At 72.1% G+C, this 55,534-nt stretch carries 55 protein-coding genes (1 of these 55 running past the window's edge); 41 read left to right on the plus strand and 14 right to left on the minus strand.

Going from position 1 to position 55,534, the window contains the following annotated elements; all coding sequences use genetic code 11:
• Positions 1–120: 120 nt before the first annotated feature.
• A complete protein-coding gene (locus tag ACWDEN_RS17665) occupies positions 121–885 on the minus strand; it encodes a hypothetical protein (protein WP_450859592.1) in 765 nt (254 codons plus the stop codon).
• A 60-nt stretch (positions 886–945) separates the two neighbouring features.
• Here ACWDEN_RS17665 and ACWDEN_RS17670 point away from each other — a divergent pair, with 60 nt between their 5' ends.
• The 4 genes from ACWDEN_RS17670 to sucB all read left to right on the plus strand — a co-directional run bounded on the left by ACWDEN_RS17670 (position 946) and on the right by sucB (position 7,139).
• Positions 946–1,731, plus strand: coding sequence for an adenosylcobinamide-GDP ribazoletransferase (locus ACWDEN_RS17670; protein WP_450859593.1), 786 nt, complete (start codon positions 946–948; stop codon positions 1,729–1,731).
• A 354-nt stretch (positions 1,732–2,085) separates the two neighbouring features.
• Positions 2,086–3,621, plus strand: a complete 1,536-nt coding sequence (locus tag ACWDEN_RS17675; protein ID WP_450859594.1) for a leucyl aminopeptidase — start codon at positions 2,086–2,088, stop codon at positions 3,619–3,621.
• A 268-nt stretch (positions 3,622–3,889) separates the two neighbouring features.
• Positions 3,890–5,278, plus strand: coding sequence for a dihydrolipoyl dehydrogenase (gene lpdA / locus ACWDEN_RS17680; protein WP_351615209.1), 1,389 nt, complete (start codon positions 3,890–3,892; stop codon positions 5,276–5,278).
• A gap of 61 nt (positions 5,279–5,339) precedes the next feature.
• A complete protein-coding gene (gene sucB / locus ACWDEN_RS17685; protein WP_450859595.1) occupies positions 5,340–7,139 on the plus strand; it encodes a 2-oxoglutarate dehydrogenase, E2 component, dihydrolipoamide succinyltransferase in 1,800 nt (599 codons plus the stop codon).
• A gap of 71 nt (positions 7,140–7,210) precedes the next feature.
• Here the strand turns inward: sucB and ACWDEN_RS17690 are convergent, their stop codons facing one another.
• Positions 7,211–7,657, minus strand: a complete 447-nt coding sequence (locus tag ACWDEN_RS17690) for a hypothetical protein (protein WP_450859596.1) — start codon at positions 7,655–7,657, stop codon at positions 7,211–7,213.
• Positions 7,658–7,761: 104 nt separating this feature from the next.
• Between ACWDEN_RS17690 and ACWDEN_RS17695 the strand changes: the two genes are divergently transcribed.
• From ACWDEN_RS17695 to ACWDEN_RS17710, 4 genes are all read left to right on the plus strand, one after another.
• Complete coding sequence (locus ACWDEN_RS17695) at positions 7,762–8,385, plus strand: GntR family transcriptional regulator (RefSeq protein ID WP_351623101.1); 624 nt, start codon at positions 7,762–7,764, stop codon at positions 8,383–8,385.
• A 270-nt stretch (positions 8,386–8,655) separates the two neighbouring features.
• A complete protein-coding gene (gene aceE, locus ACWDEN_RS17700; protein WP_450859597.1) occupies positions 8,656–11,358 on the plus strand; it encodes a pyruvate dehydrogenase (acetyl-transferring), homodimeric type in 2,703 nt (900 codons plus the stop codon).
• A 122-nt stretch (positions 11,359–11,480) separates the two neighbouring features.
• The gene (locus ACWDEN_RS17705) at positions 11,481–12,497 is read left to right on the plus strand and encodes a helix-turn-helix transcriptional regulator (protein ID WP_450859598.1); all 1,017 of its coding nucleotides are present in this window, start codon (positions 11,481–11,483) and stop codon (positions 12,495–12,497) included.
• A 66-nt stretch (positions 12,498–12,563) separates the two neighbouring features.
• A complete protein-coding gene (locus ACWDEN_RS17710; RefSeq protein ID WP_450859657.1) occupies positions 12,564–13,082 on the plus strand; it encodes a DUF4240 domain-containing protein in 519 nt (172 codons plus the stop codon).
• Positions 13,083–13,093: 11 nt separating this feature from the next.
• Here ACWDEN_RS17710 and ACWDEN_RS17715 read toward each other — a convergent pair whose 3' ends face one another.
• Positions 13,094–13,363 (minus strand): hypothetical protein, encoded by a 270-nt coding sequence (locus ACWDEN_RS17715; RefSeq protein WP_351623108.1) that lies wholly within the window; start codon positions 13,361–13,363, stop codon positions 13,094–13,096.
• A gap of 72 nt (positions 13,364–13,435) precedes the next feature.
• Positions 13,436–14,314, minus strand: a complete 879-nt coding sequence (locus ACWDEN_RS17720) for a peptidoglycan recognition protein family protein (RefSeq protein WP_450859599.1) — start codon at positions 14,312–14,314, stop codon at positions 13,436–13,438.
• Between the two features lie 634 nt (positions 14,315–14,948).
• On the opposite strand from ACWDEN_RS17720, the gene ACWDEN_RS17725 reads away from it, so the two are divergent.
• Positions 14,949–16,133: a MarP family serine protease gene (locus ACWDEN_RS17725; RefSeq protein ID WP_450859600.1), complete on the plus strand. Its 1,185-nt coding sequence runs from the start codon at positions 14,949–14,951 to the stop codon at positions 16,131–16,133.
• Positions 16,134–16,170: 37 nt separating this feature from the next.
• On the opposite strand, the gene ACWDEN_RS17730 is transcribed toward ACWDEN_RS17725, so the two are convergent.
• Positions 16,171–16,650: an N-acetyltransferase family protein gene (locus tag ACWDEN_RS17730; protein ID WP_450859601.1), complete on the minus strand. Its 480-nt coding sequence runs from the start codon at positions 16,648–16,650 to the stop codon at positions 16,171–16,173.
• 65 nt (positions 16,651–16,715) lie between these two features.
• Here ACWDEN_RS17730 and ACWDEN_RS17735 point away from each other — a divergent pair, with 65 nt between their 5' ends.
• Positions 16,716–17,612 (plus strand): TIGR01777 family oxidoreductase, encoded by an 897-nt coding sequence (locus ACWDEN_RS17735; protein WP_351621452.1) that lies wholly within the window; start codon positions 16,716–16,718, stop codon positions 17,610–17,612.
• Between the two features lie 182 nt (positions 17,613–17,794).
• Positions 17,795–19,168: an NAD(P)/FAD-dependent oxidoreductase gene (locus ACWDEN_RS17740; protein WP_450859602.1), complete on the plus strand. Its 1,374-nt coding sequence runs from the start codon at positions 17,795–17,797 to the stop codon at positions 19,166–19,168.
• Between the two features lie 42 nt (positions 19,169–19,210).
• Here the strand turns inward: ACWDEN_RS17740 and ACWDEN_RS17745 are convergent, their stop codons facing one another.
• Complete coding sequence (locus ACWDEN_RS17745; protein WP_351621457.1) at positions 19,211–20,680, minus strand: regulator; 1,470 nt, start codon at positions 20,678–20,680, stop codon at positions 19,211–19,213.
• Between the two features lie 241 nt (positions 20,681–20,921).
• Between ACWDEN_RS17745 and lipB the strand changes: the two genes are divergently transcribed.
• From lipB to ACWDEN_RS17765, 4 genes are all read left to right on the plus strand, one after another.
• The gene (lipB, locus tag ACWDEN_RS17750) at positions 20,922–21,719 is read left to right on the plus strand and encodes a lipoyl(octanoyl) transferase LipB (protein WP_351621460.1); all 798 of its coding nucleotides are present in this window, start codon (positions 20,922–20,924) and stop codon (positions 21,717–21,719) included.
• A 119-nt stretch (positions 21,720–21,838) separates the two neighbouring features.
• The gene (gene lipA, locus ACWDEN_RS17755; protein ID WP_351621463.1) at positions 21,839–22,828 is read left to right on the plus strand and encodes a lipoyl synthase; all 990 of its coding nucleotides are present in this window, start codon (positions 21,839–21,841) and stop codon (positions 22,826–22,828) included.
• A gap of 231 nt (positions 22,829–23,059) precedes the next feature.
• On the plus strand, positions 23,060–23,257 hold the full coding sequence (locus ACWDEN_RS17760; RefSeq protein ID WP_053653973.1) for an SCO2195 family GlnR-regulated protein: 198 nt from the start codon (positions 23,060–23,062) through the stop codon (positions 23,255–23,257).
• A gap of 65 nt (positions 23,258–23,322) precedes the next feature.
• Complete coding sequence (locus ACWDEN_RS17765) at positions 23,323–24,012, plus strand: DUF4191 domain-containing protein (protein ID WP_351621466.1); 690 nt, start codon at positions 23,323–23,325, stop codon at positions 24,010–24,012.
• 19 nt (positions 24,013–24,031) lie between these two features.
• On the opposite strand, the gene ACWDEN_RS17770 is transcribed toward ACWDEN_RS17765, so the two are convergent.
• The gene (locus ACWDEN_RS17770; RefSeq protein WP_351621469.1) at positions 24,032–24,532 is read right to left on the minus strand and encodes a flavin reductase family protein; all 501 of its coding nucleotides are present in this window, start codon (positions 24,530–24,532) and stop codon (positions 24,032–24,034) included.
• A gap of 94 nt (positions 24,533–24,626) precedes the next feature.
• Entirely contained in the window at positions 24,627–25,097 is a 471-nt protein-coding gene (locus ACWDEN_RS17775; protein ID WP_351621472.1) for an RDD family protein, read from the minus strand.
• Positions 25,098–25,306: 209 nt separating this feature from the next.
• Here ACWDEN_RS17775 and glnA point away from each other — a divergent pair, with 209 nt between their 5' ends.
• The 6 genes from glnA (at position 25,307) to pspAB (ending at position 30,417) form a co-directional block, all read left to right on the plus strand.
• Positions 25,307–26,716 carry a type I glutamate--ammonia ligase gene (glnA, locus tag ACWDEN_RS17780; RefSeq protein WP_351621475.1) on the plus strand — a complete coding sequence of 470 codons (1,410 nt, stop codon included), beginning with the start codon at positions 25,307–25,309 and terminating at the stop codon, positions 26,714–26,716.
• 279 nt (positions 26,717–26,995) lie between these two features.
• Positions 26,996–27,481, plus strand: coding sequence for a helix-turn-helix domain-containing protein (locus ACWDEN_RS17785; protein WP_351621478.1), 486 nt, complete (start codon positions 26,996–26,998; stop codon positions 27,479–27,481).
• Between the two features lie 219 nt (positions 27,482–27,700).
• A complete protein-coding gene (locus tag ACWDEN_RS17790) occupies positions 27,701–28,006 on the plus strand; it encodes a hypothetical protein (protein WP_450859603.1) in 306 nt (101 codons plus the stop codon).
• A gap of 508 nt (positions 28,007–28,514) precedes the next feature.
• Positions 28,515–28,769: an SCO2583/SCO2584 N-terminal domain-containing protein gene (locus tag ACWDEN_RS17795; protein ID WP_351621481.1), complete on the plus strand. Its 255-nt coding sequence runs from the start codon at positions 28,515–28,517 to the stop codon at positions 28,767–28,769.
• Between the two features lie 139 nt (positions 28,770–28,908).
• Entirely contained in the window at positions 28,909–29,829 is a 921-nt protein-coding gene (gene htpX, locus ACWDEN_RS17800) for a zinc metalloprotease HtpX (protein ID WP_351621484.1), read from the plus strand.
• Between the two features lie 3 nt (positions 29,830–29,832).
• Positions 29,833–30,417 (plus strand): PspA-associated protein PspAB, encoded by a 585-nt coding sequence (gene pspAB, locus ACWDEN_RS17805; RefSeq protein WP_351621487.1) that lies wholly within the window; start codon positions 29,833–29,835, stop codon positions 30,415–30,417.
• A 28-nt stretch (positions 30,418–30,445) separates the two neighbouring features.
• On the opposite strand, the gene ACWDEN_RS17810 is transcribed toward pspAB, so the two are convergent.
• Positions 30,446–30,724 (minus strand): hypothetical protein, encoded by a 279-nt coding sequence (locus tag ACWDEN_RS17810; RefSeq protein WP_351621490.1) that lies wholly within the window; start codon positions 30,722–30,724, stop codon positions 30,446–30,448.
• Between the two features lie 136 nt (positions 30,725–30,860).
• Here ACWDEN_RS17810 and ACWDEN_RS17815 point away from each other — a divergent pair, with 136 nt between their 5' ends.
• Entirely contained in the window at positions 30,861–32,510 is a 1,650-nt protein-coding gene (locus ACWDEN_RS17815) for an alpha/beta fold hydrolase (protein WP_450859604.1), read from the plus strand.
• Positions 32,511–32,581: 71 nt separating this feature from the next.
• On the opposite strand, the gene ACWDEN_RS17820 is transcribed toward ACWDEN_RS17815, so the two are convergent.
• The gene (locus tag ACWDEN_RS17820) at positions 32,582–32,896 is read right to left on the minus strand and encodes a hypothetical protein (RefSeq protein ID WP_351616500.1); all 315 of its coding nucleotides are present in this window, start codon (positions 32,894–32,896) and stop codon (positions 32,582–32,584) included.
• A 260-nt stretch (positions 32,897–33,156) separates the two neighbouring features.
• Between ACWDEN_RS17820 and ACWDEN_RS17825 the strand changes: the two genes are divergently transcribed.
• The 7 genes from ACWDEN_RS17825 to ACWDEN_RS17855 all read left to right on the plus strand — a co-directional run bounded on the left by ACWDEN_RS17825 (position 33,157) and on the right by ACWDEN_RS17855 (position 36,796).
• The gene (locus ACWDEN_RS17825; RefSeq protein WP_351616502.1) at positions 33,157–33,519 is read left to right on the plus strand and encodes a winged helix-turn-helix transcriptional regulator; all 363 of its coding nucleotides are present in this window, start codon (positions 33,157–33,159) and stop codon (positions 33,517–33,519) included.
• 117 nt (positions 33,520–33,636) lie between these two features.
• The gene (locus ACWDEN_RS17830) at positions 33,637–34,212 is read left to right on the plus strand and encodes a carboxymuconolactone decarboxylase family protein (protein ID WP_450859605.1); all 576 of its coding nucleotides are present in this window, start codon (positions 33,637–33,639) and stop codon (positions 34,210–34,212) included.
• Positions 34,205–34,438, plus strand: coding sequence for a hypothetical protein (locus ACWDEN_RS17835; protein ID WP_450859606.1), 234 nt, complete (start codon positions 34,205–34,207; stop codon positions 34,436–34,438). The genes ACWDEN_RS17830 and ACWDEN_RS17835 overlap by 8 nt, the downstream gene beginning before the upstream one ends.
• A complete protein-coding gene (locus tag ACWDEN_RS17840) occupies positions 34,431–34,664 on the plus strand; it encodes a hypothetical protein (RefSeq protein WP_450859607.1) in 234 nt (77 codons plus the stop codon). The genes ACWDEN_RS17835 and ACWDEN_RS17840 overlap by 8 nt, the downstream gene beginning before the upstream one ends.
• On the plus strand, positions 34,657–35,562 hold the full coding sequence (locus tag ACWDEN_RS17845; RefSeq protein WP_450859608.1) for a PhzF family phenazine biosynthesis protein: 906 nt from the start codon (positions 34,657–34,659) through the stop codon (positions 35,560–35,562). The genes ACWDEN_RS17840 and ACWDEN_RS17845 overlap by 8 nt, the downstream gene beginning before the upstream one ends.
• Before the next feature lie 25 nt (positions 35,563–35,587).
• A complete protein-coding gene (locus tag ACWDEN_RS17850; RefSeq protein WP_351616513.1) occupies positions 35,588–35,956 on the plus strand; it encodes an ArsC/Spx/MgsR family protein in 369 nt (122 codons plus the stop codon).
• A 120-nt stretch (positions 35,957–36,076) separates the two neighbouring features.
• Positions 36,077–36,796, plus strand: a complete 720-nt coding sequence (locus tag ACWDEN_RS17855; protein WP_351616516.1) for a hypothetical protein — start codon at positions 36,077–36,079, stop codon at positions 36,794–36,796.
• A gap of 3 nt (positions 36,797–36,799) precedes the next feature.
• Here the strand turns inward: ACWDEN_RS17855 and ACWDEN_RS17860 are convergent, their stop codons facing one another.
• A complete protein-coding gene (locus tag ACWDEN_RS17860) occupies positions 36,800–37,666 on the minus strand; it encodes an alpha/beta fold hydrolase (RefSeq protein WP_351616519.1) in 867 nt (288 codons plus the stop codon).
• Positions 37,667–37,734: 68 nt separating this feature from the next.
• Between ACWDEN_RS17860 and ACWDEN_RS17865 the strand changes: the two genes are divergently transcribed.
• From ACWDEN_RS17865 to ACWDEN_RS17900, 8 genes are all read left to right on the plus strand, one after another.
• On the plus strand, positions 37,735–38,145 hold the full coding sequence (locus ACWDEN_RS17865; RefSeq protein WP_351616521.1) for a MarR family transcriptional regulator: 411 nt from the start codon (positions 37,735–37,737) through the stop codon (positions 38,143–38,145).
• A 141-nt stretch (positions 38,146–38,286) separates the two neighbouring features.
• Positions 38,287–39,318 (plus strand): glutamine synthetase, encoded by a 1,032-nt coding sequence (gene glnII / locus ACWDEN_RS17870; RefSeq protein ID WP_450859609.1) that lies wholly within the window; start codon positions 38,287–38,289, stop codon positions 39,316–39,318.
• A gap of 86 nt (positions 39,319–39,404) precedes the next feature.
• On the plus strand, positions 39,405–39,692 hold the full coding sequence (locus ACWDEN_RS17875; protein WP_450859610.1) for a hypothetical protein: 288 nt from the start codon (positions 39,405–39,407) through the stop codon (positions 39,690–39,692).
• A 119-nt stretch (positions 39,693–39,811) separates the two neighbouring features.
• On the plus strand, positions 39,812–40,378 hold the full coding sequence (locus tag ACWDEN_RS17880) for a winged helix-turn-helix domain-containing protein (RefSeq protein WP_450859611.1): 567 nt from the start codon (positions 39,812–39,814) through the stop codon (positions 40,376–40,378).
• Between the two features lie 77 nt (positions 40,379–40,455).
• Positions 40,456–41,508: an NAD-dependent epimerase/dehydratase family protein gene (locus ACWDEN_RS17885; RefSeq protein ID WP_450859612.1), complete on the plus strand. Its 1,053-nt coding sequence runs from the start codon at positions 40,456–40,458 to the stop codon at positions 41,506–41,508.
• 31 nt (positions 41,509–41,539) lie between these two features.
• On the plus strand, positions 41,540–42,805 hold the full coding sequence (locus ACWDEN_RS17890) for a sensor histidine kinase (RefSeq protein ID WP_450859613.1): 1,266 nt from the start codon (positions 41,540–41,542) through the stop codon (positions 42,803–42,805).
• Complete coding sequence (locus ACWDEN_RS17895; protein ID WP_351616536.1) at positions 42,790–43,443, plus strand: response regulator transcription factor; 654 nt, start codon at positions 42,790–42,792, stop codon at positions 43,441–43,443. Before ACWDEN_RS17890 ends, ACWDEN_RS17895 begins: the two co-directional genes overlap by 16 nt.
• A 136-nt stretch (positions 43,444–43,579) precedes the next feature.
• A complete protein-coding gene (locus ACWDEN_RS17900; RefSeq protein WP_450859614.1) occupies positions 43,580–45,106 on the plus strand; it encodes a DUF1996 domain-containing protein in 1,527 nt (508 codons plus the stop codon).
• Positions 45,107–45,235: 129 nt separating this feature from the next.
• Here the strand turns inward: ACWDEN_RS17900 and ACWDEN_RS17905 are convergent, their stop codons facing one another.
• On the minus strand, positions 45,236–45,646 hold the full coding sequence (locus ACWDEN_RS17905; RefSeq protein WP_450859615.1) for a hypothetical protein: 411 nt from the start codon (positions 45,644–45,646) through the stop codon (positions 45,236–45,238).
• Positions 45,647–45,776: 130 nt separating this feature from the next.
• Here ACWDEN_RS17905 and ACWDEN_RS17910 point away from each other — a divergent pair, with 130 nt between their 5' ends.
• The 4 genes from ACWDEN_RS17910 (at position 45,777) to ACWDEN_RS17925 (ending at position 50,457) form a co-directional block, all read left to right on the plus strand.
• Positions 45,777–47,693, plus strand: a complete 1,917-nt coding sequence (locus tag ACWDEN_RS17910) for a hypothetical protein (protein WP_450859616.1) — start codon at positions 45,777–45,779, stop codon at positions 47,691–47,693.
• 110 nt (positions 47,694–47,803) lie between these two features.
• Positions 47,804–48,682, plus strand: coding sequence for a metal-dependent hydrolase (locus tag ACWDEN_RS17915; RefSeq protein ID WP_450859617.1), 879 nt, complete (start codon positions 47,804–47,806; stop codon positions 48,680–48,682).
• Positions 48,682–49,704, plus strand: coding sequence for a PDR/VanB family oxidoreductase (locus ACWDEN_RS17920; protein WP_450859618.1), 1,023 nt, complete (start codon positions 48,682–48,684; stop codon positions 49,702–49,704). The genes ACWDEN_RS17915 and ACWDEN_RS17920 overlap by 1 nt, the downstream gene beginning before the upstream one ends.
• Before the next feature lie 36 nt (positions 49,705–49,740).
• On the plus strand, positions 49,741–50,457 hold the full coding sequence (locus ACWDEN_RS17925) for a TetR/AcrR family transcriptional regulator (protein WP_351616554.1): 717 nt from the start codon (positions 49,741–49,743) through the stop codon (positions 50,455–50,457).
• Here the strand turns inward: ACWDEN_RS17925 and ACWDEN_RS17930 are convergent.
• Positions 50,454–50,816 (minus strand): 5-carboxymethyl-2-hydroxymuconate Delta-isomerase, encoded by a 363-nt coding sequence (locus ACWDEN_RS17930; protein WP_351616557.1) that lies wholly within the window; start codon positions 50,814–50,816, stop codon positions 50,454–50,456. The two genes, ACWDEN_RS17925 and ACWDEN_RS17930, sit on opposite strands and share 4 nt — an antisense overlap.
• A 32-nt stretch (positions 50,817–50,848) precedes the next feature.
• Positions 50,849–55,534, minus strand: partial view of a pullulanase-type alpha-1,6-glucosidase gene (gene pulA / locus ACWDEN_RS17935; protein ID WP_450859619.1) — the 3' portion only. Its footprint extends 687 nt past the window's final position; only the last 4,686 of its 5,373 coding nucleotides appear in the window; its start codon lies off the right edge, out of view; its stop codon occupies positions 50,849–50,851.

Here is a 55,534-nt window from a genome sequence, read left to right on the forward strand (position 1 = left end):
CCTGAACGGCGCGGCTCCGCCGGACCCGGCGCCGGTCGTGGCGGTAGGCACGCGAAACGGCGGCCGGGGAAAGCCGCGGCCCCACGGACAACCCGACCCCGGCTCCCGCCCACACCCCGCTCAGCGACGCTCGGGCAACCGGACCGGGCGCGGGTCCGGCTTACCGCCGATCCAGTCCTGGACGGCGCGGCTCCGCCGGGCCCAGCGGCGGTCGTGGCGGTAGGCGCGCAGGGCGGCCTTGGCGCGGGCGCGGGGGCGGCGGCCGTAGAAGCGGCGGGCCCACGGGGAGCCGGGGCGGGCCAGCCGGATCGCGCCGACCAGCGCGACCAGCGGCACGATCACCCCGAAGACCGCGACGCGCGCCTTGCCCTTGCTCAGGGCGATGAGCGCGAAGAGGAAGTTGACGCCGATGGTGCTGAGGGCACCGCCGCGGTCCTGCAGCTCCTGCGCGGACAGGTCGTTGACGCCGAACGGGGCGAACCCGGCGAGCAGCAAGCCGACGAGCGCGGCGGTGAGCACGACGATCTCGACGCTCTTGCGGCCCTCCTCGGTCCAGTAGACGTCGTCCAGGTGGAGGATCAGCGCGAACTCGTCCAGGACCAGGCCGACGCCCATCCCGAACAGCACGGCGGCGACGGCACCGCCCGCGCCGTGCCGGTCGCTGGCGACCGCGCCGAACCCGCCGACGATGGTGAGGACGACCCCGGGGACGGCATGGTGGATGTGCAGCCCGCCCGCCCTGACGTTCTTGAACGGGCCCTTGCCGGCCCGGATCAGCCGGGTGATCACCCGGGTGACCGCGAACGTGAACAGGAACGCGGCGAGGGCGAGCAGCATCGGGAGCTTGCCCGGTTCGACGATGTTCCGTACCCACCAGTGCCCCATATGCGCACCTTATCCTCGGGTGCGGAGAGCGGCTCCGCGACCGCCGGGTAACCTTCGCCGGTGCCCAAGTCCTCACCGCTCGACGGCCTCCGCTTCGCCTTCGGCACCCTCACCGTGCTGCCCGTCCGGGTGCACCGCTGGGACCGCGAGGCCGCACGCGGCGGGATGCTGAACGCCCCGGTCGCCGGTCTGGTCGTGGGCGGCTGCGCGGCCGGAGCCGGACTGCTGCTGCTTCTCCTCGGCGCCGGCCCGCTGCTCGCCGCCACCGCCTCCGTCGCCGTACCGGCCGCGCTCACCCGAGGGCTGCACCTCGACGGCCTCGCCGACACCGCCGACGGCCTGGGCAGCGGCAAGCCCGCCGAGGACGCGCTCCGCATCATGAAGCAGTCGGACATCGGGCCGTTCGGGGTCATCACCCTGGTCCTGGTGGTGCTGGCCCAGGTCGCGGTGCTGGCACAGCTGTACGGCGACTCCTGGGCACGGGGCGCCCTGGCGGCCGTCGTCTCGGCGATCACGGCCCGGCTCGCGCTCACCCTGGCCGCCCGCACCGGGGTGCCGGCCGCCCGCCCGGAGGGGCTGGGGGCGGCGGTCGCCGGCGTCGTGCCGGTACCGGGCGCGCTGGCCGTCACCGCGGCCTTCACGATCGGTTCGGCGGCCTGGCAGTCGGCCCTCGGCCCGTACGACGCCGTGCGCGCGGCGGCAGCGGTCCTGATGTCCCTGGCCACGGCCGAACTCCTGCTGCGCCGCTGCACGAACCGCTTCGGCGGGGTGACGGGTGACGTCTTCGGCGCCCTGGCGGAGACGGCGGCGACCACCGCTCTCGTGGTGCTTTCCCTGGGCCGGTGAGCTTCTCCGCCGTCAGCCCCTCACAGGGCCCGAACTCCTCGATGCCGGAGCTCACTCGTCCCCGTGCGGTGTGAACGAGGCCCGTTCCCAGGGCCGTGCAGACGCGTCGCACGCTGCCCGGGAGGCGGAAGTGACCACGACGCCACGCACAGGTGAACGCCCGTAGGAATGAGCGAACGGGCGCACGCGCGTAGTCTCGTCCCGGGTGTTCGCCGACAGGGTGAAGGCCCCGGTTGCCCTCCGTGCCCTGGTCTGGGCCTAAGGTCGGCTCTCGGGCCCACCCACCCCTGCACTGGCGATTGCCCTACAGGGCGATCGAGGATCGCAATACATCGGAAGCGAGAATTCACCACCGTGACTGCTCTGACTCTCAGCACCTCTGCGGCGCCCGGCCTGCGGGCCGACGCGATCGTGATCGGTGTCGCCAAGGGCACCAAGGGCCCCGTCGTGGCGCCGGGCGCCGAGGCCGTGGACAAGGCGTACGACGGCAAGCTGGCCGGCGTCCTGGAGACCCTCGGCGCCGCGGGTGCCGAGGGCGAGCTGACGAAGCTGCCCGCTCCTGCCGGCTTCAAGGCGCCGATCGTCGTGGCGGTCGGCCTGGGCACGGAGCCGGACGCCAAGAGCGAGGACGCGAGCTACGACGCCGAGGCGCTGCGCAAGGCCGCCGGCGTGGCCGCCCGCGCGCTCGCCGGCTCCAGGAAGGCCGCGTTCGCGCTGCCCGTCGACGGCCCGGGCGCCGTCGGCGCGATCAGCGAGGGCATCCTGCTCGGTGCGTACTCCTTCGACGTCTACAAGGGGAACGGGAACGGGGGGAAGGCCAAGAACGGCAAGGCGCCGCTGGCCGAGGCCGCGCTGCTCGGCGGCAAGCCGCGCGACGCCGCCCACAAGGGGGCCGTCGCCCGTGCCGTCGCCGTCGCCGAGGAGCTGAACCGCGCCCGCGACCTGATCAACATGCCGCCGAACGACCTCAACCCGGCGGCGTTCGCCGCCGAAGCGCAGGCCGCGGCCAAGGAGCACGGCCTCAAGGTGCAGGTGCTCGACGACAAGGCCCTGGCCAAGGGCGGCTACGGCGGCATCCTCGGCGTCGGCGGCGGCTCCTCGGCCGCCCCGCGCCTGGTGAAGCTGTCGTACACCCACCCGAAGGCGGAGAAGCACCTGGCCTTCGTCGGCAAGGGCATCACCTACGACTCGGGCGGCATCTCGCTGAAGCCGGCCGGGCACAACGAGACGATGAAGTGCGACATGAGCGGTGCCGCCGCCGTGTTCGCCGCCGTCGTCGCCGCCGCGCGCCTCGGCCTGGAGGTCAACGTCACCGGCTGGCTGGCGCTGGCCGAGAACATGCCGTCCGGCTCCGCCGTGCGCCCGGGTGACGTGCTCCGCATGTACAGCGGCAAGACCGTGGAGGTCCTCAACACCGACGCCGAGGGCCGGCTGGTGCTCGCCGACGCGCTGTGGGCGGCCTCGCAGGAGAACCCGGACGCGATCGTGGACGTCGCGACCCTCACCGGCGCGATGATGCTGGCGCTCGGCAGCCGGACGTTCGGTGTCATGGCGAACGACGACGCGTTCCGCTCCGCGGTGCACGAGGCGGCGGAGGAGGTCGGCGAGCCGGCCTGGCCGATGCCGCTGCCGGAGCACCTGCGCAAGGGCATGGAGTCCCAGGTCGCCGACCTCGCGAACATGGGCGAGCGGATGGGCGGCGGGCTGGTCGCCGGTCTGTTCCTGCGCGAGTTCGTGGGCGAGGGGATCACCTGGGCGCACCTCGACATCGCCGGCCCGGCGTTCAACGAGGGCGGTCCGTTCGGTTACACGCCGAAGGGTGGTACCGGTTCCGCTGTCCGGACGCTGGTGCGCCTCGCCGAGCTGACGGCCGCGGGTGACCTGGGCTGATGCTCGCCTGAGCGCTCGGTTCCGCCCGGTCGCACGGCGGCTTGAGGGGGCACGGGGTTGTTCACACGGTTCCCCGCGCCCCTTCGGGACGCTTCAGTGGGGTGTCTCACACTCAGGCCCGGCGTCTCGTCCGCCTCGAACAAGTGCAAAGATGGAGCCCGGCAGGACAGGGCCCCCACCGAAGGGCCGAAGCATCAAGCGGCCGGACACCAGCCGCCCGCCGGTCACAGGAGATCGGCGCAAGGCGCACATGCATGGAGGACGTGACGTGGCGAACGACGCCAGCACCGTTTTCGACCTAGTGATCCTCGGCGGTGGTAGCGGTGGTTACGCCGCGGCCCTGCGCGGGGCGCAGCTGGGCCTGGACGTCGCCCTGATCGAGAAGGACAAGGTCGGCGGCACCTGCCTGCACCGGGGTTGCATCCCCACCAAAGCCCTGCTGCACGCGGGCGAGATCGCCGACCAGGCCCGCGAGAGCGAGCAGTTCGGCGTCAGGGCCACCTTCGAGGGCATCGACGTCGCGGCCGTCCACAAGTACAAGGACGGCGTCATCGCCGGCCTGTACAAGGGCCTGCAGGGTCTGATCGCGTCCCGCAAGGTGACCTACATCGAGGGTGAGGGCCGGCTGTCCTCCCCCACCTCCGTCGACGTGAACGGCCGGCGCATCCAGGGCCGCCACGTCCTGCTGGCGACCGGCTCCGTGCCGAAGTCGCTGCCGGGCCTGGAGATCGACGGCAACCGGATCATCTCCTCCGACCACGCCCTCGTCCTGGACCGCGTGCCGCAGTCCGCGATCATCCTGGGCGGCGGTGTCATCGGCGTCGAGTTCGCCTCGGCGTGGAAGTCCTTCGGTGCCGACGTCACGGTCATCGAGGGCCTGAAGCACCTCGTCCCGGTCGAGGACGAGAACTCCTCGAAGCTTCTCGAGCGCGCGTTCCGCAAGCGCGGCATCAAGTTCAACCTCGGCACCTTCTTCCAGAAGGCCGAGTACACCCAGGACGGCGTGAAGGTCACCCTGGCGGACGGCAAGGAGTTCGAGGCCGAGGTCCTCCTCGTCGCCGTCGGCCGCGGCCCGGTCTCGCAGGGCCTGGGCTACGAGGAGGCCGGGGTCGCCATGGACCGCGGTTACGTCCTCGTCGACGAGTACATGCGGACCAACGTCCCGACCATCTCCGCCGTCGGTGACCTCGTCCCGACGCTCCAGCTCGCGCACGTCGGCTTCGCCGAGGGCATCCTGGTGGCGGAGCGTCTGGCCGGTCTGAAGGTCGTTCCGATCGACTACGACGGTGTCCCGCGGGTGACGTACTGCCACCCGGAGGTCGCCTCCGTCGGCATCACCGAGGCCAAGGCCAAGGAGATCTACGGCGCGGACAAGGTCGTCGCCCTGAAGTACAACCTGGCGGGCAACGGAAAGAGCAAGATCCTCAACACCGCGGGCGAGATCAAGCTCGTCCAGGTGAAGGACGGTGCCGTGGTCGGCGTCCACATGGTCGGTGACCGCATGGGTGAGCAGGTCGGCGAGGCCCAGCTGATCTACAACTGGGAGGCGCTGCCGGCCGAGGTCGCCCAGCTCATCCACGCCCACCCGACGCAGAACGAGGCGATGGGCGAAGCGCACCTGGCGCTCGCCGGCAAGCCGCTGCACTCCCACGACTGAGCCTTCGGTCAACGGGCGCGACGACACAGACTTCCGCAATTCGTTAGGAGCAACCGAAACCATGGCGGTTTCCGTAACCCTTCCGGCGCTCGGTGAGAGCGTCACCGAGGGCACTGTCACCCGCTGGCTGAAGGCCGAGGGAGAACGCGTCGAGGCCGACGAGCCGCTGCTCGAGGTCTCGACCGACAAGGTCGACACCGAGATCCCCTCGCCGGCCGCCGGCGTGCTGGCCTCCATCAAGGTCGCCGAGGACGAGACGGTCGAGGTCGGCGCCGAGCTGGCCGTCATCGACGACGGCACCGGCGCCCCCGCGGCCGCCCCGGCCCCCGCCGCTGCCGAGGCTCCGGCCCCGGCCGCCGCCCCCGCCGCTCCGGCCCCGGCCGCCGAGGCCCCCGCGGCTCCGGCCGCCCCGGCCCCCGCCGCCGCCCCGGCCGCCCCGGCCGGTGGCGCCCAGGGCACGGACGTGGTCCTGCCCGCGCTCGGTGAGTCGGTCACCGAGGGCACCGTCACCCGCTGGCTGAAGTCGGTCGGTGACACCGTCGAGGCCGACGAGCCGCTGCTCGAGGTCTCCACGGACAAGGTCGACACCGAGATCCCGGCGCCCGCCTCGGGCGTGCTGCTGGAGATCGTGGTGAACGAGGACGAGACCGCCGAGGTCGGCGCCAAGCTCGCCGTCATCGGCGCCCCGGGTGCCGCCCCGGCCGCCGCTCCGGCCCCTGCCGCCCCGGCGCCCGCCGCCGCTGCCCCGGCTCCGGCTCCGGCCGCCCCCGCGGCTCCGGCTGCCCCGGCCGCGCCCGCCCCGGCCCCCGCCGCCCCGGCTCCGGCGCCCGCCGCCGCTGCCCCGGCCGCACCGGCGCCCGCCCCGTCTCCGCTGACCCCGGCCACCGCGCCGACCTCCCCGACCGCCACCCAGGCGACGGACGAGGGCGCGTACGTGACCCCGCTGGTGCGCAAGCTCGCCGCCGAGAACGGCGTCGACCTGGCCACCGTCAAGGGCACCGGCGTCGGTGGCCGCATCCGCAAGCAGGACGTCATCGCCGCCGCCGAGGCCGCGAAGGCCGCCGCGGCCGCTCCGGCTCCGGCCGCCGCCGCTCCGGCCGCCGCCGCCGCGAAGAAGGCCCCGGCGCTGGAGGTCTCCCCGCTGCGCGGCCAGACCGTCAAGATGCCGCGCATCCGCAAGGTCATCGGCGACAACATGGTCAAGGCGCTGCACGAGCAGGCCCAGCTGTCGTCGGTCGTCGAGGTCGACGTCACCCGCCTGATGCGGCTGCGCGCCCAGGCCAAGGACTCCTTCGCCGCGCGCGAGGGCGTCAAGCTCTCCCCGATGCCGTTCTTCGTGAAGGCGGCGGCCCAGGCGCTGAAGGCCCACCCGGTCATCAACGCCAGGATCAACGAGTCCGAGGGCACGATCACCTACTTCGACTCCGAGAGCATCGGTATCGCGGTGGACTCCGAGAAGGGCCTGATGACCCCGGTCATCAAGCACGCCGGCGACCTCAACATCGCGGGCATCGCCAAGGCCACGGCGGAGCTGGCCGGCAAGGTCCGCGCCAACAAGATCACCCCGGACGAGCTGTCCGGCGCGACCTTCACCATCTCCAACACCGGTTCGCGCGGAGCGCTGTTCGACACGATCATCGTGCCGCCGGGCCAGGTCGCGATCCTCGGCATCGGTGCCACGGTCAAGCGTCCGGCCGTCATCGAGACCGAGGAGGGCACGGTCATCGGCGTCCGCGACATGACCTACCTGACGCTCTCCTACGACCACCGCCTGGTCGACGGCGCCGACGCGGCCCGTTACCTGACGGCGGTCAAGGCGATCCTCGAGGCGGGCGAGTTCGAGGTCGAGCTCGGCCTGTAAGGCTCGGGAGCCCCACGGCGGTTCGGCAGCGCCCCCGCCCGGAGTCCTTCTCCGGGCGGGGGCGCTGCTCGTTACGAGCGGGGCCACGCGGGGAGAGGTGCGGCCGCCACCAGCGCGAGCCGGCCGCTCACGGCGAGCCGGTCCGGGGCCCCGGCCTCCATGCCCAGCCCGGCGACGCCGACGGCGTACTGGCTGCCGTCGGCCCGACGGACACAACCCACAAGTACGCCGAGGCCGACTGGCGGGCCGCGCACGTTGCAAGGGCCCCTGACGTCCCCGAAGGCGCCCCCGGTCGTCGTGGACAAGGCGCCCGCGTACGGCCCGGTCGACGACATCAAGTGGCCCGGCACCGGCTGGGACGCGGACTCCTCGGAGATCGCCGGCCGCAGCGTCGAGGAGGGGCGGGTCCCGGCGACAGGTGCGGGATCGGCGGACGGCGCGCCGTCTCCTGGGCGCCACCGGACCACCCGCACCAGCCCGACGGCACGGCGCACCGAGCCCTCATGCACCCCGCTCACCGTGTGCGCCTCGTCTCACCTGCACCAAAGCACGCCCACGTGCCCTACCCACGGAGCGAACCCACCGTATTGTCTAAACGTCAGCCCTCCCGAAGGAGCCCTCAATGACCGCGCCCGTCGTCCACTCGCTGCGCGAACAGATCCGCGAGCACATCGTGGAGGGGATCGTCAGCGGGCGCTGGCAGCCGGGTGAGCGGATCGTGGAGCGGCGGATCGCCACCGAGCTGGAGGTCAGCCAGACACCGGTGCGTGAGGCACTGCGCGAGCTGGAGACCCTCCGTCTGATCGAGTCCGCGCCGAACAAGGGCGTCCGCGTGCGGAACCTGTCCGCGGCCGACCTGGAGGAGAGCTACCCCGTCCGGGCCGGCCTGGAGGCCATCGCGGCGGAGCTGGCGGCCGACCGCCTCGCCGAGGACTGCTCGGCCCTGGAGCCGCATGTCCTGGCCCTGTACGAGGCCGACCGCGACGCCGACGGCACCGCCCAGGTCCGCCACACGGTCGGCTTCCACCGCGAGCTGGTGCGCGCCGCGCACAACTCGGTTCTGCTGCACACCTGGGAGGGCCTGGGCATCGAGGTCTTCACGGCGCTGTCCATCCGCTGGCTGGGCACGGTCCAGCAGTCGTACGCGGAGGAGCACGAGGAACTGGTGGCCGCCTTCAAGCGCCGGGATCCGCGCATCGCGGAGATCGTGAAGGCGCACGTGCTGGGCTGCGCGCCCCGCGCTTGATTCAGTCGAGCGGGCCCCCGCTCAGACGCCGCCCCACCTGCGAAAACAAGGCGATTCAGCGTCACCGGGTGCCATAGGCGAAGGCACCGCGTGCCGACTTTCTCCAAATCAAGAGGTTTTCGACCTCAACCCTTTGATCGATCATCGATCAGCGAGTTACAGTCGCCGACGGACTTCCACCGAAGTCCTAGCCCTGTCCTGCCAAAGACCTAGGGCACCCCCGAACCCTTACCGATGAGGGAACCCCCTTCGACTGAGGAAGGCGGCGACATGACCGACCCCAACGCCATCCAGCCGAGCGCGCTCGACCAGCTCCCCGACCGCGACCCGGAGGAGACCGCCGAATGGCAGGCCTCCCTCGACGCCGTCGCCAGGGAGGCCGGGCCGCACCGCGCCGCGTACCTGATGCGGCGCACGCTGGAGCGCGCCGAGGCGGGCGGCATCGCGCTGCCGAAGCTCCTCGAGACGGACTACGTCAACACCATCCCCACCTCCGCCGAGCCGGGCCTGCCCGGCGACCCGGAGATGGAGGCCCGGATCACCGCGTGGAACCGCTGGAACGCGGCCGCGATGGTGACCCGCGGCAGCAAGTACGGCGTCGGCGGGCACATCGCCACCTTCGCCTCCGCCGCCTGGCTGTACGAGACCGGCTTCAACCACTTCTTCAAGGGCAAGGAGGGCGACGGCTCCGGCGACCAGCTGTACATCCAGGGCCACGCCTCCCCCGGCATCTACGCCCGCGCCTTCCTCGACGGCCGCCTGAACGAGGCGCACCTGGACAACTTCCGCCAGGAGGCCGGCGGCAACGGCCTGCCGTCGTACCCGCACCCGCGCCGCCTGCCCTGGCTGTGGGAGTTCCCGACGGTGTCGATGGGCCTCGGCCCGCTCTCCGCGATCTATCAGGCGCGCTTCAACCGCTACCTCACCAACCGCGGCATCAAGGACGTCTCCGCCTCCCACGTCTGGGCCTTCCTGGGCGACGGTGAGATGGACGAGCCCGAGTCGACCGCGGCTCTCGCGCTCGCCGCCCGTGAGGAGCTGGACAACCTCACCTTCGTCATCAACTGCAACCTGCAGCGCCTCGACGGCCCGGTCCGCGCCAACTTCAAGATCGTGCAGGAGCTGGAGGCCCAGTTCCGCGGCGCCGGCTGGAACGTCGTCAAGACCCTGTGGGGCACCGCCTGGGACGAGCTGTTCGCCCTCGACACCACCGGCGCGCTGGTACGCCGCCTGCGCGAGGTACCGGACGCGCAGATCCAGACGTACCAGACCCGCGACGCCGCCTACATCCGCGCCGACTTCTTCGGCAAGGACCCGGCGCTGGCGGAGATGGCGAAGCTGCTGAGCGACGACAAGATCCTCGAGTGCTTCCACCTCTCGCGCGGCGGTCACGAGGCCCGCAAGGTCTACGCCGCGTACAGGGCCGCCGTCGAGCACAAGGGCGCGCCGACCGTGATCCTGGCCCAGACGGTCAAGGGCCACACCCTGGGCGAGGGCTTCGCGTCGAAGAACGCCAACCACCAGATGAAGAAGCTGACGGTGGACGAGTTCAAGACCATGCGCGACCTGCTCGGCCTGCCGATCAAGGACAGCGACTTCACCGACGGCCAGGTGCCCTACGGCCACCCGGGCGCCGACTCCCCCGAGGTCCGCTACCTCCAGGAGCGCCGCGCGGCCCTCGGCGGCCCGGCCCCGGCCCGCCGCACGCACGCGCTGGCCCCGCTGCCCGCCCCGGCCGAGAAGGCCTTCGCCTCCTTCGACAAGGGCTCCGGCTCGCAGAACGTGGCCACCACCATGGCCTTCGTCCGCCTGGTCAAGGACCTGGTCCGCGACAAGGAGACGGGCAGGCGCTGGGTGCCGATCGTCCCCGACGAGGCGCGCACCTTCGGCATGGAGAGCCTGTTCCCGTCCCTGGGCATCTACTCCCCCAAGGGCCAGACGTACGAGCCGGTCGACCGCGACCAGCTGATGTACTACAAGGAGGCCAAGAACGGCCAGATCCTCAACGAGGGGATCACCGAGGCCGGTTCGATGGCCGACTTCATCGCCGCGTCCACCGCGTACGCGACGCACGGCGAGGCGATGATCCCCTTCTACATCTTCTACTCGATGTTCGGCTGGCAGCGCACCGCCGACCAGATGTGGCAGCTCGGCGACCAGCTCGGCCGCGGCTTCCTCGTCGGCGCGACCGCCGGCCGTACGACCCTGACGGGCGAGGGCCTGCAGCACGCCGACGGCCACTCCCCGGTCATCGCCGCGACCAACCCGGCCGCGCTGACGTACGACCCCGCGTTCGCCTACGAGATCGCGGTGATCGTCCGTGAGGGTCTGCGCCGGATGTACGGCGAGGCCAAGCCGGGCGAGGACCAGAACGTCTTCTACTACCTGACGGTCTACAACGAGCCGCTGCCGCAGCCCGCCAAGCCGGCCGGCCTCGGCATCGACGAGGGCATCGTCAAGGGCCTGTACCGCTTCAACACGGCGGAGTCGGCGGGCCTGTCCCCGGCCGCCAACGCCCCGCGCATCCAGCTGCTGGGCTCCGGTACGGCGATCCACTGGACCCTTCAGGCCCAGAAGCTGCTCGCCGAGGAGTGGGGTGTCGCGGCCGACGTCTGGTCGGCGACCTCCTGGTCCGAGCTGCGCCGCGACGCGATGGAGGCGGACGCCGCCCTCCTGCGCGGCGAGGAGCGGATGCCGTACGTCCGCCAGGCGCTGCAGGGCGCCGAGGGCCCGGTGCTGGCCGTCTCCGACTACATGCGCCAGGTCCCGGACCAGATCGCGCAGTGGGTCGAGCAGGACTGGTCCTCGCTGGGCGCCGACGGCTTCGGTCTGTCGGACACCCGTGAGGCCGCCCGCCGCCACTTCGGCGTCGACGCCGAGTCGATCGTCGTCGCGGCCCTGGCCCAGCTCGCCAGGCGCGGCGAGGTGAAGGCCACGGCGGTCAAGGAGGCCCGGGAGAAGTACGGGCTGTAAGTCGGCCGGTGTGCGCCGTCGCGGCGGGCGGAGGAGGGTGACCTTCCCGGCCCGCCGCGGCGGCCTGCCTCCAGCGTAGGAGTCCACCGCCGGGCCGGCGGGCTTCGTGGCAGGCTGGCGCCATGCGTGCGGCCCGGCTCATCAAGATGGTGCTCCTGCTGCAGTCCCGGCCGTCCATGACCGCCGCCGAACTCGCCCGGGAGCTGGAGGTGTCGGAGCGGACGGTCACCCGGGACGCGCAGGCGCTGTCGGAGGCGGGCGTGCCGGTGTACGCGGACCGGGGCCGGGCCGGCGGCTACCGGCTGGTCGGCGGATACCGGACGCGGCTGACGGGGCTGGCCAGGAGCGAGGCGGAGGCGCTGTTCCTGAGCGGGGTGCCGGGGGCGCTGCGGGAGATGGGGCTGGAGGACGCCGCTTCCGCGGCCCGGCTGAAGGTGTCCGCGGCGCTGCTGCCCTCACTGCGGGACGCCCCGGACAGCGCCGCCCAGCGGTTCCATCTGGACGCGCCGGCCTGGTTCCGGGAGCCGGAGACGCCCGCGCTGCTGCCGGCGGTCGCGCAGGCGGTGTGGGACGACCGCCGCGTCATCGCCCGCTACCGGCGCGGGGAGAGCGAGGTGGAGCGGGTGCTGGAGCCGTACGGGCTCGTGCTCAAGGCGGGCGTCTGGTACCTGTGCGCGCGGGTCGCCGACGCCGGCTCCTTCCGGACCTACCGGATCGACCGGTTCGGCGCCGTGAAACCCCTGCAGGAACGCTTCTCCCGTGATCCGGACTTCGATCTGCCCGGCCACTGGGCCGAGCAGGCCGAGCGGTTCGCGCGCTCGATCCTGCGCGCCGAGGTCGTCGTACGGCTGTCCCCGGAGGGGGTGCGGATGCTGCGGTACGCCGTCGATCCGCCGGCGGCGCGCGAGGCGATGAGCGGGCCGCCCGAGCCGGACGGGGCCGGCTGGGTCACGGTGACGCTGCCGGTGGAGTCCGAGGAGGTGGCGCACACACAGCTGACGGCGCTCGGTGCGGAGGCGGAGGTGCTGGCCCCGGAGGGCCTGCGGGAGCGGTTCGCCCGGGACGCGGCACGACTGGCCGCGCTGTACGGCGGTCCGCGCCCCCGGGGCCGTACGAACGCCGGATCGGACGCCGGATAACGATCCGCCGCACTCCGGCGTACTCCGCGTGCGCCCCACCGGTGGAGGCCCGATGCTGGTGGCGTGATGGACGAGACGGAGTTCTGGGAGCTGATCGACGCCGCCCGCGAGGCCGCGGAGGGTGACCCCGAGGAACAGGCCGACGTGCTCGTGGACCGGCTGCTCCAGCTGGATCCCGAGCTGATTCTGGACTTCGCCCGTCACTTCGAGGCGCGTTACAACCGCTCCTATCGCTGGGACCTGTGGGGCGCGGCCTGGGTGCTGCTGGACGGGGCCAGCGACGACGCGTTCGACTTCTTCCGCTGCTGGCTGATCGGCCAGGGCCGGGAGGTCTACGAGGGCGCCCTGCACGATCCCGACTCGCTGGCGGAGCTGCTGGAGGAGTTCGACGAGGAGATCGACGGCGACGGCGAGGAACTGGGCTACGCGGCGGACGAGGCCTATGAGCAGCTGACCGGCACCGTCGCGCCCGACCTGGGCATCGCCCCGGCGCCCGCCGAACCGGAGGGCTCGCCGGTGGACTTCGAGAACGAGCGGGCGCTCGCCGCCCGCTTCCCCCGGCTGTGGGACCGCTTCCGGCAGTAGCCCGCCCCGGCTCAGCCGGCCGTGCGCCTGCGGGTGCTGTCGGCTTGCAGGTGGGCCTGGGCCTGGTCGGCCCGCACCGCGTGGTGCAGCGGCGCGGCGTTGGCCTGGTCGAGGGCGGACGCGGTGGCCGCGGCCGGGCCGAGGACGACGGTCGCGACCGCGCAGAGCACCGCCCAGGGGCCGCGCGCGGTCCAGGTCCCCCTCGCCCGCTCCGTGGTCCCGGCCGTGCTCCCGGCGGTGCTCTCGGCCGTGGACTTCGCATGGACACGACTGCTGTTCATGATGCCCACCTCCAGTCGGCTGGTGATGGGCACGACCGTAGGGCGCGGGGCTCGGAGCGGGCTGCGTGGTGCCTAAGGGATGGCTGTGAGCCGCGCCGTGGCGGTCCGGCCCTGCAGGCGCGCGGCCTTCTCCCTGATCGCGGGAAGGCGGGCGCTGAGGGCGGCGCCGGGGCAGCTGGTCATGAATCCGGCCTCGTGTCCGGCCAGGGCGGGCAGGGTGGCGGTGGTGCCGGCCTTGTAGCGGCTGAGGCTGTTGCTGGAGACCAGGCGGACGCTCGCGCGCGGGTCGATGCCGGCGAGGCCGAGTTTCCAGGCGGCCAGGGCGGCGATCGCGTCGGTCATGGCCCGGGGCACGGGGACGCCGGCGGTGAAGGTGCCGAGGGCGGCGATGCCGGCGGTGCGGTGGTTGAAGCCCTGGGTGTGGGCGCCGGTGACGGCCCGGTCGGTGCCTCCGGCGCGGCCTTCGTAGATGGTGCCGCAGCGGTCGACGATGAAGTTGTAGCCGATGTCGTCCCAGTTCCGGACGCCGGTCTGGCCGGCGTAGAGGCGGCGGATGATCTCCGGCGCGTCGGCGCAGTTGTAGTCGCCCGGCGAGTCGGTGTGGTGCAGGAAGACGGCGACCACCTTGTCGTCGTAGCGCGGCGGCGGCTGGACGCGCCCGGCGGCGCCCAGCCAGACGGAGCGGGGCACGATGCGCGGCCGGGGGGCGCGGTGGGTGACCGGGGCGCGGGCCGGGCCGGGCCGGTCGAGGCGGTCGAGGTCCGCCGCGGCGGGGCGCTCGACACCACCGCCGCCCAGGGCGAGCACGAGGACGGCCACCAGCCCGGGCAGACAGCCGAGCAGCATCAGCAGGGCGCCGGGTATCCGCCGGGCTCCCCGGCGCCCCGGCTCCGGCGTGTCGGCCGGCTCCGGTGTCTCCAGCGGGCCGGGCGTGTCCGGCGGCTTCGGCATTCCCGCCATCGCGGGTGTCGCCGGCCCTTCGGATGCCTCGGGTGTCCTTCCCGCCTCCCGCGTCCGCGAGGTCCCGGGCGTCTGTCCCGGGTCCGGCGTCCGCGTGCTCGGCGTCGGCGGGAACCCGGGTCCCCGGCGTCTCAGGCGTCTCGTCTGTCTCATGGATCTCAGGCGTCTCATGGATATCAGGAGCCTCAGCTGTTGTCTCAGGAGTTCCAGCAGTCCCGTGCGCCCCGGGGTCGCGGACGTCTGCCGCGCCCCGGAGGACTCCGGCGTCCCGGCTCCCCCCGGCGCCCCGGCCAACTCCGGCATACCCTGCATAACGGGTGTATCCCCCGGCTGCGGAGTCACCGGCAGCTTCGGCCCCGGTGTCCCCGGCCTGCCCAGCGGCTTGCGCCTGCCGAGCGTCTCCAGTCTTTTTCGGACGGCGTGCATGAGCCCACTCTCGGGCGGCCGGGCCGTGCCCGCGATGTGCACTCTGCCACCTGGCGGAACCATCATCCCGGTCCGGGACGTTTCCGGGGGTACACACATACGAGGCCGGTTCGCCGCCCGGTGGCCGTGCCCGTGAGTGGGTGACTGATCACCGGACCCGTCCCGTCCGTACTGAGGGGTCCGAGAGAAAGGCGGCTCCGTGGACCTGCTCGACCTGGTGCTCGTGCTGGTGATCCTCGTCTACGCGGCGTCCGGTTACCGGCGCGGGCTGGTGGCCGGCTGCGTCTCGCTGGCCGGGTTCGTCGGCGGTGCCGTCGTCGGCGTGTGGGTGCTGCCCTGGGTGACCGGCCTGGTGGAGCGCGGTACGGCGCAGGCGACGACCCTCGCGGTGGTGACCGTGCTGGTGCCCGCGGTGGTGGGGCACGAGCTCGCCGGCCGGCTGGCGCTGCGGCTGCGCGGGGAGCTGGACCGGGGCCCGCTGCGGGTGCTGGACGGGCTGGGGGGCGCGGCGGCGAACTCGGTGGCGGTGCTGATCGTGGCCTGGGTGGCGGCGAGCGTGCTGGGCGCGGCCCCGTCCCAGACGCTGAACGCGGCGATACGGAACTCGACGCTGCTGGGCGCGGTGCAGGACGCGATGCCGGACACCACGCCCGCGTGGTTCTCGCGGGCCACGTCGGCGCTGACCGAGGCGGGCTTCCCGCAGGTCTTCAACCCGTTCGAGAACGAGTCGACGGCAAGGGTGGCCCGGCCCTCCGGGGACAGCGTCACCCCGGCCGCGACGAGCGCCGCCAAGCTGAGCACGGTGAAGATCGAGGGCGCCTCGGGCAACGAGGGGCGCGAGGGCAGCGGTTTCGTCTACGCCGCGGGGCATGTGATGACCAACGCGCACGTGGTGGCGGGCATCGACCACCCGAGCGTGCGGGTCGGCGGCGTGGGGCGGTCGTACCTGGCCCGGGTGGTGCTCTTCGACCCCGACCGGGACGTGGCGGTGCTGTATGTGCCCGGGCTGCACGCCCCGGTGCTGCGGTTCGACACCAGCGCGACGCGCGGTGACTCGGCGGTGGTCGCGGGCTATCCGCAGGACGGCGGGCTGGACCTGCAGGCGGCGACGGTGGCGAGCCGGGTGCGGGCGACCGGGCAGAACATCTACAACGACGCCGCGGTCACCCGGGACATCTACTCGATCCGCTCCACGGTCCGGCCGGGCAACTCCGGCGGCCCGCTGCTGACCACGACGGGCAAGGTGTTCGGGGTGGTCTTCGCGCGCTCCACCTCGGACGCCGAGACGGGGTACGCGCTGACGGCGGCCGAGGTGACGGGCGACGCCCAGCGCGCCGCGACGACGACGGCGCCGGTGGACACCGGCCAGCTGGTCAGCTCCTAGGCCGGCTCCCGGGCTCCGGCCGGCCGGCTCCCGGCGGTCAGACGCGCCGGCCCATGAGTACGTCGTCGACGTAGGCGCCGTCGAGGAGGAACTCCTCCGGCTGCACTCCCTCGACGGCGAACCCCTCGGACTCGTACAGCGCGCGGGCCGGGGCGTTGTGCCCGAGCACGCGCAGGCTCAGCCGTCGCGCCCCGCGCCCGCGCGCCTCCTCGACGGCGCCCCGGATGAGCGCGCGCCCGAGGCCCCGCCCGCGCGCCTCCTCGGCGACGGCGAGGCCCTGGATCTGCAGGACGTGCGCGTTGGAGGCCAGCGGGGTGGGGCGGGCGATGCGGACATAGCCGGCGACCCGCCCGTCGGCCACGGCGACCAGGTGGTCCTCCGGAAGGTGGCGCTCGTCGAAGAACGGGCCCTCCGGCGGGGGCGAGACGGCGTGCAGGGTGGACCAGGTGGCCCGGTCGAGGGCGGCCAGTCGTTCTTCGTCGGCGGGCACGGCGATGCGTATGTACGGCTCCGGCATGACGATCACGGTACGGCGGGCCGCCGGAGCACCTCACGGGGTTTTCGCGCGGGCATGCTGGGGCCATGGAACGTATGCGCATCGCGGTGGCCGGCGCGTCCGGGCTCATCGGCAGCGCCCTGGTGCGGTCCCTGACCGCGGACGGGCACGAGGTGGTACGACTGGTACGCCGGGCGGCAGCGGGCCCGTACGAGGTCTGCTGGGACCCCGAGGGGCAGTACGTGGACGCGGCCGGGCTGACCGGCTGTGCCGCGGTGGTCAATCTGGCCGGGGCGGGCATCGGCGACCGGCGCTGGACGCCGTCGTACAAGCGGCTGCTGCGGGACAGCCGGGTGCTGGGCACGGCCGCGCTGGCGGAGGCGGTGGCCGCGCTGCCCGAGCCGCCGCGGGTCTTCGTCAGCGGCAGCGCGATCGGCTTCTACGGCGACACCGGCGACCGGGCGGTGGACGAGGACGCCCCGCCGGGCGACGGTTTCCTGCCCTCGCTGTGCGTGGAGTGGGAGGAGGCGGCGGCGCCCGCGCAGGAGGCGGGCGTGCGGACGGTGTTCGCGCGCACGGGCCTGGTGGTGGCACGCGGCGGCGGGGCCTGGGGGCGGCTGTTCCCGCTGTTCCGGGCGGGGCTCGGGGGGAGGCTGGGCGACGGTCGGCAGTACTGGTCGTACATCGCGCTGCACGACGAGGTCGCCGCGATCCGGCATCTCATCGACGACGACACGCTCTCCGGGCCGTTCAACCTGACGGCCCCGCGGCCGCTGACGAACCGTGAGATCACGGCGGCGATGGCCCGCGTGCTGCACCGCCCCGCCCCCTTCGCGGTCCCGGCGCCGGTGCTGCGGGCGGTGCTGGGCGACATGGCGGGGGACGTGCTGGGCAGCCAACGGGTGCTGCCGAGGCGGCTGTTGGAGTCGGGGTTCCGGTTCGCGTTCCCGGGGATCGAGGAGGCGATCCGCTCCGCGGGGTGAACCGGCGTCTGCAACACCGGCGAACGGATGTGACCGCATGCGACCTCTATGCGACCGTGCCCTGTTGATGCGCGACTGTTCGTGACCGATCACGGACCTAACCTCGAGGCGAACTCGGGTATTCCCGGAGCCAGTTGGGGGCATGACGTCTCCACCGGCCGCGCAACCACAGGAGGGGCCTCGTGCTTGAGCCCGCGTACCAGGTGGACGTCGTCATCGTGGGAGCCGGAATCGCCGGACTCTCGGCGGCTCATCGGCTGACCAGCGCAGGAATCTCGACCGCAGTCCTCGAGGCCGCCCCTTACGTCGGCGGCCGCATGTCGACGGAGAAGGTCGACGGCTTCCGGCTCGACCGCATCGGACAGCTGATGTCCACGTCCTACCCCGAACTCCGCACGACCCCGGGCCTGGACTCCCTGGTCCTGCGCACCTTCGCGCCGGGCGTCCTGCTGCACCGCGACGGACGCACCCAGCGCGCGGGCGCACCGGCGGCCGTGGGGAGCACACGGGGCGCAAGGGGCGCACTCCATGTGGTGCGCGCTCTCGCCAGCGCCCCCAGGGGACCGGCGACCGGCCCCGGCCGGGCCGGCGCACCGGTGGGCGGCGCGGTCGACCAGGCCCGGCTCGGCGCCGCGCTGGGGCGGATCGCCGCCACCCCGGTCGAGCGCATCCTGGCCCGCCCGGAGATGCCCGCCCGCCAGGCCCTCGCCCAGCGCGGGTTGCCGCCGCGCACGATCGACAGCTTTCTGCGCCCGCTGCTCGCCACCCTGCTGTGCGACCCGGAGCTGACCACCTCGAGCCGGTGCGCCGACCTCGCGCTGCGCGCCTTCGCGAGCGGCCGGCTGTGTGTGCCGGAGGGCGGCGCGGAGATGCTGCCGGAGCTGCTGGCGCGGGCGCTGCCGCCGGGCATCGTGCACACCGGGGTGCGGGTCACCTCGGTGTCCACGACCTCGGTGGCCACCGCCGAGCACGGCGAGATCCGCTGCCGGGCGGTGCTGCTGGCGACCGACGCGCGGGCGGCGGCGGAGCTGCTGCCGGGCCTGAGGGTGCCGGACTTCCACCCGGTGACCGTGGTCCACCACACCACCGACGACCCGGCGGCGGTCCTCGCCACCGGCACCTCGCTGCTGCTGGACGCCGACCGCGGCGGGCCGGTGGCGCACACGGCGGTGCTCAGCGCCGTGGACCCGAGCCGGGCGCCGGCCGGCCGGGTGCTGATCTCCTCGACCGTGCTCGGCACACCGCCGGAAGGGGTCGACACCGCCGTCCGCATCCACCTCTCCCGTCTCCACGGCACCTCGACGCGCCGCTGGGAGACGCTGGCGGTGCACCACACCCCGGAGGCGGTCCCGGCGATGCGCCCACCCCACGACCTGCGCCGCCCGGTACGGCTGCTCGCCGGCCTGTACGTCTGCGGCGACCACCGCGACACCAGCACGCTCCAGGGCGCCCTGCACTCGGCCCACCGCGCGTCGGCGGCGATCCTGGCCGACCTGGGCGCGGCGGGTTCGCTGAACCGCGCGGATCCGGCGCCTACTCTGCCCAGGGCGGCGTAGGCGGACGGACAACCGCAAGCCCCGACGGCGACCGGCAACCGGCTACCCCAACGCCGCCACCTTCTCCCGGTACCCCCGCACCGGTGCCGCGTCCCGATAAGGCTCGAGCCGGCGCTCGAAGTCCCGCACGTACTCCACAGCGCGAACGCTCCGCATCTCCGCGGCCTGGCCGGCGGCCTCCGCGGCCAGGGCGCACGCCTGGTCGAGTTCGCCGAGGCCGAGGCGGGCCGTGGCGAGGACCACGCGGCAGAAGAGCCGGCTGCGGGCGTGGGAGGTCGCGCGGAGCTGGAGTGAGCGTTCGGCGTGCTGGGCGGAGGCCCGGAACTGCTGCAGATCCCGGTGGCAGTGCCCGAACTCGTCGGCGAGCTGAGCCTCGTCGAAGAACTTCGCCCAGTACGGCACCTCGTCCCCGGGCCGGGCCGCCTCCAGGGCGCGCTCGGCCCGCACGAGCGCCGCCGTGCACGCCCGCACCTCGCCGAGCACGCCGTGCGCCCTCGCCTCGGAGGCGTGCAGCAGCGCCTGCACGACCGGCGGGCCGCCGGTCCCCATGCCCTGCTGGGCGACACGGACGAGCTGTACGGCCTCCCTGCCGTGGCCGAGATAGACGGCCTGCCGGCTCATGGTGACCAGGACGTAGGAGCCGTACGCCCGGTCGCCGGCCGCCTGGGCGAGCCGCAGGGCCTGCACGAAGTAGCGCTGGGCGAGTCCGTGAGCGGCGATGTCGTACGAGGTCCAGCCCGCGAGCCGGGTCAGGTCGGCGGCGGCACCGAACAGCTTGCGGCCGGTCTGCTCGTCGTAGCTGCCGCGGAGCATCGGCTCGCACTCGTGCTCCAGGTAGCGCACCAGGGCCTGCCGGGCGTGGCCGCCGCCGTAGCGGTCGTCGAGGGTGCGGAACAGTTCGCCGACCGAGCGCAGCGCGTTGATGTCGCCGCCCGTGACCTTGTGGCCGGGGGCGCGCTCGGCGTGCCCGCGCGCCCGGGGCGGCACCGGCAGCGGCTGCCGCCCCTGGGGCTTGACCGGGGCGGGGCGGCCCTGCGCGGGCACCCGGGGTGCCGGTTCGCGGGCCACCTTGTCGTCGGGCTTGCCGATCAGCCAGTCCCGGCTGGGCACCACGAGCCCCGCCGGGGTGAACGCGATCTTGCGCAGTTCGGCGTGGCTGCCGGAGTCCTTGCGCCACAGCCCGCTGACGATGTCGACGGCCTCCTCCGGGGTGGCCGCGAACTCCAGCCCGGCGTACACCGGCGCACAGGCGTCCAGGCCGAGATCCTGGGCCGTGAGCCGGCGACCCAGCCGGCGCGTGAAGACCTCGGCGATCAGGGCGGGGGTCGTGCCCCGGGGCTGCTGTCCGCGCAGCCAGCGGGTGACCGAGGTCTTGTCATATCTGAGGTCGAGCCCGTGCTCGAGCCCGAGCTGGTCGACGCGACGGGCCAGACCCGCGTTGGAGAACCCCGCTTCTGCGATGAGCGCGGCGAGTTGGCGGTTGGGGGTGCGCTGCGCGGGTCGGTCCGTCATCTGCGGTGCGGTCTCCTGCCTTCCGAGCCTGTCGAAGTGCCCGGTTTGCCTTTGAGCAGCCCTTATGGCCTCACGAACGGCGCGAATGTAGCGGAGGGTGAGCAGGCGATCGCACATTCCGCAGGGCATTCATCCGATCGTGTGAGGAACGCCCGCAGGGCTGACGTACGCCGGTCGGACGTACAGTGGCGTGGGCGCGTTTCGTGCCTGACACACCGGTTCGCTGAGGGAGGCCCTTGCCGTGAGTGAGTTGCGGTTCGTTCGCATGGGGTTCGGTGCGGATGCCGTCGATTACCAGGAGGCCTGGGACGAGCAGCGCCGGGTGCACGCGGCCCGCTTCGCCGACGAGGTCCCGGACACCGTGATCCTGCTGGAGCATCCCCCGGTGTACACGGCCGGCCGCCGCACCGAGGACAGCGAGCGTCCGCTGGACGGCACCCCGGTCATCGACGTGGACCGCGGCGGCAAGATCACCTGGCACGGCCCCGGCCAGCTGGTGGGCTACCCGATCCAGAAGCTCCCGCGCCCGGTGGACGTGGTCGCGCACGTACGGCGCCTGGAGGAGGCGCTGATCCGCACCTGCGCCGAGTTCGGCCTGGAGACCACCCGGGTCGAGGGCCGCAGCGGCGTGTGGGTGCTCGGCGACCCGGTCGAGCAGCGGCCCTCGCTCGGCGGGCTCTCCCTGGACTTCGACCCGCGGCTGCAGGACGAGGAGTTCGACCCCCGCCTCAACGGCCCGGAGTACGCCCCCTCCAACGCCGGCCAGCGGCGCGAGGACCGCAAGATCGCCGCGATCGGCATCCGGGTCGCCAAGGGCGTCACGATGCATGGCTTCGCCCTCAACGTGAACCCCGACAACAAGTGGTTCGACCGGATCATCCCGTGCGGGATCCGGGACGCGGGGGTCGCCTCCCTCGCGGCCGAGCTGGGCCGGGACATCACCATCGAGGAGGTCCTGCCGGTGGCGGAGAGGCACCTGCGGGACATCCTGGAGAACGCGGACCTGAAGCCGCGGGTGATCGAGAAGGCGAGCGCCTGACCCGCCCGGCCGTGGTGGGAATGCGCCCTGCGACCGCCAGGTTGATCTCCCCGGCAGGGCGCAATGAGCACGGGCGTACCCTGGTGTACGCCGAAGAATCGAAGTCACAGGGAGCCGACGTGTCCGCAGTCTCACCGGACGGACGCAAGATGCTGCGCCTGGAGGTCCGCAACAGCCAGACCCCCATCGAGCGCAAGCCCGAGTGGATCAAGACCCGGGCGAAAATGGGTCCCGAGTACACGAAGATGCAGAACCTCGTGAAGAGCGAGGGCCTGCACACGGTCTGCCAGGAAGCCGGCTGCCCGAACATCTACGAGTGCTGGGAGGACCGCGAGGCGACCTTCCTCATCGGCGGCGACCAGTGCACCCGGCGCTGTGACTTCTGCCAGATCGACACCGGCAAGCCCGAGGCCCTGGACCGCGACGAGCCGCGGCGCGTCGGCGAGTCCGTGGTCACGATGGACCTGAACTACGCCACCATCACCGGCGTCGCCCGCGACGACCTGGAGGACGGCGGCGCCTGGCTGTACGCCGAGACCGTGCGCCAGATCCACCGGCAGACCGCCGAGCGGGAGGGCGGCCGTACGAAGGTCGAACTCCTCGCCCCCGACTTCAACGCGGTCCCCGAGCAGCTGGCCGAGGTCTTCTCCTCGCGCCCCGAGGTCTTCGCGCACAACGTCGAGACGGTCCCGCGGATCTTCAAGCGGATCCGCCCCGGCTTCCGCTACGAGCGCTCCCTGAAGGTCATCACCGAGGCCCGCGACTACGGCCTGGTGACCAAGTCCAACCTGATCCTCGGCATGGGCGAGACCCGCGAGGAGGTCAGCGAGGCGCTGAGGCAGCTGCACGACGCGGGCTGCGAGCTGGTCACCATCACCCAGTACCTGCGCCCCTCCGTCCGGCACCACCCCGTCGAGCGCTGGGTGAAGCCGCAGGAGTTCGTGGAGCTGAAGGAGGAGGCCGAGCAGATCGGCTTCTCCGGTGTGATGTCGGGTCCGCTGGTGCGGTCCTCGTACCGGGCCGGGCGCCTGTACCGGATGGCCATCGAACAGCGTCACTCGGCTGCTCCGCAGCGGGGCGGTTCGTTCGTCGCCACCCAGGCGGTGTGAGCCCGCGCGTGTGAATTCACGCACAAGTAGCTACCGGCCAGTAATGGCCGAGTCGACGCGGTCCTGACCGTCCTCGCTGATGAGGGCGGGCATCAGGGCCGCGTCAGCGTTTCAGCGCTCTGTATCAAGGCTTCATTGGCGTTTGACCGGTCGGACACGCCCTGGTAACACCAATCAGTGACTCTGGTATCACGCCTCGTACACCGTCCGCTCCGAGGGGGGACCTCGATCATGCAGGCCGCGCCCGTACGCGCCACCGCCATCCCGTCCTTCACCGACGCTCTCCGCGCCGTCGAGTCGCTGCTCATGAGCGGTGGTCAGCGCACCGCCCGGCGCAACGCGTGGACCTCCGTGCTGGAGGACCGCCGGCGTGCCAAGGACCGGGTGGAGGCGCAGCGTGTCCTGGAGCAGGCCGCCGGCCGCTCCTGAGTCCACCGGCCGTGCACCGGGCACTGCCGTCGTCCGCACTCCCGGGGCCACGTAGACTTCGTGACATGGCGAGGAAGGAACCCGCGGCGGACGCCGCGAACGCAGGGCGACTGAAGCAGATCGCCCTCACCTACAAGATGACCCGCAAGGTCGACACAAAGATCGGTCTTGTACTCGGGGCCGTCGGCATCGGCACCCTCGCTGTCTTCCTTGTGATCGGCTTCTTGCTCGGCCACCCGGTCTACCTGGGCATCTTCGGCCTGCTGATCGCACTGCTGGCGACGGCGATCGTGTTCGGCCGCCGTGCCGAGCGCGCCGCCTTCGGCCAGATGGAGGGCCAGCCGGGCGCCGCGGCCGCCGTACTGGACAACATCGGCCGGGGCTGGACGACGACTCCGGCGGTGGCGATGAACCGCAGCCAGGACGTGGTGCACCGGGCGGTCGGCAAGGCCGGCATCGTGCTGGTCGCCGAGGGCAACCCGAACCGGGTGAAGAGCCTGCTGGCCGCCGAGAAGAAGAAGATGAACCGGATCGTCGCGGACGTACCGGTGCACGATGTGATCGTCGGCACCGGCGAGGGCCAGGTCGAGCTGAAGAAGCTGCGCACGACCCTGCTGAAGTTCCCGCGCGTGCTCACCGGCCCCCAGGTCACGGCCACCAACGACCGGCTGCGGGCCCTGGGCGACCTGATGAGCAACATGCCGCTGCCGAAGGGGCCCATGCCCAAGGGCATGCGGATGCCGAAGGGCCGCTGAGCCCCGCGGCGCCGGCCCGTCAGCGCAGGCGCCGGAACTCCCGCTCGCAGTAGACCATCGGCGAACCCTCGCCCAGCCGTACTCCCGTTACCCGGCCGATCAGGATCGTGTGATCCCCGGCCGGGTAACGCGCGTATGCGGCACAGTCCAGTTGTACGGGCGCCTGCCGCACCGCCGGCAGCCCGGAGGGGTTCGGCTGCAGCAAGGTGTCGGAGAACTTGTCGGCGCCCTTGGTGGCGAACAGCAGGGCCAGCGGCTGGTGCTCCGGGGCGAGCACGCTCACCGCGAAGTGGTCGCACCGCGCGAAGACCGCCGCGGAGTCGGCCGCGTCCGCGAGACACACCAGGACCAGCGGTGGCTCCAGGGAGACGGAACAGAAGGAGCTCGCCGTGAAGCCGCGCGGGGTGCCGTCCTCGCAGCGGGCGGTCACCACCACCACGCCCGACGGAAAGCGCGCCATGGCGTCCCGGAACTCCTCCGGCGTCACCTCGGCCGCCATCACATCCTGAGCATCGGTCATACCGCGACGATGCCGTCGGCGGTGTGACCGGGCAACCGGGTGGTGGCATCTGGACGACTGCCGGGTGCGGGCGCGGACCCGCAGCCGGGAACGGTCAGACCCGGACCTCCACGGTCTTCGCCAGCCTGTCGTGCAGCCCGCGGCCGTCCCGGTCCCAGATCAGCGCCGGAATCGCGAGGCACAACAGGACCGTGCGGAGCAGGGACCGCAGCGGGCTGACCGTGCCGGTCTCCAGGGCCACCACCCGGATGCCGAAGAGCCGCTTGCCCGGGGTGAAGCCGATCGTGCCCACGGTCAGCACGCTCATGACGAAGAAGACGCCGAGCGCCCAGTTGCTCGTCGCAGGCACCCGGTAGCCGTTCGTGATCAGGCCGTATGCGATCAGAACGCTCAGTCCCCAGTCCACGGCGAGCGCGCCGAGCCGGCGTCCCGGGCGGGCGATCGAGTTCGGCCCCTCCTCGGGGAGGCCGAGCTGCTCGCCCCGGTAGCCGAAGTCCGCGCCGGCCTCTTCCATGGCCGCGCGAGGCCCGGAGAGCCACGACCCGAGTGCTTGCCTGTTGTCCACCCGTCCACGGTACTGGGCCCGAAATGACCGGGGTACGCCGGGGTGTCCCGGAGCTAGGGTGGACGCGTGGCCGGTTAACTTCTGCGAAACAAACGGGTCACGCCCGAGAAATCACCCGTCCCTAGGGTCGAGACCAGCGTGTGCCACCGCACTGGCCGCACGAACGATCTACCACCCCGGCGAGGACGGTCGGGAGTAGGAGGAGCTGGATGTTCCAGAACGCCGACGAGGCCAAGAAGTTCATCGCGGACGAGGACGTCAAGTTCGTCGACGTCCGCTTCTGCGACCTGCCGGGCGTCATGCAGCACTTCACGGTGCCCGTTGAGGCGTTCGACCCGGACGAGGAGCTGGCCTTCGACGGATCGTCGATCCGCGGCTTCCAGGCCATCCACGAGTCCGACATGGCGCTGCGTGCCGACCTGTCCACCGCCCGTGTGGACCCCTTCCGCCGGGACAAGACGCTCAACATCAACTTCTTCATCCACGACCCGATCACGGGCGAGCAGTACTCCCGTGACCCGCGCAACGTGGCGAAGAAGGCCGAGGCCTACCTCGCGTCGACCGGTATCGCGGACACCGCGTACTTCGGTCCCGAGGCCGAGTTCTACGTCTTCGACAGCGTCCGTTTCGCCACCTCGGCGAACGAGTCCTTCTACCACATCGACTCCGAGGCGGGCGCCTGGAACACCGGTGCCCTCGAGGACAACCGCGGTTACAAGGTCCGCTACAAGGGCGGCTACTTCCCGGTCCCGCCGGTCGACCACTTCGCCGACCTGCGCGCCGAGATCTCCCTGGAGCTGGAGGCGGCCGGCCTGAAGGTCGAGCGCCAGCACCACGAGGTGGGCACCGCCGGCCAGGCGGAGATCAACTACAAGTTCAACACCCTGCTGGCCGCCGCCGACGACCTGCAGCTGTTCAAGTACATCGTGAAGAACGTGGCCTGGCGCAACGGCAAGACCGCGACCTTCATGCCGAAGCCGATCTTCGGTGACAACGGCTCGGGCATGCACGTGCACCAGTCGCTGTGGAGCAACGGCGACCCGCTGTTCTACGACGAGGCCGGTTACGCGGGCCTGTCGGACACCGCCCGCTACTACATCGGCGGCATCCTCAAGCACGCCCCGTCGCTGCTGGCCTTCACCAACCCGACGGTGAACTCGTATCACCGTCTGGTGCCGGGCTTCGAGGCGCCGATCAACCTGGTGTACTCGCAGCGCAACCGCTCCGCGGCCATGCGTATCCCGATCACCGGCTCCAACCCGAAGGCCAAGCGCGTCGAGTTCCGCGCCCCGGACTCCTCCGGCAACCCGTACCTGGCCTTCTCCGCCCTGCTCCTCGCGGGTCTGGACGGCATCAAGAACAAGATCGAGCCGGCCGAGCCGATCGACAAGGACCTGTACGAGCTGGCTCCCGAGGAGCACGCGAACGTCGCCCAGGTCCCGACCTCGCTGCCGGCCGTCCTCGACTCGCTCGAGGCCGACCACGAGTTCCTCCTCCAGGGCGACGTCTTCACGCCGGACCTGATCGAGACGTGGATCGACTTCAAGCGCACCAACGAGATCGCGCCGCTGCAGCTGCGTCCGCACCCGCACGAGTTCGAGCTGTACTTCGACGTGTGATATCGCCCCAGGTCGGAGCGGGTAACCGCGCCCCTGGGCCGTCCGTGGGCCGTCGGCCGGCTCTCCTTCTTCGGGAGAGCCGGCCGACGGCTTTTTCTCGGACTCCACGCATCACCGAGAAGTTTCACCAACTGAAGAGGTTGCCGACGGCCTCGGCATCTCCCGCGAGCTGGCGGCGTTCCACCTGGACAAGCCGGTGGCGGCCGGCCTGCTCCAGGCGCGCCATCGATCGCCCGCGGGTATCCGAAGGGTTGGCCGTAGCCCAAGGTGTACGCGCCGGTGGACGAGGCCGTCACGCTGACCATCCCCGAGCGTCGCTACGGCATGCCGGCCGACCTTCTCACCGAGGCCGTGCTCACCGAGACGGACGAGGAATCGGCCAGGGACGCCGCGCTCCGTGCGGCATACCGGCGAGGGGAGACCCTGGGCACCGCCGAACGCGAGCGAGTGCGTCCGGGGCGCCTCGGCGCCGAGCGCGGACTGAGCGTCGCGGCCGGCACACTCGAGAAGTTCGGCTACGAGCCGGAGCGCACCGCCCCCACCCTGATGCGCCTGCGCAACTGCCCCTTCCACCCCATGGCAGCCAAGGCCCCCGAACCGATCTGCGCCGTCAACCGGGCTTTTCTGGCCGGCTACCTGCACGGCCTGGGAAGCGACAGGACCACTGCAGTCCTCGCCCCGCGGCCCGGCTCATGCTGTGTCGAACTGCGCGGCGACGGCACGACGGGCGACGGGCCGGAGAGGGGTGGCGCCTGCGAGCGCTGACCAGGTCGGCGCCGGGTCCTGCTTTGACCGCGCGGCAAGCTCGTTGTACGTTAAATAAAACCATTATGTCCGTTTTCATACCGGAGGTGATGGTCCGCCGCCTCAAAATGCTCAGCGGGCGGCGGGCGGCGCACAGGGCTACGCGCAGGCTCTGAAGCGCAAGGGACGGCACGTCGTGGCCGCCGGAAAACCAAGCACACCCTCCGAGAGGGGCTCACCATGCGCGTGCACACCCGTATCAAGAGAGTGGCTGTCGCGGTCGCGGCGGCACCGGTCCTCGCCCTCGCCGCCGGAGCCGGAGCCGCCACCGCAGCCGCCAGCGCCGCGCCCGAACACGTCGTCTCGTTCCAGCACGACAACGGCTGGGGCTGGGGCTGGGGTGGAGAACACCACGGCTGGGGTTGGGGTTGGGGCTGGGGCTGGGGCTGGGGCTGGGGTGGAGAACACCGCGGCCACGGCTGGGGTTGGGGCTGGGGTGGAGAACACCACGGCCACGGCCGGGGCGGTTGGGGCTGGGGCGGCTGAGGGCCGGCCGGACTGATCGCACCCCCTGACGACGAAGGGTGGATCCGGGTGCTCGATCCCATCAGGCACCCGGATCCCCATGACACGTCATCGGGCGAGGGACGTGAACGCACCTATGAGGGCGCCGTAGTCCGCAGCGGCGCACTCCCCGTCGGTGCCGCAGCACCGCGCCCACGGCCGGCCGTGAAAAGCCGGAAGAGCCGGACTCCATACCGACCGTTCCCCCCACCCGATCGTCCCCTGCTCCCTCGCCGGCCATGGCAGACGCCAGGCGGCTGGACCGGCTTCCGTGCGGGACGAGTACCCAGCGTGGGCCCCCGTCGCCGTGGGGTTCGGGCGGGCCAGACGGCATGACGCGGGCGTGCTGGACCACGAGCCTGCCGCGGGGGCCTTCGACGTGTTCCGGACCGTGGGACACCGGGGAGGGAACTTTTTCCCGCTTCCCGGACTTCCTACTTCCGGGGGATCATCCCTCCTGACCCTGCCGGACGAGAGAGGTTGAACGGGGATGACGGAACAGGACGACTGGGAGCGGGAGTTCGATCACCGCTGGGCGAATTCCGCCGAGCACAAGGAGCCCTCGGCCCGGGCCCGGATGCTCGCCGCGCGCTGGAAGGAGACCCCGCCGGATCCGGCGCCCTTCCGCGCCGATCCCGATCCGGTGCCGCGCCGGACGTCGTGGGCGTCGACGGCCGTGGTCTTCGGCTGTGTGATCGGGGTCATGGTGCTGATCGGGCTGCTGCAGTTCGGCTCCTCGCGCTAGCGGGCGGGGACCGACGGCGGCAGCCGGCCGGCTCACAGGTGCGTTTTGCCGCTCCTGGGGACGTTCGGGACCTGTTCATGGGGGTGGGCTGGTGCACACTGGACAGCGGGACGAGTGCCTGACTGCGGGGTGATGCAAGATGCAGAGCCGCTTCCGGAGCGACCGACGGCTGACCGTGCGCATGGGTCTGACGATGTTCCTGCTCGGTCTGCTGTACGTGGGCTTCGTCGCCGCGCTGATCGCGCTGCTGAGGTCCTGGGTGCTGGTCGTCGTGCTGGTCGGAGCGATGTTCGTGGCACAGTTCTGGTTCTCCGACCGGATCGCCATGTTCGCGATGCACGGCCGGGTCGTGGAGCGGGAGGAGTATCCCGAGCTGCACGCGGTGGTGGACCGGCTGTGCGCGATCGCCGACATGCCCAAGCCGGTGGTCGCGGTGTCCGACATGGACATGCCGAACGCGTTCGCGACCGGCCGTAATCCCGACCACGCCGTGGTCTGCGTGACCACGGGGCTGCTACGGCGGCTGGAGCCGGCCGAGCTGGAGGGCGTGCTGGCGCACGAGCTGTCGCACGTGGCGCACAAGGACGTCGCCGTGATCACGGTCGCGTCCTTCCTCGGCGTGCTGGCGGGCCTGATCGTGCGGTTCGCCTTCTACTCGCAGGTCTTCGGCGGCGGCCGCAGGGACCAGAACACCGCCGCCGTCTTCGCCGCGATCATGGGCGTCTCCGCGGCGGTGTACGCGATCAGCTTCCTGCTGATCCGGGCGCTGTCCCGGTACCGGGAGCTGGCGGCCGACCGCGCGGCCGCGCATCTCACCGGCCGCCCGTCGGCCCTGGCCTCGGCGCTCACCAAGGTCACCGGGGACATCGCCCGGATCCCGAGCAAGGACCTGCGCACCGCCCAGGCGTTCAACGCCTTCTACTTCAGCCCGGCGACCGGGAAGGAGCCGGGCATCGAGCGGATCTTCTCCACGCACCCGACCCTGGAGCAGCGGCTGGAACAGCTGGGCCGGATCTCGGCGGAGCTGGGCGAGGCCGCCACTCCCGGGAAGGCGGGCTGAGCGTTGGGGCTGCTGGACATCCTGCTGGGCCGTACGAAACCGGTCGCGCCCGATCTCGACCAGCTCTTCGCGCTGCCCTCGGCGGCCGTGACCCTTCAGGCCGCGGCCGGTTTCACGCCGACCGGGACCGGAGCGGTGTGCTTCGCCACGGTCGAGGGCGCGGCCTTCGAGCAGACCCACCGGGAGGTGCAGGCGCTGCTGGACGCGGACAGCGACCGCGGCGGACTGCCGGTGGAGCTGCGCCGGGACGACTACGGCTACTCCTGGCTGGTGTCCGCGCGCAGCCCCGAGCAGCTGCCGGAGCTGGTCAACGACCTGCACGCGGTGAACAGCGCGATGGAGGTCAACGGCTTCGGCCCGCAGCTGCTGTGCTCGCTGGCCGCCTTCACCGACGAGGGCGGCCACAAGCTGGCGCTGGTCTACCTCTACAAGCGGGGCACCTTCTACCCCTTCGCTCCCCTGCCCGGCCCGGCCGAGCGTCGGGACAACGCGCTGGAGCTCCAGGTGAAGGCGGCGCTCGCGAACGATCTGCGGATCGAGCAGGACCTCGGCCGCTGGTTCCCGGTGTGGGGCGCCCCCGGCCTGTGACCGGGGCCGCCCCACCGCACTACGTCCTTCACCCGCTCTTCTCGCGCTGCTGCCGGCGGGTCTCGAAGGGCCGTTCCCGGCGGTAGCGGCGCTCCCACTTCGCCAGCCGGTCCCGGCGCTCGCGGTAGGCGCGGTAGCTCTCCGGCGGGGGCGGGGTGCCCGCGCCGGCGGGTGGTGGTGTGCCGGGGGAACCGCGTCCGTGCGTCGCGTACAGGTACAGCAGCGCGACGGCGGCGAGCCACCACAGATGGTTTCCGATTCCGAGGATCACCAGGACGACGGTCGCGGATGCGACGATGCCACGCATGACGGACCTCCGTGGGGTGAGTGTGACGGGGGTGGAGTGTGTCGGCTTCGTGCCGTTTGTTCAGCGTAGGGAGGCGGTGACGGGGACCGCATCCCGTTTTCCGCCCGGCGGGGGCCCGCCGTGAGTGAATGACCTCATGAGCGAACTCTCCGTATTCACCCACGACTTCGACGGCGAACGGCTCAGTGGCGTGGCCGCGGGCCCACCGGGCCGGGCCACGGCGGTGCTGCTGCACGGCGCGGGCAACGGCAGCAAGCAGCGTCTCCTGCCGTTGCTCACGGAGTTCGCCGGGCACGGCTGCCACGCCCTGGCGTTCGACTTCTCGGGCCATGGCGAGAGCACGGGTTCCCTCGCCGAGCTGAGCCTGCGCCGACGGTTCGAGCAGGCGGTGGCGGTGCTCGACGCACACGCACCGGCGGACGATCCGCTGGTCCTGGTCGGCTTCAGCATGAGCGGACAGACGGTCGCCGATCTCGTACGGCACTACGGCCCGCGAGTGGCGGCCGTCGGGCTGTGCTCGCCCGCCGTCTACGCCCCCGAGGCCTGGGAGGTGCCGTTCGGGAACGGCCGGGGCTGCTTCAGCGAGATCATCCGCACACCGGACGGCTGGCGGAGCTCGCCCGCCCTGGAGGCGTTCCGGGCCTACGCGGGCCGTGCGGTGCTGGCGGTCCCGGGCACCGACGCGGTCATCCCGCCGGCCGTGACCGAGGCGGTGCAGGACGCTCTGACCGCACGGGCCCGGTACACCCGGTTCGAACTCCCCGAGGCGGAGCACCGGTTGGGGCTGTGGTTCCACGACCATGCCGAGGACCGGCGCGGGTTGGTGGCGGCGCTGGTCAGCGGGCTCGACGGAGAGCAGGGCTGGGCGGCGACCCGGGCCTGGGTGGCCAAGCAGCTGCCCGTCGGCCGTACCGTCACGGACACCCGGATGCTCCAGGGCGGCTGGTCCTCGCAGATGCGCGCGCTCACCCTCGACAACGGGGAGGAGCTGGTGCTGCGCACCTTCGTGAAGCCCTTCTTCCGGCGGCACGCGCCCGGGCTGCTGTCCCGGGAAGCCGCGGTCCTCGGGCTGCTCGCCGCCGAGGAGGCCGTGCCCGCCCCGGCCCTGGTCGCCGTGGACGCCACGGCCGAGCACTGCGACCACCCGTCCCTGCTGATGACCGGGCTGCCCGGCCAGATCCTGGTGGACGGAGAGGACGGGCACGGCGGCGCGGCGCTGGACCGGCGGCTCGATCTGCTGGCGGCCCAACTGGTCGGGATCCACGCGGTGGTGCCGCCGGAGCAGCCCCGCACCTACCAGGCGTGGACCTCACCCGAGAGCGTGCGCACTCCGGCGGGGGCGCTGTGGGAGCGCGCCGTGGACGTGATCCGCCGGGACCCGCCGCCGTACCGGGGGTGCTTCCTGCACCGGGACTACCACCCGGGGAACGTGCTCTTCACGGGCACGGGCGAGGACGTGCGGATCAGCGGGGTCGTGGACTGGGTGGAGACCTCCTGGGGTCCGGCCGACCTGGACGTGGCGCACTGCTCCACCGCGCTGGCCCTGCTGCACGGCCCGGAGCACGGGCTGGCCTTCCGGGACCGGTACGAGCGGCGGGGCGGCCACGGCCTCGCCGACGGCCGGGACCATCTGTACTGGCGGCTGCTGGACGCCCTCCACTACGCGTCCGGCGCGGAGAAGCTGGCCGGACCGTGGCGCGGTCTCGGCCGTACGGACCTGACGTCCGAGGTGCTGGGCGCGCGTATGGAGGCGTATGTGCGCGGACTGCTGGAGCGCTACGGCTGAGCGATCCGGCAGGCCCCGCGGCGCCGGGCGCCCCCCTTGCAGGGCGGGGCACCCGGCGCCGGTCCGGGGGGTCAGCGGCTGTAGCGCATGAACGCCCGGACCATGTGGCAGGTGGTGTCGGACGGCGGGCGCATGCCGATCTCCGCGGCCGTGCTGCGGATCTTGTCGTCGCGGGCCTGGGCCGGGAGGTAGATGCCCGAGTCGAGCAGGGCTATGGCGAGGCGCATGGCCTTCAGGCGGCGGTTGTGGGTGACGTACCACTCGCGCGGGCGTCCGGCCGGCAGGGGCCGCTTCGCCACCGGCTCGTAGGGGGAGTCGAACAGCACGGGGTGCTGGGCGGTGGACTGGGTGGGCAACGGCTTCGGCTTCAGGGCGGCAGCGGGCACGGGCATCCTCCTGTCGCGGTCAGGGCACCGGCCGGACAGCCCGGCGATGCCCTCGAACACTGCTTCCAGTCTACTGCCCGGCACTGACAACGACAGGGCCGCGAGGACTGACAAATCCCCAGCTCAGCACGGAAACTGTCGTCGTGTCACGCCAGTTTCCGAAGGGGTGGATGAGCCGGCGTCGATTCGAACACACCGCAGCGCGGCGGGCGATGCTACTGTTTCGGAAACAGAAGCATCGGACAGATTGCGCGGACGGCATGACGACACCCAGGCCCGGCCGGCCGGTCCGGGGCTCGGCCACGGGCCGCCCCCTGATGGCGGCACTCGACCTGTTCGGGCGGCGCTGGACCCTGCGCATCCTCTGGGAACTCCACGAGGGACCCACCGGCTTCCGCGCACTGCAGCAGCGCTGCGACGGCATGTCCTCCAGCGTGCTGCGCGGGCGGCTCCGCGAACTGACCGAGGCGGGCCTCGTGACCCAGCAGGACGGCACGGAGTACACCCTCACACCGCTCGGCCGGGAGGCGTACACCGCCCTGCGGCCGCTGGTCCGCTGGTCGGGCCGGTGGGCGGAGGCCCTCGCCGAGGGCGCGCAGGAGCGTCCGGGCACCGGCGACTGACCCCGCCCGTCCACGCCCACCTCCCCGGAACGCCCCGTTCACCTTCCCGGACCCTCTTGCGCTTCTGAAATCGAAGCACCAGGATGATTCGGAAATCGAAGCAGGAGGTGTTGTCGCATGCCGCGCATCGAACCGCTCTCCCCGCCCTGTCCCGCCCCGATCGACCGGGCGCTGCGCCGCTGGATGCCGCCGGGCGTCGGGCACGAACCGATCACCCTGTTCCGGGTGCTGCACCGCAACCCCGAGCTCGCCTCGCGGATGTTCGCCCTGGGCGCCGGACTGCTGGGACACGGGCTGCTGCCCGCCCTGGACCGTGAGGTCGTCATCGCCCGGGTCACCGCGCGCGCCGGATGCGCCTACGAGTGGGGCGTGCACGCCGCCGCCTTCGCCGGACAGGTCGGCCTCGGTCCGGAGCAGCTCCGGGCGACGACCGAGCCGGACCCCACCGCCGGCGCCACCTGGGCGCCGCGCCACCGGGCCCTGCTCGACGCGGTCGACGAACTGCACGACACGGCCCGCCTCTCGCACGCCGCCTGGGACGGCCTGCGCGCCCACTACGACGACGCCCGACTGCTGGAGTTCCTGGTCCTGGCAGGCTGGTACCGGACCATCAGCCAGCCGGCCAACGGTCTGCTCCTGGACGCCGAGCCCTGGGCCACCGCATACCCGGCCGAAGGACCCCCGCATGCCTGACAACGCCGCACCACACCCGACCATCGTGCACGCCTGCACACGCCACGGCACGGGCGGCAGCCCCACCGCAGTCCTCCCGGACACCGACCTGGACGACGTGACCCGGCGAGCGGTTCCGGTCCCCGCGAACCGGTACCGGACCATCAGCCAGCCGGCCAACGGTCTGCTCCTGGACGCCGAGCCCTGGGCCACCGCATACCCGGCCCAAGGACACCCGCATGCCTGACAACGCCGCACCACACCCGACCATCGTGCACGCCTGCACACGCCACGGCACGGGCGGCAGCCCCACCGCAGTCCTCCCGGACACCGACCCGGACGACGTGACCCGGCGAGCGGTTCCGGTCCCCGCGAACCGGTACCGGACCATCAGCCAGCCGGCCAACGGTCTGCTCCTGGACGCCGAGCCCTGGGCCACCACATTCCCGGCCCAAGGACACCCGCATGCCTGACAACGCCGCACCACACCCGACCATCGTGCACGCCTGCACACGCCACGGCACGGGCGGCAGCCCCACCGCGGTCCTCCCGGACACCGACCTGGACGACGTGACCCGGCGAGCGGTTCCGGTGCTGGCGGGCACCTCCCATGCGGTCTTCGTCGGCACGCGCGACGCCGGCGCCGAGGGTCCCGAGGTGACCCTGCGCTTCTTCACCGCCACCGGGGAGCTGCCGGCCTGCGGCCACGGCACGGTCGCCGCGCTGGCGTGTCTGGCCGAGCGTGCCGGAGGCCGGGAGTACCGGGCCACCCTCCGCACCCGGGAACGCGTCTTCACCGGCCGGGCCGTCCGCGACGACGGCAGGCTCACCGCGGAGTTCACCCTGGGCCCCGTCGGCCTGCGCGCGCCCGGGCCCGGCGAACCGGAGCCCGTCCTCGACGCCCTGGGCCTGACTGCGCGGGCCCTGTCCGGCCCCCTCCGCGTGGCCTCGGTGGGACGGCCGCGGCTGCTCGTCCCGGTGGCCGCGCGGTCCGTTCTCGACTCGCTGGCACCGGACTTCGACCGGCTGCGCGCGGCCTGCGACCGGGGCGGGCTCCTCGGCTGCTACGTGTACACGGAGCCGACGGACGAGGGGCGTCTCGCGGCCCGGATGTTCGCGCCGTCGATCGGTGTGCCCGAGGACATCGCGAACGCCAACAGCACCGGCTGCCTCGCCGCCCATCTCGCCGCCAGGAGCCCGACCGGCATCACCGCCGACCTGGGGGACGCCCTCGGCTCCCCGTCCACCATCACCGCCACGGCGGAGCCGCCGTCCCCGGGCGCGCCCGCACGGCTCGTGCGCGTGGGCGGCGCCGCGATCGTGGCGGGCACGGTCCGGCTCCCGGCAGGGACCGGCGTCACCGGGCGCTAGCGGGCCTTGGCGTACCGTGTGCCGCATGGAAATCTGGATCAATCCGGCCTGCTCCAAGTGCCGCAGTGCCATCAGCCTGCTCGACGCCGAGGGAGCCGAGTACACCGTCCGCCGCTATCTGGAGGACGTGCCGAGCGAGGACGAGATCAGGGCCGTACTGGAGCGGCTGAACCTCGAGCCGTGGGACATCACCCGCACGGCGGAGGCCGAGGCCAAGGAGCTGGGGCTCAAGGAGTGGGCGCGGGACGCCAGTTCGCGGGACCGGTGGATCACCGCGCTCGCCGAGCACCCCAGGCTCATCCAGCGGCCGATCATCACCGCCGACGACGGAACGGCCCTGGTGGCCCGCTCCGAGGACGCGGTACGCGAGGCCCTGGCGCACAACAAGAGCTGAGCCGACGCTCAACTGCCCTGTGACACAGCCCACTTCACTTACTCCTGCAACCACTGAGTAACCTCGTTCGGTATCTCGTACATAGCGGCGTACGCTCCCCTACCTCTTCAGGAGGCGCGCATGTCGCGCAGGAGAACTCTCGGCACGAAGAAGAAGATCGCGCTGCTCGTCAGCGCCGCGGCGGTCGCGGGCGGCGGAGCCTTCGCACTCGCGACCACGTCCAACGCCGCCCAGCCCGCGCACAACGCGAAGACGCTGTCGGCGGCGGACTCGACGGTGTGCCAGGGACTGGCCACGGCCCACGGCAACAACGACCGGTTCATCGCGGACCAGAAGGCCCATCCGGACGCGCAGTCGGCAGCCCGGATCGCCAACCGTGAGGCGGTCATCAAGCAGATCGAGGTCCAGCAGAAGGCGGCCGGTTGCACGGTTGGGGAGTCGGCTCAGGGCTCCCAGACGGGGCAGCAGGCGCAGGCCGGCCAGCAGGGCGCCGGGCAGCAGGCCGGCCAGCAGGGTGCCGGGCAGCAGAGCGCGCAGCCCTCGCAGTCCGCCGCCGCGGGAAACAACGGAGGTGGCGCCGCCGCGGCCTCCGGCCAGCAGGTCTGCAACGGCTCCACGGTCACGCTCTCCGGTGAGGCCGGCGCCCCGGCCGCGTCCAGCAACCAGTTCCCGGCGGGCACGACCCTGAAGGTGACCAACCTGGACAACAACAAGTCCACGACGGTGAAGGTCACCTCCGTCTCGGGAAGCTGCGTGCTGCTCAACAACGCGGCCTTCGAACAGGTCCGGGAGCCCGGCAAGTTCCTCATCCGGCACGCCCGCATCGAGAAGGTGGGGTGAGGTTCAGGGACCGGACAGGAAGGCGGTGAGGCGGCCGGCCAGGGCAGCGGGAGCCGCCTGCGGCAGCGCGTGGTGCGAGACGCCCGGCAGGACGTCCGTCTCCACGTGCGGCAGCAGCGCGGCCGCCCTGGCAGCCACCTCGCGAGGGTCATGGGTTCTGCTGTTCGCGGCCACGAGCAGCAGGACCCGCGCCTCCAGCGCCCGCAGCGCGTCCGGTGCCGGGCGCGGGCCGGTCACCGGCTTCGCGGCCGGGAAGCCGGCGGCCGCCTCCTGGAGGGCGAGCCAGTCCGGGTCCTGGGGTGCTCCCCCGGTCTCCCACTCCAGGAAGGCCCGGACCCGGCGGGGTGTGGGACGCAGCAGCATCGGCAGCGCGTGCAGCAGATACGCCGCCTTGAACCCGGCGAAGCACTGGGTCGGGTCCAGGAGGAACAGGCGGCGTGTCCGGGCCGGGGCGTGCAGGGCGTAGTGGAGGGCGATCCAGCCGCCGTACGAGTGCCCGCCCAGGTCCGCCGAGGCGGCGCCCAGGCCGTCCAGGACCGCGTCCAGCCAGAGCGTCAGGCCGGCGACCGCGCGGGGGTGGCGGTCGCCGGCCGGGACGCTCAGGCCCGGGGCGCCGAGCACGTCGACCGCGTGGACCCGGCGGATCCGGGCCAGTTCGGCGACCTGGGCGTACCAGGAGACGGAGGTGGCCCCGCCACCGCCCGGGAGCAGGAGCAGCGGGGGCGCGTCGCGGGGGCCGCAGGAGGTGACACGGGTGTCACCGAGGGGCGTGGCGAGCGTCAGCGCTTCCCGCTCGGCGGGCCATTTCGCCAGGACCGTGTCGTACGCAACCCGAAAGGCCTCGCTGTCGAATCCGGTGCCTCCGGCCACGGAACCGCCCCCTGTCGTCTCGTTCGGCAAGATACTCGCCGAGCGAGACGACAGTCGGGAGATCCCGCATGCCGTCCGATCTGGAGACCGTCTGCCCGCCGCGTGCCGTCGCCGTCGAACTCGGCCCGCACAGCAGCCGGTTCGACCCAGCAGAACGGCTGCGCTCGGGCTTGACCCGGCGGGCACGACGGCGCTGCTGGACCGGCCTGGAGCGGGCGGGTCAGGTACGGCGGGCGCGCGGACGGCACGACCGGCGGAAGGTCGTCGTGGAGGTGACGGACCGTGCCGTGGAACCCGCCCGGACGTTCTCCCGGCCTCTGATCGAGCGCTCGCTGGAACTGCTGCGCGGTTACGACGACCACCGGCGGACCGCGATCCGGGACGTCCTCGACGGGGTGCGGCAGGCCGCGGCGGAGGGTGCCCATACCCCGCCCGCGGGCGCCTCACAACGTGAGCCGGGACACAGAACGACCAGGTAACACGGGGTTCACACAAGGGCAATGGACGGGAAACCGCCTGTTGACAGGCTGCGCGGCAGTTCGAGCGGCGCCCCAGTGCCGCAGCGCCGCCGCACCCGCGCCGACGAGTGCGCCCGACCCACCGCTTAAGGATGTGGCCCCGTGACCTTCAAGGCTGAGTACATCTGGATCGACGGCACCGCGCCGACGGCCAAGCTCCGTTCCAAGACGAAGATCATCACGGGTACCCCGGCCGGTCTCGACGCGCTGCCGATCTGGGGCTTCGACGGCTCCTCCACCAACCAGGCCGAGGGCCACTCCTCGGACTGTGTGCTCAAGCCGGTCTTCACCTGCCCGGACCCGATCCGCGGCGGCGACGACATCCTGGTGCTGTGCGAGGTCCTCGACACGGACATGGCGCCGCACCCGTCCAACACCCGCGCCGCGCTGGCCGAGGTCGCCGGGAAGTTCGCCGCGCAGGAGCCGGTCTTCGGCATCGAGCAGGAGTACACCTTCTTCGACGGCGCGCGCCCGCTGGGCTTCCCCGAGGGCGGTTTCCCGGCCCCGCAGGGCGGCTACTACTGCGGTGTCGGCGCCGATGAGATCTTCGGCCGCGAGATCGTCGAGGCCCACCTGGAGAACTGCCTGAAGGCCGGTCTCGGCATCTCCGGCATCAACGCCGAGGTCATGCCGGGCCAGTGGGAGTTCCAGGTCGGCCCGCTCGCCCCGCTGGAGGTCTCCGACCAGCTCTGGGTGGCGCGCTGGCTGCTGTACCGCACCGCCGAGGACTTCGGCGTCTCCGCGACCCTGGACCCGAAGCCGGTCAAGGGCGACTGGAACGGCGCGGGCGCGCACACCAACTTCTCCACCAAGGCCATGCGCGAGGGCTACGACGCGATCATCACCGCGTGCGAGTCCCTCGGTGAGGGCTCCAAGCCGCTGGACCACGTCAAGAACTACGGCGCCGGCATCGACGACCGTCTGACGGGTCTGCACGAGACCGCCCCGTGGAACGAGTACTCCTACGGCGTCTCCAACCGCGGTGCCTCGGTCCGCATCCCGTGGCAGGTCAAGAAGGACGGCAAGGGCTACATCGAGGACCGCCGTCCGAACGCCAACGTCGACCCCTACGTGGTGACGCGCCTGCTGGTGGACACCTGCTGCGCCGCGCTGGAGAAGGTCGGCCAGGTCTGATCCGTCCCGCTTCCGACAGGGGCGCCCGCCGTCGTGGTGGGCGCTCCTGCTGCGTATCGGCGGACCCGGACGTACGCGAGGAGGCCATGGACGGCCTGGTCCCGGTGCCGTGCCACCAGGGCGGCAGCTACGACTCCTCCGCCCGGGCCGTCCCGCCGCCGAACGCGCGGCCGGACGGCCCTTGTCCGGATACCGAGACGACATTTCACGCAGGGCTCCTGTCCGGCGCCCGCGTCTGCTTCAATGGGCCCATGGCCAGCTTCCAGAAGTACACCGCGACGGGTCGCCATGACCTCGAGCCCTTCTGGCCTTCCCGTCAGCACCACGACTTCGACCGGGTGTGTTGCCGCGCGATGCACGCGCGGGCCCTTTGAAGCCGTAATCCCCGGCCTTCGGCCAGCGCGAAACGACGTACGTCCCCCGGCGCGCCCGACCACACATCGCGGCCGTCGCTCCCACCGACGAACCTCTCGCGCGAAAGAGCTGACCTCTCATGGCGACCACTCGTTCCCTCTCCCCCGCCTCCACCCTCACCGCCCCCGCCCGGCACCGGCTGCGCGCCGTCGACCGGGACGAGGTGGTCGACGTCGCGGACTTCCTGCCGCCGGGCGCCACCTGGCTGCCCGCGCCGCAGCACGCCCTGCCGGCCCTGCCCGGACAGCCGCCGATGGTCGGCTACCTGGTGCTGGTCCCGGCCGACCAGCACCCGCCGTTCCTGCCGGTCGCGGTGCCGGACCAGCTGGAGACCACGGCCGAGCCGTCCGGCGATGCCCTCGTCCGCATTGACGCGGTGCAGCGCACCGCAAGCGTCGACGGACGTGAACTCGACCTGACCTACCTCGAGTTCGAGTTGCTCGCCCACCTCGTGGCGCACCCGAACCGGGTCCACACCCGCGACCAGCTGGTCACCACGGTGTGGGGCTACGGCCACGTCGGGGACGGCCGCACCGTCGACGTGCACATCGCCCGGCTGCGCCGCAAACTGGGTGCCGAGCACCGCCAGTCGATCCAGACGGTGCGCCGGGTCGGCTACAAGTACATCCCGCCGACCGGCCGCTGACCGGCAGCCGGAAGACCGGCTCTGCCCTCGGCAGAGCCCCGTACCGCCCGGCGCCCGGAGCGGGCACGATCACCGGTATGAGACTTCTGGTGCTGGGCGGTACGGAGTTCGTGGGGCGGGCGGTCGCCCAGGCGGCGCTGGGGCGCGGCTGGGAGGTCACCGTCTTCCACCGGGGGCGGCACCAACCACCGCCCGGGGTACGGTCGTTGCACGGCGACCGCACCGCCCCGGACGGCCTGGCCGCCCTCGCCGCCGACGCCGGCTCCTGGGACGCCGTGATCGACACCTGGTCGGCCGAGCCGCGTGCCGTGCTCGCGGCGGCACGGCTGCTGCGGGGCCGTGCCGAGCGGTACGTGTACGTCTCCAGCCGGTCCGTGTACGCCTGGCCCTGGCCCAGCCTGGGCGGGACCGCCGGGTCCGGGGCGCCGGTCGAGGGCGCCGCAGCCGACGCGGGGCCGACCGACTACGCGCGCGACAAGCGGGGCGGTGAACTGGCCGCCGTCGAGGCCTTCGGCGAGCGGGACTCGCTGCTGGTGCGGGCGGGGCTGATCCTCGGGCCGTACGAGAACGTGGGCCGGCTGCCCTGGTGGCTGACCCGGATCGCCCGCGGCGGCCCGGTGCTGGCCCCCGGGCCGCGCGAGCTGCCGGTGCAGTTCATCGACGCCCGCGATCTGGCCGAATGGCTCCTCGGGGCGGTGGAACAGTCGCTGAGCGGGCCGTACGACCTGATCGGCCCGCCGGGGCACAGCACCATGGGCGAGCTGCTCGACCTCTGTGTCCGGGTCACCGGCGCGGACGCCGAGCTGCGCTGGACCGACCCGGAGGCGATCCTGGCCGCCGGGATCGAACCGTGGACCGACCTGCCGGTGTGGGTGCCGCCGGGCACCGAGCTGTACGACTGCGTCCACCGCACGGACGTGTCACGGGCGTTGGCGACCGGCCTGGTGTGCCGGCCGGCCGCGGAGACCGTGGCGGACACCTGGCGCTGGCTGACGGAGCTCGGCGGGGTGGCGCCGACGCGGCCGGACCGGACGGCCCCGGGCGTCGATCCGGAGGTGGAGGCGAAGGTGCTGGCCGGCGGCGGGGGTGTACCTGACACCACCCCCGAAGAGGCGACTTCGGACGACTGACGCGCACACGGCCGTCGGCAAGACTGACGGCATGATGACCGACACCAGCAGTGACGACTTCCGCACCCGGGCCCGGAGCACGGTGCTGGCCGCCGTACGGGGGCTGACGCTGGCCGTGGCCGTGCTGCCCTGCGGGGTGGCGTTCCTCGTCCTGACCCTCGTCTCCGTCGCGCTCGTCCCCGTCGGTGTCGGGCTCGTGACGACCCCGGCCGTCCTGACCGGCGTACAGGCCCTCGCGGACGCCCGCAGGAAGCTCGCGGCGGAGTGGTGCGGGGTGCGGATCCCGGTGGTGTACCGGCCGCTGCCCAGCAGCGCCAACCCCTGGACGCGCACCTTCGCCCTGCTCCGGGACCCCCAGGTCCGCCGGGACGTGCTGTGGCTGCCGGTGGACATGACCGCGGGCTTCGTCACCGCGCTGCTCCCGGCCCTGCTGCTGTTCTACCCGTTCGAGGGCTTCGCGGTGGCGGGCGGGCTGTGGCGCGTGACGGGCGGCCCGTACTGGTACCTCTTCGTGCCGGTCGACGGCCCGCTGACCGCGCTGGCCGCCGCCGTCCTGGCGGCCCTGCTCCTGGTGCTCGCGTTCCGCTACACCCCTCGTCTCATGCGCCTTCATTTTCGCCTCACCCGGGCCGTCCTCAGCCCGGGCGACAGCGAACTCGCCGAACGTGTCCGGGTGCTGACCGAGACCCGGCGGGAGGCCGTGGACACCTCAGCCGCCGAACTGCGGCGCATCGAGCGCGACCTCCACGACGGCGCGCAGGCCCGGCTGGTCGCCATGGGCATGGACCTCGGCACCATCGAGATGCTGGTGGAACGGGACCCCGCCCAGGCGAAGCGGCTGCTGGCCCAGGCCCGCCGGAACTCCGCCGAGGCCCTGGAGGAGCTGCGTGACCTGGTGCGCGGCATCCACCCGCCGGTCCTCGCCGAGCGCGGACTCGGCGACGCCGTAAGGGCGCTGGCGCTGCGGCTGCCGCTGCCCACCGAGGTGACCGTGGAACTGCCCGGCCGGGCGGACGCACCGGTGGAGTCGGCGGCCTACTTCGCGGTCAGCGAGGTGCTCACCAACGCCGCCAAGCACTCCGGCGCCGACCGGGTCTGGGTCGACGTGCACCATGCCGACGGGCTCCTGCGGATCACGGTCACCGACAACGGCAAGGGCGGCGCGGCGGTCGGCGCCGGATCGGGTCTGGCCGGGGTCGAGCGCCGGCTCGGTACATTCGACGGCGTCCTGGCCGTCAGCAGCCCCGCCGGCGGCCCCACCCTGGTGACCATGGAGATCCCGTGCGCGTTGTCCTAGCCGAAGACCTCTTCCTGCTGCGCGACGGGCTGGTGCGGATGCTGGAGGCCTTCGGCTTCGAGATCGCGGCCGCCGTCGAGTCCGGCCCCGAACTCTCCCGCGCCCTGGCCGAGTTGGAGCCGGACGTGGCCGTGGTCGACGTACGGCTGCCGCCCACGCACACCGACGAGGGCCTGCAGTGCGCGCTCGCGGCCCGGGGAGCCCGGCCCGGGCTGCCGGTGCTGGTCCTCTCCCAGCACGTGGAGCAGCTGTACGCGCGCGAGCTGCTCGCCGACGGCAACGGCGGGATCGGCTATCTGCTGAAGGACCGGGTGTTCGACGCCGAGCAGTTCGTCGACGCCGTACGACGCGTCGCGGCGGGCGGTACGGCGATGGACCCGCAGGTGATCCAGCAGCTGCTGTCCCGCCAGGCCGGCGACGACCGGCCGCTCGCGGGCCTGACCCCGCGCGAGCTGGAGGTGCTGGAGCTCATGGCGCAGGGCCGGTCGAACGCGGCCATCGCGGCCCAGCTGGTGGTGACCGAACGGGCCGTCGCCAAGCACACCTCCAACATCTTCGCCAAGCTGGGCCTGGAGGTGTCGGACGACGACAACCGGCGCGTGCTGGCGGTCCTGGCCTATCTGGACCGGGACCGCTGACCAGCCAACTCACCTGTTTCTGCGAGGAATTTGTGAGACCGGTGAACACCTCTGGGGCGGCGTGCGTATGGAAGGGCGCCGCTTCACTCCTGTCGGGCGCCTCGATGCTGCCCCGCAAGGAAGTCAGAGGAGTTCCATGGGACGCAACACACGAAAACGCCGTACGCCGCTGGCCGCCAAGGCCATAGCCGCATCGGCGGCCCTAGCGCTCGGTGGGGGCGGGCTGATCTGGGCGAACTTCTACGCCTCTGCCCACGAGTCGAACAACCAGACGTGGGGAGGCAACCAGACGAAGGCCGCCACGGCGCAGGTCGCGACGATCTCCTGTCCGGACGTCCAGCAGAAGCTGACCAACGTGCCCTGGCGGGCCCGCCAGGGCGTGGCGACGGAGCTGGCCAACCTCGACAAGCAGATCACCGAGGCCTACACCCGGCTCGCCTCCACGCGCGACGCGCAGGCCAAGGATCCGAGCTTCGTGCAGAACGCGATCGTCGGTCCGCTCAAGGACAAGCGGGCGGCGACGATCAACCGGATCCGGATCGACATCCAGCGCGTCGGCGGCAGCTTCGACAACGCCCTGTCGCAGCTCGCCGCCTGTACGACGCAGAACGCCAACCAGACCACCGCCGGGGGGAACAGCGGTGGCCAGCAGCAGAACAACGGCGGCCAGCAGCAAGGCGGTCAGCAGCAGGGCGGCCAGCAGCAGGGCGGCCAGCAGAAGAACAACGGCGGCCAGGGCGGTGACGGACCCTCCGCGGCGGACTTCGTGGACATCACCAAGGTCGCACCGAACGTCCAGAGCAAGCCGAACCAGACCCCCAACGCCTCGACGGGCACGTTCATCACCCGCTGCGGTGTGAACGCGAACCAGAACCACAACAGCGACAACGTGATCGTCGCGCCCGGCGTGACCAACGGCGCCCACCACGTGCACGACTACGTGGGCAACCAGAAGGTCAACGCCTTCTCCAGCAACCAGACGTTCCTGCAGGGCGGCACCAGCTGCCAGAACCGCAACGACCTGTCGGCGTACTACTGGCCGGTCATCCGCGAGCAGGACGGCACCCAGGAGAAGGACGCGAACGCGGACGGCGGTGGCAAGGACCTCAACGTCGGCAAGATCCTGGTCGCCCAGCAGGCCCAGATCAAGTACGTGGGCAGCCCGGCGAGCAAGGTCGTCGCGATGCCGCAGTTCCTGCGGATCATCACCGGTGACGCCAAGGCGTTCGTCAACGGACCGGCCAACGCCAACGCCCACTGGAGCTGCACCGGCTTCGAGAACAAGGTGCAGCTGACCACGCAGTACCCGATCTGCCCGCAGGGCAGCAACGTGGTGCGCTCGTTCGCCTTCCAGAGCTGCTGGGACGGCCAGAACATCGACAGCGCCAACCACCGCACGCACGTGGCCTTCGCCGATCCCGCGAGCGGGGTCTGCCCGAACGGCTTCAAGGCGATCCCGCAGCTGACGATGCGCCTGGTCTACAACGTGCCGCAGCCCGTCATCCAGGCGGACGGCACGGTGAAGAACGCCTACGCGGTCGACGGCTTCCCGGAGGAGCTGCACAAGCCGATCACCGATCACGACGACTTCATCAGCGTCACGACCGGTGGCCTGGCGAACCGGATCGCCAACTGCATCAACAGCGGCCGGAAATGCGCATGACCGCCTGACACGGGCCACACAGCGAGGCCGGTGACGGACCCCCCTCCCGTCACCGGCCTTTCCCGTGTCCGCGCCCGCTTCGCTACGGCGATACGGCGATACGGCCTTCGATACGGCGACAGGGCCGTCTCAGCCGCCGTGCCCGGAGTGGCCGGAATGGCCGGCATGGTTCGTGCCCATCTCCACGTCCCCGCCGAGGGTGCCGCGCAGCGCCTTGACGACCCCGTCGTCGCCGACGGCGACCCACTTGCGGCCGACGAGGAAGTAGCCGCCGTAGTCCTTCGCGTCGTTGATCCACTCGCGCTGGCCGCGGTCGGTGGCGAACGTGGCGAAGACGAACCTGCCGTCGGGGTTCCTGCAGATGGCCTGACGGACCTCGTCGGAGTCGATCTGCATGTTCGGTGTGCACTTCACCTGGGCGGCCAGGCTCTCCAGGCTGCCGGTCGCGGTGGGCGGGACCGCCTTGGTGTCCCCGCCCGTGCCGCAGCCCGCCAGCGCCAGTACGGCCGCGGCGGCCGGCAGCAGTCGTGTCACCCTCATCTGTTCCTCCGGTCCTGTGGGCCGAGCGTGCCTCAGCTCCTTCGGATACGGCTCCGGGCCGCCGTGCGCTCAAATCCCGGAATCACCCATCCGGTGGTGACCAACCCACGGCTCGCTCGTTCTCCATGACGTGCAGTCACAGGATGTAGCCCAGCGTCACGCGCCCGCCTCCGAGAACAACGGTCCGGTCGATGTCGAGCAGGCCGAGGCCGCGCTCGTCGAGCACTATCCACGGCTGGTCCGCATCGCCTACCTGGTGCTGCCGCCGGATCTCGGCCGCAGCCGCCGGGTGCTGACCGCACACGCGCTCGTCCAGCGCGCCCTGCCCAGAGGCCGGGAGCAGCGGTCCGTGATCCCGGCCCCGGCCTCCGGGCGCGAGGGCGACCCCGGGTACGCCTTCCTGCGCGAGCGTGTCCTGGCCGCGGCGCTGGAGGCGGCCCGGCCCCGCAAGGGCCTGCCCCGGCTCGCCCAGCTGCCGCCGCTGCTGCCCCAGGTGTGGGGCCTGAGGCTGTTCCCGCGCTCGGGCGGCGCCGACGAACTCGCCCTGGACCAGCGCCTGTCCACGCTGTCCGGCCCGGCCCGCGCCGCGTACGTGCTGCGCGGCCTGGAGAAGCTGCCCGACGCCGAGATCCGGGAGCTGCTCACCGCCGCCGGGGTGGACGACGCGGGCGGGGCGCTGGCCTCGGCGAACGGCGTGCCCACCCAGCCCGCGCTGCTCTCCTCCCCCGAGTTCGACCCCTGTCTGCTGCAGGCCCGGCCCACCGATCTGATGCGCCGCCGCCAGCACACCAAGGCCGCCCTCGCCGCCGCCGCGGCGCTCACGGTGTGCGGGGCGCTGATCGGCCTGCCCTCGGGCGGCTGGGGCCCGGACGGCGCCGCCGCGCCCGTCTACGCCCAGAACCCGGCCGCCGAGGCCGCCCTCGACCCCGCCCGGCTGATCCAGGTCTCCCCCGTCGACTGGAAGACCGCCGCCCGCTCCGACTTCTCGGTGTGGCCCGCGCGCGGCCCGCTCACCGGCGACACGGCCCTGCTGCACCGCGCCCTCGCGGTGTGGGCCCGCCCCGGCGCGACGGTCCGGGTCTCGGCAACCCCCGGCACCCAGACCGGCGGCCCGGCCGGCCCGCCCCAGCTGCTGTACGCGGGCCGGGTCGCGAACGCCCACGTGGTGATCTTCTACGACGGTCTGCGCATCGCCCGCTACGCCGAGCCGGCCGACGGCACCCAGGGCGCGGCCCTCGACCTCGCCCGGGTCGACGGAGCGACCGGCGCCGAGGCGAGCGCGCTGCTGCTGGGCCGCTCCGACGGCAACGCCCAGTACCTGATCGCGCCCTGGGTGAAGAAGGTGGCCTCCCGGGACCTGATGAAGCCGGACGCGGACGCGACCCCGCTGACCGTCACTCATGGCGTCACCGCGCCGCTGGCCAGCCCCGCGCTGCAGCCCGGCAAGTGCGCCTCCTGGACCGTGCTCCAGCTGACCTCCGCCTCCGGCACCGCGCTCGCCACCGACCTGGGCGAGCTGGTACCGGCCCACCTGACCGCGGGCGGGCCCGGCTCGGCCGGCGAGGCGTCCGGGGCGGCCGGGCTGCGGGCCTGGGCGCCGTTCGCCTGCGCGCTGGACGCGGAGCGCTCCGGCGGGGTGCGCAGTGTCAACGCCTGGTCGTTCGCCGACCAGCCGCTGCCCGACGGCAGTGGGGCGGCCTCATGGGTGTGCACCAGGGCCGAGACCTGGCGCGGCGACGGTACGGGCTCGCTGGCCCTGTTCGGTCTGCCGGGCCATCCGGTCGGCGCGGTGGTCGCCAGGGGCACGGACGCGCGGTCCTGCGGTCCACGCGATCCCCATGTGCTCGCCGGGGTGCTGTGGAAGTCCGCGGCCGGCCACTGGTATCTGCTGGCGGCGGGTGACAAGGACACGGCGTCGATCCGGGCGGGCGGCGCGGTCACCGTGGCCGGGCAGGGGCAGTTCCTGGTGGCCCGGGCCAAGAAGGGCGCCCAGGCCTCGCTGAAGGGCACGCTGACGGACGGCACCGAGGTGAGCGGGTTGCGGTAGGGCGGTTGCGGCGGCTCCTCATCGAACATCGGCGGCCTTTATTGACACCGGCGTAAACAAGCACTGCCCGAGGGGTTCTCAGCGAGCCTACCGATCAGTACATTGACGCCATGTCTAACACGCAGGCCCGGGTGCCGCTCAAGGCACGCAAGGTGTCCTTCTCCTGGGACGGCACACCGCTGCACTGGGTGCCGGAGGATCCGTTCACCACGCACACCATCAACGTGCTGCACCTGCTGCTGCCCGCCGGTGAGCGGTGGTTCGTGCACGTGTACAAGCAGGTGCTGCCGTACATCCGCGACGAGCGGCTCCGTGAGGACGTCATCGGGTTCATCGGGCAGGAGGCCATGCACTCCCAGGCCCACGACGAGGTGCTGCCGCACCTGCGCGAGCAGGGCCTCGACCCGACGCCGTACACCGCACAGGTCGACTGGTTCTTCGAGAAGCTGCTCGGCGACCGCACGCTGCCGCCGGGCCGGGCGCGCCGGTGGTGGCTGATGGAGCGGGTCGCGCTCATCGCGGCCATCGAGCACTACACCGCGTTCCTCGGCAACTGGGTGCTCAACGCGGAGGAACTGGACCGGCGCGGCGCCGACCCGACCATGCTGGACCTGCTGCGCTGGCACGGCGCCGAGGAGGTCGAGCACCGCTCCGTCGCCTTCGAGCTGTTCCTGCACGTCGACGGCAGTTACCGGCGGCGCGTCCGCACCTGGGCCACGGCCTTCTCGGCGCTGGTGTTCCTGTGGCAGCGCGGGACGCGGTTCTTCATGGAGAACGACCCGACCCTCATCGACGGCAAGGCCTCCTTCAAGGACTTCCACGTCCGCGGCAGGCAGGGCCTGCTGCCGGGGACCGGGGACATGCTCAGGTCCATCCTCCGCTACCTGAGCCGCGGCTACCACCCCTCGCAGGAGGGCGACACCGAGCAGGCCGTCGCCTATCTGGCCGCCTCCCCGGCGGCCACGGCGGCGGAGAAGAGGGCCGCCTGATGCCGAAGCCACGTACCGTCGTGCTCGTCGCGGGCGCCGCCCTGCTGGCCCGGGGAGCCCTGCGCCGCCGGATCCGGGTCTCGCCGCTGTGGCCGATGCCCGCGCTGGAGAAGCCCACCTCGGGCCGGCCGCGCTCACGGGCGCTGCGGCTGCTGGTGACCTCTCGCGAGACGGTGGCCGAAGGGGTCGTGCAACTCCGCCTCGAGGGGCCGGACTTGCCGCGCTGGGAGCCCGGAGCCCATCTCGACCTCGTCCTGCCGTCGGGGCTGGTCCGGCAGTACTCGTTGTGCGGGGACCCCGAGGACACCTCCTCGTACACGGTCGCGACCCGGCTGGTCGAGGACGGGCGGGGCGGCTCGCGCGAGGTGCACGAGCAGGTGACGGAGGGCATGGAACTTCAGGTGCGCGGGCCGCGGAACCGTTTTCCGCTGGTCGAGGCGGAGTCGTACGTCTTCGTCGCCGGCGGGATCGGGATCACCCCGTTGCTGCCGATGCTGCGGGCACTGCCGGAGCACGCCGACTGGCGGCTGCTGTACGCGGGGCGCGACCGGGCCTCGATGCCGTTCCTGGAGGAGGTCGGGAAGCTGGGCCGAGACCGGGTGACGGTCGTGGAGGGACGGCCGGACCTCGACGCGCTGGAGGTGGGCGAGGGGGCCGCCGTCTACTGCTGCGGTCCCGAGGGACTCATGGCGGCCGTCGCGGCACGCTTCCCGGACGTCCGTCTCGAACGGTTCGCGCCTCTGGCGTCGTCCGACGGCAACACCGGCTTCCAGGTCGAACTGCGCCGCAGCGGGCGGACGTTGACCGTTCCCGCCGACTCCACCGTTCTGGCCGCCGTACGCCGGGAACTGCCGGACACCGCCTACTCCTGCGAGCAGGGCTTCTGCGGGACCTGCCAACAGCGGGTGCTGGAAGGGGAGATCGACCACCGGGACGAGCTGCTGACGGACGAGGAACGCGCCGACTCGATGCTGATCTGCGTCTCGCGCGCCCGAAGTGATCGTTTGGTGCTCGACATGTGATCACCTGCGGTCGAACCCGATCGGTAAGGTGTTCGCATGAGTACCGGGGTTCGCCGCAGGATGGGCGTCGAGGAGCGGCGGCAGCAGCTGATCGGCGTCGCCCTCGACCTGTTCAGCCGCCGCTCGCCCGACGAGGTCTCCATCGACGAGATAGCGTCGGCCGCGGGCATCTCACGCCCGCTGGTGTATCACTACTTCCCCGGCAAACTCAGCCTGTACGAGGCCGCGTTGAAGCGCGCCGCGGAGGACCTCGCCGGCCGCTTCGCCGAGCCGCACGAGGGCCCGCTCGGCGCCCGGCTGCTGCGGGTGATGGGCCGCTTCTTCGACTTCGTGGACGAGCACGGACCCGGTTTCTCCGCGCTGATGCGCGGCGGCCCGGCCGTCTCCGCGGACGGAGTCAGCTCAAAGGACCACGTCTCGGCCACCAACGCGCTCATCGACTCGGTACGCCAGGCCGCCTACGAGCACATGCTCGCGCACCTCGGCGTCACCGAGGCACCCGCGCGCCTCGAACTGGTCGTCCGCTCCTGGATCTCCCTCGCCGAGTCCACGGCCCTGCTCTGGCTGGACGGCCGGCGCATCCCGCGAGCCGAGCTGGAGCTGCAGCTGGTGCACGACTTCGCCGCGCTGGCGGCGGTGAGTGCGGCTTACGACGAGGACATGACGACCCTGCTGAAGAAGATGGTCAAGGACGAGCCGGCCGACGGGCCCTTCGCGGAGCTCGTCGGCCGGCTGATCTCCCTGGCTCCCTAGCGGTCGAACTTCCGGTACGACGGGTCGAGGTCGAGGACCTCTGCGGAGGCGTGCAGGGCGATGCCTGTGTCCGCCAGGTGCTTCCGGAGCAGCTCCAGGGCCGTCTCCGTCAGCCTCGCCTTCGTCTCGTCGCTGCGGCCGGCGAGGAGCCCGATCGTCACGTGCACGATGGCGTGCCCGCGCGCCCCGGGGTCCTCGTAGCCGTACACCGTGTACGCGCTCGGCCGGAACTGCGTCTTGCAGGCCTCCGGCTTCGCCGCCGCGATCTCCACGGTCGCCTCGTGCAGCGCCCGGGCGAAGCCCTCGCGGTCGAAGGCGTTCTCCACGATGTCCGAGTAGTCGATGGTGATCTGCGGCATGCGCACTCCTGTTCTACGGCGTCGGTCCGACCCTACTTCCCCGCCCGCGTGAACACCGCCACCGTCCGCGCCGGGACGGTGAACGTGCCCGAGCCGGCCGCGTACGCGGAGGTCTTCACCACCGGGTCGGCGCCGGAGGCCTGCACCGGGTGCAGCCGGTACGGCGTGCCGGCGAGGGCGTCGATCCTCTGCTCCTGCCGCTGCGGTGTGGCGTTGAAGACGACGACCAGGTCACCGAGCTTCATCGTGATCACACCCGGCGTCTCGTCCTTGCCGGACAGCGGGAAGGACAGCTCGTCCTGCACCTGCGCGGCCGTACCGAGCGAGAACGCCTTCTCGGACGTCCGGATCCTCAGCAGCTCCTGGTAGGCCGCGGAGGCGCCGGTGATCTGCGGGCAGCCGACCCGCACGCCGGTCAGCAGCGGCCTGGCGTAGTCCCACTTGGACTGGTTGTCGGCCGCCATGGGCAGCCCGCGCCCGAAGCCGTTGCCGTCGGCGCAGTTCCAGTGGATGGCGTTGAACCAGTCCCCGCTGTCGAAGGAGTTGCGGTCCAGGGACTTGGAGCGCAGCAGGTCGGTGCCCGCCTGGGACAGGGACGGCCCCTGCGAGAGGGCGGCCGTGGCCATGGCCAGGACCTGCATCCGGGCCCGGTCGGCCGCGGAGGTGTCCTTCGGGAGCTTGTAGGTCAGGGCGTCGAACAACGACTCGTTGTCGTGCGCGTCCACATAGGCGAGGGCGTCGCCGGGTGCGTCCGCGTAGCCGGCGGGCGAGCCGTTGTAGTCGACCTCCGCTCCGGTGACCTCCTTGCCGTTCGTGTCCGTGAAGTGGTACTTCGCCAGGTTTCCGGACAGGCCGACCTTGATCAGATCCTGGTAGTGCAGGAGGCGCGCCTTCTGCTCCGCCGTCGAACCGTTGGCGGTGGAGGAGTTGGGGTCGGTGTACAGCCCGGAGGCGAAGCCCTGGATGCCGGGGTCGGAGTCGAAGGGGCTGCCGCCGCGTACGGCGTCACGGGCGCGGTCGGAGAAGGTGGCGATGCCGGTGCCGGCCATGTTCGCCTGGGTGGCCTGCACGAACCGGGCGTCGTTCGCGACCTCGCCGAAGTTCCAGCCCTCGCCGTACAGGATGATCTTCTTGCCGTCGACGCCGTCCTTCTGCGGGGTCAGCGCGTCCAGGGCCTTCCTGACCGCGAGGATGTTGGCCTTCGGGTGGTGGCCCATGAGGTCGAAGCGGAACCCGTCGACCTTGTACTCCCTGGCCCAGGTGACGATCGAGTCCACGACCAGCTTGCCCATCATCGCGTTCTCGGGCGCGGTGTTGGCGCAGCAGGTGCTGTTGGCCACCGAGCCGTCGGCGAGCAGCCGCTGGTAGTAGCCGGGCACGATCTTGTCCAGCACGCTGGTGTCCGCCTGGCCGGCGGCCGCCGTGTGGTTGTAGACGACGTCCATGACGACCCCGAGGCCGTCCCCGTTCAGCGCCTGCACCATCCTGCGGAACTGGACCGTACGGGCACTGCCGTCCGGGTCGGTGGCGTACGAGCCCTCGGGGACCGTGTAGTGGTACGGGTCGTAGCCCCAGTTGTAGGCGTCCTTCGCGGCGGTCTTCGCCACGCACGCCTGCTGCTGGTCGGAGTCGGCCGCGTAGGAGGCCAGGTCGCAGCCGGGACTCGCCTGGTCGGCCTTCTTCTCCGGGACGGTGGCGAAGTCGAAGGCGGGCAGCAGGTGGACGTAGGAGGTCCCGGACTTCGCCAGCTGCTTCAGGTGCCTGGAGCCGTCGCTGTTCTTGTCGGTGAAGGCCAGGTAGGTGCCCTGGTCCTTCGCCGGGACGGTCTTGTCGGCGATCGAGAAGTCCCGGATGTGGAGCTCCTGGATCTGCGCGTCCTTCAGCGGTACGGCCTTGGGCTTGCGCAGGGCCGACCAGCCGCTCGGGGCGAGGGCCTTGTCGTTCAGGTCGACGACGAGGCTGCGCTCGGAGTTCGCGGTCAGGGCGACCGAGTAGGGGTCGGTGACCTGGTTGGTGACCATCTTGCGGACGCTGGGCGCCCAGACCCTGACGACGTACCGGTAGGACCTGCCCTTCCAGGACGCCGGGCCGGTGAGGGACCAGACGCCGGTGGTGTCGTCGCGGTGCATGGCCTTGACCGAGCCGTCCAGCTCCAGCGAGACGTCCTGCGCGGTCGGCGCCCAGACGGAGAGTGTGGGCTTGCCGTCGTGGAAGACCGGCCCGAGCTGCGCCTTGGTCGCGGCCGGGTACAGGTCGTCCAGCACGCCCGCGATCTGCACCCCGGTCGCGGCGAGGACGGCACCGTTGGCGGCGCGCTGCGAGGCGACGAGCTGGCCCTTGAGGGCTTCGCGGACCCGGTCCCGGTCGCGCGGGTCGACGGACCAGGCGGTGTAGTCCTTCAGGTGCGGGAACCTCGCCTTCTGGGCGTCGGTCAGCGTGGTCTTCTCCAGCCGGATCCAGCGCTCGTCGTCGCTGGTCAGCGCCCCGTCCTTGACGGCGATCGAGCCGTCCAGGGAGTACAGCAGCTGGGTGGAGGCCGCGCCGTCCGCGCCGTTCCAGGCGACGGTGTCCCGGTCGATCCAGATCGCCTTGGAGGTGCTCAGGTCGAGGGCGGCCGCGCTGCCCGCCGGCTGCGGCAGCAGGTACTTCTCCTGGCCGTTCAACAGCCACACCTCGTAGCCGTCGGCCTTGAGATCGAGGGACTGGTCGGCGGGCAGGTCCTTCTCGTCGCCCTTGTGGATGATGTAGCTGAGGCTGGTGGCACCCGCGGTGAGCGGCACCTCGAAGACCGCGCCATAGGCATCAGTCTTCACCGGCTTCAGCGGGTTCGACCAGTCGGTGGGGTTCGCGGCACCCGTCCAGACGTGCAGGCCCCAGCCGTCGTAGTTCCCGTCGGCACGGTGGTAGTGGATGACCGCCTTGGTCTTGTCCTGGGCCGGGTAGTCGGGCTTCTGCGTCAGTACGTCCGGCTTCCCCTGCTCGACCCAGACCTCACCCGTCCTGGTGACGTCGATGCTCCGGTCGGCGGAGACGTCCTTGTCGCCGTTCTTGTCGATGACCAGGAAGCCGACGTTGGAGGCGCCGGGCTTGAGCTTGACCCAGGCGAAGGCGCCGTAGGCGTCCCGGCCGGTGAACGGGTGGCTGGCCGGCCAGGTCGTGGCCTCGCCGTCGGCGATGTCGCCCCAGGCGTACAGGCCCCAGTTGCCGTAGTCGCCGTCGGTGCGCCTGTAGTGGACGATCACGTAGTCGCGGGAGGAGGCCGTGGGGACCTCGGGCGCGGGCGGGGTGCCGGAGGTGCTGCTCGCCGTGGCGCTCGCGGTGTGCCCGGCGGAGTCGATCACGACGGCCTTGTAGCGCAGCGCGGTCCCGGCGGGGACGTCCTTGCCGAGGGTCTGGGTGACCTTGTACGGGGCGTGGTCGGCGGAGCCGAGCACCTGCCACCGGCCGTTTCCGACCTGGGCGGCGAAGACGACCCGGTCGAGCTGACCGCCGTCGACGCCGGCGGTGACGTCCACGGTGCCGGTGGCTCCGGTGGCCGGGGCCGTCAGGGTGACGGTCGGCCGGGCGGCGGGCCGGTCGAGGGTGCCGGCGGCCTTGTAGACGACGGCGGACTCGGCCGGGACGGTGACGGTGACCTTGCGGTCGCCGTCGGACGTCACGGAGCCGGTGGCGCCGTAGATGCCCTGGTACGACATTCCCGCCGAGCCGGTCGCGAAGGTCGCCGTCTGCGCCGAGCCGGCGTTGTTGAGGGCGACGACGTACTCCTGGCCGGTCTTCGCGTCCGTACGGGTGAAGGCGTAGACGCCCGCGCCGTCGGCCGCGTAGCGCTGGGTCTGGACTCCGTCGGTCAGGGCCGGGTTGGCCCTGCGGAGCCCGGACAGCGCGGCGATCTGCCGGTACAGCGGTGCGCTCGGGTCGTAGGAGTCGCTGGCGTGGGTGCGGTCGGTGCCGATCTCGTCGTCGTCCAGGTAGTCGGCGACCTTGGAGGCGAACATGGTCTGGCGGGCGTCCTTGTCACCGCCGGAGCCGGTGAAGCCCTGCTCGTCGCCGTAGTAGACGACCGGGTTGCCGCGGCTGAGGAACATCAGCTCGTTGGCGAGCTCGTCCTTCTTCAGGATCTCGGCGTCGGTGGCCTTCGGGTTGTCCTGCTTCAGGAAGTACCCGATGCGGCCCATGTCGTGGTTGCCGAGGAAGGTGACCTGTTCGTAGGCGTTGGCCTTGTCGGTCGTGTACTTGTAGTCGTCGCCGAAGACGCCCGCCAGCTTCTGCGCACTCGCGCCCTGGGAGGCGTAGGAGCGGGCCGCGTCCTGGAACGGGAAGTCGAGGGTGGCGTCGAGGCGGCCCTGGGTGACGTACGGGGACGTGATGTTCGTGTCGGCGGAGTAGACCTCGCCGAACATGAAGAAGTTCTTCCGCCCGTGCGCCGCCGCGTACGTGTCGAGCGCGGTCGCCCACTGGGTCCAGAACGGCATGTCGACGTGCTTGACGGTGTCGATCCGGAAGCCGTCGACGGCGAAGTCCTTCACCCACCGCTCGTAGATCTTCTCCATGCCGTGGACGACCTCGGGACGCTCGGTCCACAGGTCGTCCAGCCCGGAGAAGTCGCCGTAGGTGGTGGACTCGCCGGCGTACGTCGAGTCGCCCCGGTTGTGGTACATCGTCGGGTCGTTGAGCCAGGCCGGGACCTTGGACCGGCTGGTGACCTTCGGGGTGTACGG

It is taken from the genome of Streptomyces sp. NPDC001153 (assembly GCF_053598315.1).

Coding starts and splice junctions, on each gene's coding strand:
- ACWDEN_RS17665 (WP_450859592.1), bottom strand. CDS start 885: ATGGGGCACTGGTGGGTACGGAACATCGTCGAACCGGGCAAGCTCCCG.
- sucB (WP_450859595.1), top strand. CDS start 5,340: ATGGCGGTTTCCGTAACCCTTCCGGCGCTCGGTGAGAGCGTCACCGAG.
- ACWDEN_RS17695 (WP_351623101.1), top strand. CDS start 7,762: ATGACCGCGCCCGTCGTCCACTCGCTGCGCGAACAGATCCGCGAGCAC.
- aceE (WP_450859597.1), top strand. CDS start 8,656: ATGACCGACCCCAACGCCATCCAGCCGAGCGCGCTCGACCAGCTCCCC.
- ACWDEN_RS17705 (WP_450859598.1), top strand. CDS start 11,481: ATGCGTGCGGCCCGGCTCATCAAGATGGTGCTCCTGCTGCAGTCCCGG.
- ACWDEN_RS17710 (WP_450859657.1), top strand. CDS start 12,564: ATGGACGAGACGGAGTTCTGGGAGCTGATCGACGCCGCCCGCGAGGCC.
- ACWDEN_RS17715 (WP_351623108.1), bottom strand. CDS start 13,363: ATGAACAGCAGTCGTGTCCATGCGAAGTCCACGGCCGAGAGCACCGCC.
- ACWDEN_RS17720 (WP_450859599.1), bottom strand. CDS start 14,314: ATGCCGAAGCCGCCGGACACGCCCGGCCCGCTGGAGACACCGGAGCCG.
- ACWDEN_RS17730 (WP_450859601.1), bottom strand. CDS start 16,650: ATGCCGGAGCCGTACATACGCATCGCCGTGCCCGCCGACGAAGAACGA.
- ACWDEN_RS17735 (WP_351621452.1), top strand. CDS start 16,716: ATGGAACGTATGCGCATCGCGGTGGCCGGCGCGTCCGGGCTCATCGGC.
- ACWDEN_RS17745 (WP_351621457.1), bottom strand. CDS start 20,680: ATGACGGACCGACCCGCGCAGCGCACCCCCAACCGCCAACTCGCCGCG.
- ACWDEN_RS17760 (WP_053653973.1), top strand. CDS start 23,060: ATGCAGGCCGCGCCCGTACGCGCCACCGCCATCCCGTCCTTCACCGAC.
- ACWDEN_RS17765 (WP_351621466.1), top strand. CDS start 23,323: ATGGCGAGGAAGGAACCCGCGGCGGACGCCGCGAACGCAGGGCGACTG.
- ACWDEN_RS17770 (WP_351621469.1), bottom strand. CDS start 24,532: ATGACCGATGCTCAGGATGTGATGGCGGCCGAGGTGACGCCGGAGGAG.
- glnA (WP_351621475.1), top strand. CDS start 25,307: ATGTTCCAGAACGCCGACGAGGCCAAGAAGTTCATCGCGGACGAGGAC.
- ACWDEN_RS17790 (WP_450859603.1), top strand. CDS start 27,701: ATGCGCGTGCACACCCGTATCAAGAGAGTGGCTGTCGCGGTCGCGGCG.
- ACWDEN_RS17795 (WP_351621481.1), top strand. CDS start 28,515: ATGACGGAACAGGACGACTGGGAGCGGGAGTTCGATCACCGCTGGGCG.
- htpX (WP_351621484.1), top strand. CDS start 28,909: ATGCAGAGCCGCTTCCGGAGCGACCGACGGCTGACCGTGCGCATGGGT.
- ACWDEN_RS17810 (WP_351621490.1), bottom strand. CDS start 30,724: ATGCGTGGCATCGTCGCATCCGCGACCGTCGTCCTGGTGATCCTCGGA.
- ACWDEN_RS17815 (WP_450859604.1), top strand. CDS start 30,861: ATGAGCGAACTCTCCGTATTCACCCACGACTTCGACGGCGAACGGCTC.
- ACWDEN_RS17825 (WP_351616502.1), top strand. CDS start 33,157: ATGACGACACCCAGGCCCGGCCGGCCGGTCCGGGGCTCGGCCACGGGC.
- ACWDEN_RS17830 (WP_450859605.1), top strand. CDS start 33,637: ATGCCGCGCATCGAACCGCTCTCCCCGCCCTGTCCCGCCCCGATCGAC.
- ACWDEN_RS17835 (WP_450859606.1), top strand. CDS start 34,205: ATGCCTGACAACGCCGCACCACACCCGACCATCGTGCACGCCTGCACA.
- ACWDEN_RS17840 (WP_450859607.1), top strand. CDS start 34,431: ATGCCTGACAACGCCGCACCACACCCGACCATCGTGCACGCCTGCACA.
- ACWDEN_RS17845 (WP_450859608.1), top strand. CDS start 34,657: ATGCCTGACAACGCCGCACCACACCCGACCATCGTGCACGCCTGCACA.
- ACWDEN_RS17850 (WP_351616513.1), top strand. CDS start 35,588: ATGGAAATCTGGATCAATCCGGCCTGCTCCAAGTGCCGCAGTGCCATC.
- ACWDEN_RS17855 (WP_351616516.1), top strand. CDS start 36,077: ATGTCGCGCAGGAGAACTCTCGGCACGAAGAAGAAGATCGCGCTGCTC.
- ACWDEN_RS17865 (WP_351616521.1), top strand. CDS start 37,735: ATGCCGTCCGATCTGGAGACCGTCTGCCCGCCGCGTGCCGTCGCCGTC.
- ACWDEN_RS17875 (WP_450859610.1), top strand. CDS start 39,405: ATGGACGGCCTGGTCCCGGTGCCGTGCCACCAGGGCGGCAGCTACGAC.
- ACWDEN_RS17880 (WP_450859611.1), top strand. CDS start 39,812: ATGGCGACCACTCGTTCCCTCTCCCCCGCCTCCACCCTCACCGCCCCC.
- ACWDEN_RS17885 (WP_450859612.1), top strand. CDS start 40,456: ATGAGACTTCTGGTGCTGGGCGGTACGGAGTTCGTGGGGCGGGCGGTC.
- ACWDEN_RS17890 (WP_450859613.1), top strand. CDS start 41,540: ATGATGACCGACACCAGCAGTGACGACTTCCGCACCCGGGCCCGGAGC.
- ACWDEN_RS17900 (WP_450859614.1), top strand. CDS start 43,580: ATGGGACGCAACACACGAAAACGCCGTACGCCGCTGGCCGCCAAGGCC.
- ACWDEN_RS17905 (WP_450859615.1), bottom strand. CDS start 45,646: ATGAGGGTGACACGACTGCTGCCGGCCGCCGCGGCCGTACTGGCGCTG.
- ACWDEN_RS17915 (WP_450859617.1), top strand. CDS start 47,804: ATGTCTAACACGCAGGCCCGGGTGCCGCTCAAGGCACGCAAGGTGTCC.
- ACWDEN_RS17920 (WP_450859618.1), top strand. CDS start 48,682: ATGCCGAAGCCACGTACCGTCGTGCTCGTCGCGGGCGCCGCCCTGCTG.
- ACWDEN_RS17925 (WP_351616554.1), top strand. CDS start 49,741: ATGAGTACCGGGGTTCGCCGCAGGATGGGCGTCGAGGAGCGGCGGCAG.
- ACWDEN_RS17930 (WP_351616557.1), bottom strand. CDS start 50,816: ATGCCGCAGATCACCATCGACTACTCGGACATCGTGGAGAACGCCTTC.